38 protein-coding genes are annotated in these 41,440 nt (G+C 65.5%); 16 read left to right on the top strand and 22 right to left on the bottom strand.

Annotation, left to right across the window (positions count from 1 at the left end; all coding sequences use genetic code 11):
• Positions 1 to 65 precede the first annotated feature (65 nt).
• Both FS507_RS15270 and FS507_RS15265 read right to left on the bottom strand, forming a co-directional pair.
• Entirely contained in the window at positions 66 to 458 is a 393-nt protein-coding gene (locus FS507_RS15270; protein ID WP_145943633.1) for a DUF3040 domain-containing protein, read from the bottom strand.
• A gap of 131 nt (positions 459 to 589) precedes the next feature.
• The gene (locus FS507_RS15265; protein ID WP_145943632.1) at positions 590 to 1,027 is read right to left on the bottom strand and encodes an SAV_6107 family HEPN domain-containing protein; all 438 of its coding nucleotides are present in this window, start codon (positions 1,025 to 1,027) and stop codon (positions 590 to 592) included.
• A gap of 163 nt (positions 1,028 to 1,190) precedes the next feature.
• On the opposite strand from FS507_RS15265, the gene FS507_RS15260 reads away from it, so the two are divergent.
• Positions 1,191 to 1,790: a GNAT family N-acetyltransferase gene (locus FS507_RS15260; RefSeq protein WP_260853553.1), complete on the top strand. Its 600-nt coding sequence runs from the start codon at positions 1,191 to 1,193 to the stop codon at positions 1,788 to 1,790.
• A 9-nt stretch (positions 1,791 to 1,799) separates the two neighbouring features.
• Here the strand turns inward: FS507_RS15260 and FS507_RS15255 are convergent, their stop codons facing one another.
• Positions 1,800 to 2,789 (bottom strand): methylenetetrahydrofolate reductase, encoded by a 990-nt coding sequence (locus FS507_RS15255; RefSeq protein WP_145943631.1) that lies wholly within the window; start codon positions 2,787 to 2,789, stop codon positions 1,800 to 1,802.
• 128 nt (positions 2,790 to 2,917) lie between these two features.
• On the opposite strand from FS507_RS15255, the gene FS507_RS15250 reads away from it, so the two are divergent.
• Together FS507_RS15250 and FS507_RS15245 are read left to right on the top strand one after the other, a co-directional pair.
• On the top strand, positions 2,918 to 4,042 hold the full coding sequence (locus tag FS507_RS15250; protein WP_145943630.1) for a polyprenyl synthetase family protein: 1,125 nt from the start codon (positions 2,918 to 2,920) through the stop codon (positions 4,040 to 4,042).
• Between the two features lie 3 nt (positions 4,043 to 4,045).
• On the top strand, positions 4,046 to 5,641 hold the full coding sequence (locus FS507_RS15245; RefSeq protein WP_260853552.1) for an alpha-(1->6)-mannopyranosyltransferase A: 1,596 nt from the start codon (positions 4,046 to 4,048) through the stop codon (positions 5,639 to 5,641).
• Here FS507_RS15245 and FS507_RS15240 read toward each other — a convergent pair.
• Complete coding sequence (locus FS507_RS15240; protein ID WP_145943639.1) at positions 5,555 to 5,905, bottom strand: Rv2175c family DNA-binding protein; 351 nt, start codon at positions 5,903 to 5,905, stop codon at positions 5,555 to 5,557. The genes FS507_RS15245 and FS507_RS15240 overlap by 87 nt on opposite strands.
• Before the next feature lie 187 nt (positions 5,906 to 6,092).
• Between FS507_RS15240 and pknB the strand changes: the two genes are divergently transcribed.
• Positions 6,093 to 8,303: a Stk1 family PASTA domain-containing Ser/Thr kinase gene (gene pknB, locus FS507_RS15235; RefSeq protein ID WP_145943629.1), complete on the top strand. Its 2,211-nt coding sequence runs from the start codon at positions 6,093 to 6,095 to the stop codon at positions 8,301 to 8,303.
• Between the two features lie 25 nt (positions 8,304 to 8,328).
• On the opposite strand, the gene FS507_RS15230 is transcribed toward pknB, so the two are convergent.
• The 3 genes from FS507_RS15230 to FS507_RS15220 are packed head-to-tail and all read right to left on the bottom strand — an operon-like array spanning position 8,329 to position 11,436.
• Complete coding sequence (locus FS507_RS15230) at positions 8,329 to 9,717, bottom strand: class II 3-deoxy-7-phosphoheptulonate synthase (protein ID WP_145943628.1); 1,389 nt, start codon at positions 9,715 to 9,717, stop codon at positions 8,329 to 8,331.
• A gap of 43 nt (positions 9,718 to 9,760) precedes the next feature.
• Positions 9,761 to 10,258 carry a polyadenylate-specific 3'-exoribonuclease AS gene (locus tag FS507_RS15225; RefSeq protein ID WP_145943627.1) on the bottom strand — a complete coding sequence of 166 codons (498 nt, stop codon included), beginning with the start codon at positions 10,256 to 10,258 and terminating at the stop codon, positions 9,761 to 9,763.
• Between the two features lie 11 nt (positions 10,259 to 10,269).
• Positions 10,270 to 11,436, bottom strand: coding sequence for an acyltransferase family protein (locus FS507_RS15220; RefSeq protein WP_145943626.1), 1,167 nt, complete (start codon positions 11,434 to 11,436; stop codon positions 10,270 to 10,272).
• A gap of 68 nt (positions 11,437 to 11,504) precedes the next feature.
• Here FS507_RS15220 and FS507_RS15215 point away from each other — a divergent pair, with 68 nt between their 5' ends.
• On the top strand, positions 11,505 to 12,857 hold the full coding sequence (locus FS507_RS15215) for a glycosyltransferase 87 family protein (protein ID WP_145943625.1): 1,353 nt from the start codon (positions 11,505 to 11,507) through the stop codon (positions 12,855 to 12,857).
• Here FS507_RS15215 and FS507_RS15210 read toward each other — a convergent pair.
• From FS507_RS15210 to FS507_RS15190, 5 genes are all read right to left on the bottom strand, one after another.
• Positions 12,760 to 13,542, bottom strand: a complete 783-nt coding sequence (locus tag FS507_RS15210) for a lysophospholipid acyltransferase family protein (RefSeq protein WP_145943624.1) — start codon at positions 13,540 to 13,542, stop codon at positions 12,760 to 12,762. The two genes, FS507_RS15215 and FS507_RS15210, sit on opposite strands and share 98 nt — an antisense overlap.
• Positions 13,543 to 13,555: 13 nt before the next feature.
• The gene (locus FS507_RS15205) at positions 13,556 to 14,527 is read right to left on the bottom strand and encodes an ROK family protein (RefSeq protein WP_260853551.1); all 972 of its coding nucleotides are present in this window, start codon (positions 14,525 to 14,527) and stop codon (positions 13,556 to 13,558) included.
• Between the two features lie 56 nt (positions 14,528 to 14,583).
• Complete coding sequence (locus FS507_RS15200; protein ID WP_145943622.1) at positions 14,584 to 15,768, bottom strand: glycosyltransferase family 4 protein; 1,185 nt, start codon at positions 15,766 to 15,768, stop codon at positions 14,584 to 14,586.
• Positions 15,769 to 15,790: 22 nt separating this feature from the next.
• Positions 15,791 to 16,915, bottom strand: a complete 1,125-nt coding sequence (locus tag FS507_RS15195; protein ID WP_145943637.1) for an NlpC/P60 family protein — start codon at positions 16,913 to 16,915, stop codon at positions 15,791 to 15,793.
• Between the two features lie 159 nt (positions 16,916 to 17,074).
• Positions 17,075 to 17,683, bottom strand: a complete 609-nt coding sequence (locus tag FS507_RS15190) for an NlpC/P60 family protein (protein WP_145943621.1) — start codon at positions 17,681 to 17,683, stop codon at positions 17,075 to 17,077.
• 421 nt (positions 17,684 to 18,104) lie between these two features.
• On the opposite strand from FS507_RS15190, the gene FS507_RS15185 reads away from it, so the two are divergent.
• A complete protein-coding gene (locus tag FS507_RS15185; RefSeq protein WP_260853549.1) occupies positions 18,105 to 18,659 on the top strand; it encodes a 3'-5' exonuclease in 555 nt (184 codons plus the stop codon).
• A 147-nt stretch (positions 18,660 to 18,806) separates the two neighbouring features.
• Here the strand turns inward: FS507_RS15185 and qcrB are convergent, their stop codons facing one another.
• From qcrB to ctaE, 4 genes are all read right to left on the bottom strand, one after another.
• On the bottom strand, positions 18,807 to 20,453 hold the full coding sequence (gene qcrB / locus FS507_RS15180; protein WP_145943620.1) for a cytochrome bc1 complex cytochrome b subunit: 1,647 nt from the start codon (positions 20,451 to 20,453) through the stop codon (positions 18,807 to 18,809).
• Positions 20,450 to 21,655 (bottom strand): cytochrome bc1 complex Rieske iron-sulfur subunit, encoded by a 1,206-nt coding sequence (qcrA, locus tag FS507_RS15175; RefSeq protein WP_145943619.1) that lies wholly within the window; start codon positions 21,653 to 21,655, stop codon positions 20,450 to 20,452. The genes qcrB and qcrA overlap by 4 nt, the downstream gene beginning before the upstream one ends.
• A complete protein-coding gene (qcrC, locus tag FS507_RS15170) occupies positions 21,652 to 22,560 on the bottom strand; it encodes a cytochrome bc1 complex diheme cytochrome c subunit (RefSeq protein ID WP_145943618.1) in 909 nt (302 codons plus the stop codon). The genes qcrA and qcrC overlap by 4 nt, the downstream gene beginning before the upstream one ends.
• 72 nt (positions 22,561 to 22,632) lie before the next feature.
• Positions 22,633 to 23,244, bottom strand: coding sequence for an aa3-type cytochrome oxidase subunit III (gene ctaE / locus FS507_RS15165; protein WP_145943617.1), 612 nt, complete (start codon positions 23,242 to 23,244; stop codon positions 22,633 to 22,635).
• A gap of 468 nt (positions 23,245 to 23,712) precedes the next feature.
• On the opposite strand from ctaE, the gene trpD reads away from it, so the two are divergent.
• On the top strand, positions 23,713 to 24,804 hold the full coding sequence (trpD, locus tag FS507_RS15160) for an anthranilate phosphoribosyltransferase (protein ID WP_145943635.1): 1,092 nt from the start codon (positions 23,713 to 23,715) through the stop codon (positions 24,802 to 24,804).
• A gap of 108 nt (positions 24,805 to 24,912) precedes the next feature.
• On the opposite strand, the gene ctaF is transcribed toward trpD, so the two are convergent.
• Together ctaF and ctaC are read right to left on the bottom strand one after the other, a co-directional pair.
• Positions 24,913 to 25,344: an aa3-type cytochrome oxidase subunit IV gene (gene ctaF / locus FS507_RS15155; RefSeq protein ID WP_145943616.1), complete on the bottom strand. Its 432-nt coding sequence runs from the start codon at positions 25,342 to 25,344 to the stop codon at positions 24,913 to 24,915.
• Positions 25,345 to 25,372: 28 nt separating this feature from the next.
• Positions 25,373 to 26,485, bottom strand: coding sequence for an aa3-type cytochrome oxidase subunit II (gene ctaC, locus FS507_RS15150; RefSeq protein WP_145943615.1), 1,113 nt, complete (start codon positions 26,483 to 26,485; stop codon positions 25,373 to 25,375).
• 353 nt (positions 26,486 to 26,838) lie between these two features.
• Between ctaC and asnB the strand changes: the two genes are divergently transcribed.
• Entirely contained in the window at positions 26,839 to 28,776 is a 1,938-nt protein-coding gene (gene asnB / locus FS507_RS15145) for an asparagine synthase (glutamine-hydrolyzing) (protein WP_145943634.1), read from the top strand.
• A gap of 105 nt (positions 28,777 to 28,881) precedes the next feature.
• Here asnB and FS507_RS15140 read toward each other — a convergent pair whose 3' ends face one another.
• Complete coding sequence (locus FS507_RS15140) at positions 28,882 to 29,238, bottom strand: HesB/IscA family protein (RefSeq protein WP_145943614.1); 357 nt, start codon at positions 29,236 to 29,238, stop codon at positions 28,882 to 28,884.
• Positions 29,239 to 29,364: 126 nt separating this feature from the next.
• On the opposite strand from FS507_RS15140, the gene FS507_RS15135 reads away from it, so the two are divergent.
• Together FS507_RS15135 and FS507_RS15130 are read left to right on the top strand one after the other, a co-directional pair.
• Positions 29,365 to 30,069, top strand: coding sequence for a DUF3043 domain-containing protein (locus tag FS507_RS15135; protein ID WP_145943613.1), 705 nt, complete (start codon positions 29,365 to 29,367; stop codon positions 30,067 to 30,069).
• On the top strand, positions 30,069 to 30,968 hold the full coding sequence (locus tag FS507_RS15130) for a nicotinate-nucleotide--dimethylbenzimidazole phosphoribosyltransferase (RefSeq protein WP_145943612.1): 900 nt from the start codon (positions 30,069 to 30,071) through the stop codon (positions 30,966 to 30,968). Before FS507_RS15135 ends, FS507_RS15130 begins: the two co-directional genes overlap by 1 nt.
• Positions 30,969 to 30,975: 7 nt before the next feature.
• Here the strand turns inward: FS507_RS15130 and FS507_RS15125 are convergent, their stop codons facing one another.
• A complete protein-coding gene (locus FS507_RS15125; RefSeq protein WP_145943611.1) occupies positions 30,976 to 32,112 on the bottom strand; it encodes a branched-chain amino acid aminotransferase in 1,137 nt (378 codons plus the stop codon).
• An 89-nt stretch (positions 32,113 to 32,201) separates the two neighbouring features.
• Here FS507_RS15125 and FS507_RS15120 point away from each other — a divergent pair, with 89 nt between their 5' ends.
• The gene (locus tag FS507_RS15120) at positions 32,202 to 33,818 is read left to right on the top strand and encodes a leucyl aminopeptidase (protein ID WP_145943610.1); all 1,617 of its coding nucleotides are present in this window, start codon (positions 32,202 to 32,204) and stop codon (positions 33,816 to 33,818) included.
• A gap of 9 nt (positions 33,819 to 33,827) precedes the next feature.
• Here FS507_RS15120 and FS507_RS15115 read toward each other — a convergent pair whose 3' ends face one another.
• Complete coding sequence (locus tag FS507_RS15115) at positions 33,828 to 34,226, bottom strand: oxidoreductase (protein ID WP_145943609.1); 399 nt, start codon at positions 34,224 to 34,226, stop codon at positions 33,828 to 33,830.
• 227 nt (positions 34,227 to 34,453) lie between these two features.
• Between FS507_RS15115 and sucB the strand changes: the two genes are divergently transcribed.
• The 4 genes from sucB (at position 34,454) to FS507_RS15095 (ending at position 38,933) form a co-directional block, all read left to right on the top strand.
• Positions 34,454 to 36,163 (top strand): 2-oxoglutarate dehydrogenase, E2 component, dihydrolipoamide succinyltransferase, encoded by a 1,710-nt coding sequence (gene sucB, locus FS507_RS15110; RefSeq protein ID WP_145943608.1) that lies wholly within the window; start codon positions 34,454 to 34,456, stop codon positions 36,161 to 36,163.
• Between the two features lie 69 nt (positions 36,164 to 36,232).
• A complete protein-coding gene (lipB, locus tag FS507_RS15105) occupies positions 36,233 to 36,970 on the top strand; it encodes a lipoyl(octanoyl) transferase LipB (RefSeq protein WP_145943607.1) in 738 nt (245 codons plus the stop codon).
• A gap of 74 nt (positions 36,971 to 37,044) precedes the next feature.
• The gene (lipA, locus tag FS507_RS15100; RefSeq protein ID WP_145943606.1) at positions 37,045 to 38,091 is read left to right on the top strand and encodes a lipoyl synthase; all 1,047 of its coding nucleotides are present in this window, start codon (positions 37,045 to 37,047) and stop codon (positions 38,089 to 38,091) included.
• 65 nt (positions 38,092 to 38,156) lie between these two features.
• Positions 38,157 to 38,933 carry a DUF4191 domain-containing protein gene (locus FS507_RS15095; RefSeq protein WP_145943605.1) on the top strand — a complete coding sequence of 259 codons (777 nt, stop codon included), beginning with the start codon at positions 38,157 to 38,159 and terminating at the stop codon, positions 38,931 to 38,933.
• A 166-nt stretch (positions 38,934 to 39,099) separates the two neighbouring features.
• Here FS507_RS15095 and FS507_RS15090 read toward each other — a convergent pair whose 3' ends face one another.
• A complete protein-coding gene (locus tag FS507_RS15090; protein WP_145943604.1) occupies positions 39,100 to 39,657 on the bottom strand; it encodes an RDD family protein in 558 nt (185 codons plus the stop codon).
• Between the two features lie 287 nt (positions 39,658 to 39,944).
• Between FS507_RS15090 and glnA the strand changes: the two genes are divergently transcribed.
• Complete coding sequence (glnA, locus tag FS507_RS15085) at positions 39,945 to 41,381, top strand: type I glutamate--ammonia ligase (protein ID WP_145943603.1); 1,437 nt, start codon at positions 39,945 to 39,947, stop codon at positions 41,379 to 41,381.
• The last annotated feature ends 59 nt before the right edge of the window (positions 41,382 to 41,440 follow it).

The raw sequence follows: 41,440 nt of genomic DNA, 5'->3' as shown, positions 1-41,440 counted from the left end.
AGGTCTTCCTTATGCGTCATCCCCCGACGGAGTGTTCACAACCTCCCCGGGAAGTACAACTAGAACTATTCGAACCGCTTCCGGAAGCTGTCCTCCATACGGTCAGCGACACCACCGCTCTTCGCCCCGGAGCCTGACTTTCCGGACGGAGGCCCGGACTTCCCGGCACGGGAACCCGACGCCCCGCCCCCACGGAAAGCCAGCAGCCCCCCACCGAACATCACGAGGAACCCGACGACGCCGAGCGCCACAAACCATAGGCTGTTCTGGGACAACGCGATCCCGGCGATGAGGAGACACACGCCGAGGAGGAAGACCGCTACCGAGCGGATTCCAATGCTGAAGCCACCGCTGACCGGACCGTCTCCGGAGGCCTGCCTGGCAAGGTTAGGGTCGTCGGCAATCAGCGCCTGCTCGATCTCCTGCAGCATGCGCCGTTCCTGTTCTGAAAGGGCCACGATCGTCCTCCCCTGAGGTGTCGGGTGTCGATATTTACCGGAAGTTCTTTCTCTACCGTCTCAACGCACGATGGGCGGAAAAAGTTCCGTACTGATGTCTCTCAGCCTACCCCAGGACCGCCCTCCGACCGTCACGCAACCTCAGGCAGGTAGCCGACACGACCCCGGACAACATCAAGGAAGTCGCAGGCATCCTGGTACACCTCTGTCACCTGCGCTTCCGACAGGCCGGGAACCAGTCCCATCTCCACCTGCGCCACCAGCCGGGCATGCGGGGCGAAACGTCGGCACCAGGTCTCCATCTCCTCATCCCCGGCGAGTGCCCGCACCTTTTCCCATGCACTTCCCGGTGGCAGTCTCCGCCGCTTCTTCCTGGCGAACTGGATGACCGCACCTGCAGCACGCAGCGCGGCACGGTACGCCCATGTCAAGCGCTCCTCACGGACCAGGTCCGTACGACTGAGCTCAAGCAGTCGCTCCGCCTCGATCACAAATGTGTCGGGCGGAACGGCCCCACCCTTGTGCGACCTGTTCATCCTGGCGACATTGCCGGTAGCTCCCTGTGCCATGACCGCCTCCTTCCCGAACCGTCCCGTCCGTTTTCCGGTACTGATGTCCCTCACGGTACGAAGGCACCCGGACATGGAGAGCGGAATGCGGCTCGACTTAGAACGTATGTTCGACTTTACCCGTTCGGGCGAGCCCTCCCACTCCGTTTGCCACAATGGAGACGTGACCGATGACCACCAGATCAGCGTATGCACCCTCCCGGTGCAGGATTATGTCCGCCGCATCGACCAGCTTGTCGACATCCACCTGAGGGCGATGTCGTACCCGCCGGAGACCTTCCACCAGCGTCGGCAACTCTGGTTGGCCAACGCCCGGAAACCGGGGTTCAGCTGTGCGGTCGCACTGTCCCACCCGTCCCGCTCCATACCGGACACCGGAAGGTCAGCACACCGTGCCGTCGGGGTGGCCTACGGTTTTCCGGGTGACTGCTCCAGTTGGTGGTACAGGGAAGTCCACCGAGGACTGGTCTCCGCCGGTCACACGTCCGAGGACGCCGACGCACTGCTCGCAGACTACGACGAGATCTCCGAAGTCCATGTGCACCCCGACTACCAGGGACGAGGGATCGGCAGGAGACTGCTCACCACGCTTCTTCCCCATCTCCACCGACCGGTCTCACTGCTCTCCACCCCGGAAGTCGCCGACGAAGCCAATGCCGCATGGTCCCTCTACCGCGCCACCGGCTTCCGGGACGTCCTGCGGGGATTCCGGTTCGGCTCCGACCCCCGGCCGTTCGGCGTCCTCGCCCTCACCCGCACCTGACGGGGCGCGTCACCGTACCATGTCCTGACCCAGTTCAGGACCCCACGCCGGGGCCATCCCCAGGTTATGGAGCACCTCCTGGGTCGCACGGACGTTGTTCATCGTCATGAAGTGCAGGTCGGGTGCACCCTCGGCGATGAGTCGCTCAGCCATCCTCGACGTGACCTCGATACCTGCCTCACGGATCCCCGCGGCATTCTTCACCTCATCACCGGCAGCGGCACGGGTCAGCAGATCATCGAGCTCCTTCGGCAACGAGGCACCGGACAGCTCCAACTGCCGACGTACCGACTTCAACGAGGTGATCGGCATCAGACCGGGAATGATCGGTTTCGCACCGTGCACCGGGTCAGCAGCCGCCAGCCGATCCCTCAACCGGAGGTAGTGGTCGACGTCGAAGAACATCTGGGTGATGGAGTAACTGGCGCCTGCGCGTAGTTTCTGCAGCGTATAACGGGTGTCGTCCTCCAGGCTCCCGGCACGGTAGTGCCCTTCGGGGAAGGACGCGATACCGATGTCGAAGTCGGCGCACTCGGGCATGGATCGCACAAGCTCGATCAACTCATGGGCGAAATTGAGCCCCCCGTCGACCGGCGTCCAGTCCCCCATCGGGTCTCCCGGAGGATCCCCCCGTAAGGCCAGGAGGTTCGTCAGTCCCAGTGAGGCGAACTCGCGCAGAATGTCGCGGAGCTCCTCTTCCCGGTGGTCGACCAGGGTGAGGTGGAGCAACGTCGTCAACGGTTTGACCGCCAGGCGCGACGCCACCCGCTCCGTGCGCTCCCTGCTCGACCCCCCAGCACCGTAGGTCACCGACACGAAACTGGCACCGAGGTCGTGAAACGCCTCCGCGGCGGACCAGAGACGCTGTTCTGCAGCATCATTGCGCGGGGGCATGAACTCCACCGAAAAGGGGACGCGTCCAGGCGTACCCCACTTGAGGGTGTCTGCGACGGCGACCTGCAGGCTCGCCGGGGCGGGGCGGTGAGTTTCATTGACCATAGGGCCCCATCCTAGAAGACCCTCCCCCGCCTCCGGCAGGTCGAGGTCTGCTTTCCTCACCCCGGTCCCTACTATTGGGTTGAACCGGACGCGAATGCGCTCCCCCACCTAGTTACGGAGGACCCACGATGGCCGACGCCGCCCCGACGAAGACCTGGTACGTCGACGCGCCGCTGACCGACGTCCCCCCTGTCGTCGACGACACCCTCGCGGAATTCCTGGCTGCCAGGCACGCGGAGTTCGACGGCATCGACCCCGTCATCGCACAGGGCATCAGCGAACTCGGCGGGTTCGTCGTCGGTGGCAAACGGCTCCGTCCTCTCTTCGCCTGGGCCGGTGTCCGCGCCGCACTGCAGGGCGGTGGAGGCCGGCTCGATCACGCGACCGACGCAGACAACCTGATCACCGCCGTCAGCTCCCTGGAGTTCATCCAGGCGTGTGCACTGATACACGACGACATCATCGACCACTCGGACACCCGCCGTGGACGACCCACCGTCCACCGCTCGTTCGAGTCGCGGCACCGCCACGACCAGTGGCACGGTGATGCCGGTGACTACGGGGTCAGTCAGGCCATCCTCGTCGGCGACCTCGCTTTCGCCTGGGCGGATGACATGCTCGCCGACTCCGGGATCTCCGCTGAATCCCTGCTGCGCGCCCGGACGCCATGGCGTGCGATGCGCACGGAGGTCATCGCCGGGCAGATGCTCGACATCTCCGTGGAAGCCAGCGGTTCCGAAGATCCTGAAGCGTCCGCGAAGGTCAACACCTACAAGACCGCCGCCTACACCGTGGAACGACCCCTGCACCTCGGTGCCGCCCTCGTGGACGCTCCCGAGCGGACGGTGCAGATGCTGCGCGCTGCGGGCCGTGACATCGGCATCGCCTTCCAGCTGGAGGACGACTATCTCGGGGTCTTCGGTGACCCGGTCGTCACCGGGAAGGCGTCCGGTGACGACCTCCGCTCCGGAAAACGGACGTATCTCGCCGCGACCGCCCTGCGCGCCGCTGACGCCACCGATCCGGCCGCCGCGGCCCGGCTGCGGGCGGGTATCGGCACAGTCACGTCTGAGTCGGAGGTCGACGACCTCCGGGCGATCATCGTGGACTCCGGGGCCGCCGCCGACACCACCGCACGTATCCGGTCGCTCACCGATCGCGCCATCGGCACCCTCCGCCGCGGCGGACTCGATGCCTCGGTGACGGAGGAACTCATCACCGTCGCCGAGCAGCTCACCGAGCGGAGGAGCTGAACCGTGCTGAGAACCATCGGAGCCCGGGTCCGAGACATGCCGCGTCGCCGCGCCGTCCTGCTCGGAGTGATCGGTTCGGTCCTGCTGGCGTTGTGTTCCCACTCCGTGGGCGCGACCCGCAACCGCGGCGGGGTCCTCCAGGAACTGGGGTGGTCGAACCTGGGTTTCGGGCACCTGTACGGGATCGTCGTCGTGTTCATGTGGGTGGCGATCCTGCTGATGCTCCTGTCCTGGATCGTGGTCGGCGGACGGATCGTCCGCCTGGGGGAAGCGCTGGGAACCCGTACGCTCATCGCCTGGGTCGCACCGTTGTTCTTCGCCGGGCCGCTGATGAGCCGTGACATCTACTCCTACCTGATGCAGGGCACCCTCGCCCGCGACGGGTTCAACGCCTACGACGTCGGCGCCTCCGCCAATCCCGGCCGCATGTTCTTCGAGGTGAGCGGGGACTGGAGAAACACGACGACCCCGTACGGCCCGCTCCACCTGTGGATCGGGGAAGGCATCACACGGATCACCGGGGACAACATCACCGCCGGGATCATCGTCTACAAGATCCTCTCGTTGGCCAGCTTCGCCGTCCTCGCCTGGGCGGTCGCCGGCCTGGCCCGGCAACTCGGGTCCTCGCCGCACCTCGCGGTATGGATCGGCGTGGCCAACCCGCTCGCTGTCATCCATTTCATCGGCGGCATGCACAACGAGGTCACCATGATGGCCCTCGTCTGCGCCGGTCTGCTCCTCGGCCTACGAGCCGCACCGGTGCGTGGTCTGGTCTACGGATCGGCCCTGATCGGAGCCGGTGTCGCACTGAAAGCGACCGCCCTGTTCGCGCTGCCGTTCCTGGTCTGGGTGTTCGTGGCACGGCGCGCCGGCACACTTCCCGGTGAGGATGCCCCCCGCCGTCGCTTCCGGGAGATTCTCCGGGATCTCCGTCAGTTCACCCCCGCCCGCCTGGTGACGATGCTGATCGGTGGGCTCGGTTCCGCCGCAGTGATGCTGGCCTCCGTCGTCGTGATCACCTGGGCGAGCGGCCAGACCTGGGGGTGGGTCGCCGAAATCAGCGGAAACACCAAGGTCATCAACCCCCTCTCCCTGGCGTCCCTGCTGGCCGGCTTCCTCGTGCGCCCGTTGAGCCTGGTCAACGAGGAGATCTACTTCAACGAGATCGTCGCGGTCCTGCGGCCGGTCACCATGGCACTGATGCTGCTGGGGCTCGTGGTCTGCTGGCTCATCTGGCGACGCGGACCGCGCGACGCCATGGTCGGCGCGACAGCCGCCTATGCGGTGACCTGCGTCCTCAATGCCGTCGTCCTGCCCTGGTACTACATGGCACCGCTGGCGCTCTTCGGGGTCTGGGTCCGTGACCGCCGGGCGGTGATCGTGGTGGCCTGGTTGTCGATGGTCATGTCCATGACCTTCGACGGAGGCGGCAACAACCGTCTCTACTCACTGTGGTGGCTCATCGTCGTCGGAGTGGTGATGTGGTGGGCCGCCACCACCTGCCTCAGGGACTCAGCCGATGGCCATCGCCTGGGCGCGACGCATGACCTCCCTGGCGAGGTGCCCGTGGAGCGCGTCGACAGGACGCCCCGGCAGTGACCCGTCCTCGGTGAACAGGAACTCCAGGATCTCCTCGTCCGAGTAACCCCCGTCCGCCAGCAGGGCGATGAGACCGGGCACGAACCGGTTGATGTCACCGGTGTCCGTGAAGAACCGCGCCGGGATCTGCCGGACACCGCCCACCTGCACCGCCACCAGGCGGTGACTGTTGAGGTCATCCATCACGCGGGTCACCAGGACGCCGAGCAGTTCTGCGGTTTCAGGGACGTTGAAGACCCGCTCGCCGGCCGGGAGCCCCGACACGGCGGCGGTGAGCTCGCGTCCCGCCACCGCCCCCTCGTCGGCACGGTCGGACCCGGAGGTGACGTCAGGATTGTCGCTGTTGTTGTTCGCACTCACAGCACCCACCCTATCCCGTCCTCCCGACTTTCCTGGACTGCCCCGTATACTTCCCCGGTAGCCGTAAATGAAAGGAGGCGGGTCGAACATCATGGAATCCCAGTTGCGACCGGGGGACCTGTTGGACAACCGGTACCGCATCGGCGAGACAATCGCCCGTGGAGGAATGTCGGTCGTCTACCACTGCGTCGACACCAGACTGGACCGCGACCTCGCCGCCAAGGTCCTCGACCCGGGGTTCGCCCGGGAGCCCGCGTTCCGTGCGCGGTTTGAACGCGAAGCGCGGGCCGTGGCGCGTTTGAACCACCCGTGTCTGGTCAACGTCTTCGACCAGGGGGTTGACCACCGCCCGGACGGGGACCATGTGTTCCTGGTCATGGAGCTGGTGCCTGGCGGTACGCTGCGCGAGCTCCTCCGCGAGCGCGGTCCCATGCCACCGCACGCGGCGCTCGCCGTGATGGGTCCCGTCCTCGAGGCACTCGCCCTGGCGCACGAAGAGGGGATGGTCCACCGGGACGTGAAACCGGACAACGTCCTCATCCGCGAGGACCACCAGGTCAAACTCGCCGACTTCGGTCTGGTCCGCGCCTCCCGTCGTGACGTCTCCTCCGGCGGCCCGGTGATCGGCACCGCCGCCTACCTCTCCCCCGAACAGGTCCGGGGCGGACATGTCGGCCCGGAGGGTGACGTCTACTCCGCCGGCATCCTGCTGTTCGAACTCCTCACCGGACGGACCCCGTTCCGGGGCTCCTCGCCCGAAGAGACAGCGTTGATGCGACTCGACAACGAGGTGCCCCCACCGTCGAGTCTCATCGCAGGCGTCCCGCCTGAACTCGATGACCTGGTACTCCAGGCCACACGCCGGAACCCCTCCGAACGTTTCGTCGACGGGGACACCTTCCTGGCCGCTGTCCGGGACACCCGCCGCGACCTCGGCCTCCCCGACTTCCAGGTCCCCGCACCCACGGTCAGCGCCGTCCACCGCGCACTGGAGGGGTCTGTCGTCTCGGACCGGTTGAGTTGGGACGACGACGCCATGGCCACCAGCATGTTCGCCGCCGGGGCCACCGAGACCCGCGATGACCTTCCGGCGGCGCACACCGCCGAAACCAACCTCGTTCCCCAGGTCTCCCCCACCCCTGACCCGGACTATCCCCCCGAACCTCAGCAAGCGCGCGATGACCAGTCCGCGGTTCAGGAGCACACGCCTCCCCGCTCCCGGCCGTTGACCAACCGCGGCGGCGCGGCGACGCTGATCTGGGGTGTCCTGCTCGTCATCCTCGTTATCGGGGTCGCCGTCGCGGGCTGGTGGGTGACGTCCGGCCGGTACGGTGAAATCCCCCAGGTCCTCGGCCAGGATGTCTCGGGCGCCCGTGCGGCGGTCGAGGCGGCCGGGTTCACCGCCACCGTCAGCGAAGTCTATTCCGATGATGAGCCGGAGGAGACCGTGACCGGGACGGACCCCGACGCCGGCGAACGGGCGTTGCGCGGAGATGACGTCGCCGTCCTCGTCTCCCAGGGCCGCCCCACCGTCCCCACCCCGGGGGCGACCGACAACCTCTCCGCCTACCAGGCTAAGTTGTCCGACAGAACCTTGACCTGGACCGTCGGGGAATCCGTGTACTCCGACGACGTCAGCTCGGGCATCGTCGCTGAAGTGACTCCCAGGGCAGGGCAGGCGGTGGACACCGGGACTGAGGTCACCGTCAAGGTCAGTAAAGGTGCGAAGCCGGTGAAGGTGCCGGACGTCTCCGGCATGTCCGAGCGTCAGGCACGTCGGGCGATCGAATCCGCCGGGCTGGAGGTCGGTGACGTTGAACGTCGGTTCGACGAGGACGTCGACGGCGGGGACGCCATCGGCACCGATGTCGACGCCGGAAGCGAAATCCCCGGTTCCTCCCCGGTCACCCTGATCCTCTCCAACGCGATCACCGTGCCGGACCTGGAGGGTATGAGTGCCGACGAGGCCGCCGCCGAACTGCGCGACCTCGGCCTGTCTCCCGGTACCGGCGACGGGGTGTCGGACACCTCCGTCTCCCGCGGCGACATCGCCGACCAGGAACCTTCGGCAGGTACCCGTGTCGACCCCTCGGAGTCGACGACGGTCACACTGCGGGAATCGACCATGGTCCGGGTGCCCTTCGTCATCGGACGGTCAGTGGACAGCGCGACAAAGGCCCTCGAAGACGAGGGCCTGAAGGTCACGGTCGACGGGCGGCAGGACGGTCGCGTGATCACCCAGTCTCCGGGACCGACGTCACGCGCCGCTGTCGGCGACACGGTCACGGTCCGGACCCTGTAGACTGCCGTCGGCCCCGGCGGGGAGGTTACTTACGCAGCATCTCCGCCACGAGGAAGGACAGCTCGAGTGCCTGCTGGGTGTTCAGGCGGGGATCCACCACAGTCGCGTACCGTGACGGGAGGTCCAGGTCGGTGATGTCCTGCGCTCCACCGACGACCTCGGTGACGTCCTCACCGGTGAATTCGATGTGTACTCCACCGGGATGGGAACCGGCGGCGCGGTGCACCTCGAAGAACCCCTGGACTTCATCGATGATGCGGTCGAAGTCACGGGTCTTGTAACCGTTGGACGAGGTGTAGGTGTTGCCGTGCATCGGATCGCACTGCCAGATGACCTTGTGTCCGGTCGCTTCAACAGCCTCGACGATCGGAGGCAGCACGTCCCGGATCTTATCGTAGCCCATGCGCGTGATCAGTGTCAACGTGCCAGGCTCATTCCGGGGATCGAGCTTCTGGACGTAGGCGACCGCCTCCTCCGGAGTGGTCGTCGGTCCGATCTTCACTCCGACCGGGTTGCCGACCATCGCGGCGAAGGCGATGTGGAAGTCGTCGAGACCGCGTGTGCGCTCACCGATCCAGATCTGGTGGGCGGAGAGGTTGTACAGCACGTCCTCGCCCTCCTCCCCGTGGGCCAGACGGAGCATCGCACGCTCGTAGTCACGCACCAGCGCCTCGTGTGAGCAGTAGATGTCGGCCGTCTGCAGCGTGGAGTCGGACACCCCGCAGGCACTCATGAACTCCAGGCCGCGCTCGATCTCCCCCGCCAGTGCCTCATAGCGGGCACCGGCACGGGAGTTGGCGACGAATTCACGGTTCCACTCGTGCAGTTTGGCCAGGTCGGCGGTGCCCGAGCTGGTCAGTGCCCGCACGAGGTTCATCGCGGCACCCGAGTTGGCGTAGGCACGCACCATGCGGGACGGATCGTGGCGCCGTTCCTCTTCGGTGGCACCGATGCCGTTGACGAGGTCACCACGGTAGTTCAGCAGTCCGTTGGAGTCGCGGTCCGCGGAACGCGGCTTCGAGTACTGACCGGCGATACGCGCCATCTTCACCACCGGGGTGGAGGCACCGTAGGTCAGCACCACGGCCATCTGCAGCAGGGTCTTGACGTTGCCGCGGATGTGCGGCTCGGTGTTGGACTCGAAAGTCTCCGCACAGTCCCCTCCCTGCAGCAGGAACGCCTTGCCGCGCGCAACCTCGGCGAGCTGCGTCTTCAGGCGCCGGATCTCCGGTGCCACGACGATCGGAGGCACGGACTCCAGGATCTTGCGCACGCGGTCGGCATGGCCCTGATCCCACGACGGCTGCTGTTTCGCGTCGCGTGCGATGGTGTCCTGAAAGACCCGTTCGAGGTCGCCGGGCAGCGGCGGCAGATCAGGAAGCTCTTCGAGAGGTGCGTCAATTGTCCAACCCATGCGCGTCATCTTACGAGACGCCGTGCCCGAATGGTGAACTGCCCTATCTTGACAGGCGGAACTTCACCAGATTGGCACGCGCGTCCTCGAGAGCATCATGTGCCCGGGCCGGTGGATCCGGCAGTTCGGGCCGCCCCGCCGACTCCCAGAGCTGCTTGAGCTCGCGGGTGAAACGGGGAAGTTCCTGGGGAAGCTGCGTCATGTCACCCCACAACTGTGCGAGCGCCACGTGGTCGTACGCACCGACCCAGGCCCAGAGCTCCGGACGCCGGGATGCGGGCAACCAGTCGCCCTGACGGTGGCCGGGCACCAGGAAAGCGAACAACCGGGAACGGATCTCCGCCCTGGACATCCACGCCGGGTCGGTACGTGGAGGCAGCAACGGCAGGACGTTGCGGCGCACCCAGTCACCGGCCTTGCGCTCCTTGAACTCGGTCGAGACGGCGTAGAACTCCCGGCCGTCCTCGGCCACCACACCGATCGACACCAGGTCGATGGTGGTGCCGTCCTCGATGAACTCGGTGTCGTAGAAGTATCGCACGGCACGTAAGTCTAGACCCGGACCCTCACCCGGTTGTCTTCACGGTCCCCCGTCTTAGCACGGCGCGGCAGTGCCGGCGGGTGCAGAACCCACTTGAGCACCGGCGTCCTTCCCACGAGGTAGAAGACGAAACCGGTCACCACGCAGGTCAACAGACCGGTGATGATCATCGCGTTCGTTCCTCCCAGGAAGCCCCAGACCACCGGATCAGAGTCGATCAGGGCAGGGACGACACGGTTGGTGACGACATGCAGGGCCGCATGGTGGGATACGTAGATCGGCAGCGTATTGCGTCCGATCGCCGCAATCACGGTGGACAACCCGGGCGTCCGGGAGATCCACGTCGCCACGAGGATACCCATCGGCACCGCGGTGACGATGCGGACCAGGGCCAGCAGACTCATGACCGACGCCTCGCCGGTGGACCAGCCGTCCGGACGCACGTAGTCGGCAGCCAGGGAGTAGACCCACTCCCAACCGGCGAAGACGAGGACGGAGGTGGCGACCACCGCCAGATTCCCCGCGTAGGCGGCGATCCTGAAGAAGAGGTGCCGGAAGTGCAGACCCAGGAAGAATGCCGGAGCGTACTGGATGATGTGTGTGATCTCCGGATAGGACGTCCACCCCACGGCCGCGACCACCAGTGCCGGGAGGAACGACACGGCGACAGCCCCGACCGGTGGTACACGCCGTAGCACGCAGGCGAGGATGTTGAAGATCATCAGGACGTAGAGGAACCAGATCCCCGGGTCCCCCAGCAGGATGGCCCGTGCGAGACTGGCCCAGCTCAGGTCATCGGCCATGTTGAGCCGGATCGCCGCCTGTACCGGGGTGAAGACCAGGTACGGAACCAGCAGGAACCAGAGCCTGCGGTACCACAGGTCGCCCAGCGTCCTCTCGATCACACGGTGGGCGAACAGGCCCGAGATCACGAAGAACAGCGGCATCCGGATCGGGTCCATGAATTCGTTGAACCAGTTCCACGCGGTCGATGTCCCGCCCGGGACCCCGGTGACCACATGCATGTAACAGACACCGATGATCGACAACCCCTTGGCACAGTCCGCCCACAGGAGTCGGTTCGCCCCACCGCTCGCTGAGCTGCCCGCGGCACGAGGCGAAACGGGGTCGCGGGTGTCGCGGGTGTCGACGGCCGGGGTTCTGGAAGTGTCTGACACGGAACTCCAGGGTGCCCGATCAGGACGGAAGAATCAATTGAGTGTGCCCTGATATAGAGTCAACCACTGTGGAAAAACGCAGCACTCCGTCACGACGCCGAGGTACCGCCACCCGCTGGTACGTCGGCGTCGTCCTCACGGTGACCGTCATCGGTATTCTCCGGTTCGTCCTCAGCGACAACACCTTCACCTACCACTTCGACTACGACATCTACCGCGGAGGAGGCCGCGCCGCCCTCGACGGGGCCTCCCTGTACAACCAGAGTTTCCAGGCACAGGGCATCACCCTGCCTTTCACCTACCCCCCGTTGTCCGCCCTCGTCTTCGCTCCCCTGGCACTGGTACCGGGGACACCGGGTTATCTCGCGTTCACCGTCCTGAGCATCGTCGGACTGGCCATGACCGTGATGATCGTCGTCGGGTCGCTCGCCACGGAGCAGGTGGGCCGCACACGGCCGACCCCCACCGGGCGTCAACTCGTCCTCACCGCCCTCGCGGCGCTACCCGTCGCCGTATGGCTCTGGCCCGTCACCCACACCCTGGAATTCGGCCAGATCAACATCCTGCTGATGCTCATGGTCGCCGCAGACCTGCTTCTCCCCCGAACCCCCTGGCCGCGGGGCATGCTCATCGGATTCGCGGCGGCACTCAAACTCACCCCCGCCGTGTTCGGCCTGTACTTCCTGCTGCGCCGGCAGTGGGGACCCGCGGTCACCAGCGTGGTCTCCGGCATCGCGGTCACCGCGGTCGCCTGGCTGATCCTGCCGACCGACTCCCGGCAGTACTGGACGGAGACCATCAGCGACCCCTCCCGCATCGGCGGGCTCGCCTACTCCGCCAATCAGTCACTGCGCGGATTCCTGGCCCGTTTCACCGGCGACCCACTCCAGACGACTCTGTGGTACATCCTCGCCGCAGTGACCGTCATCATCGTGGCCCTGGTCATGCTGCGACTCATTGCCGTCGGGGCGATGACCGCCGCCGTGTGCACCAACGCACTGCTGGCGCTGCTGGTATCCCCCGTCTCCTGGGCACACCACTGGGTGTGGGTCATGCCGATGCTGCTGGTCGTCGGTACGTCACTCTGGACTCGCCGGCGCACCCGCACAGCCGCCGTCCCCCTCACGGTCCTTGCGCTTCTTCTGGCACTGAGCGCCACGGCATTCCCGGTGCACGTGTACCTTCCGTCCGCGCACGATGCCGAGCTCGACTGGGCATGGTGGATGAAGGTACTCGGGTCCGAGTACGTCCTGGTCGCCGCCGTGTGGCTCGGTGTCGCCGGTGTCCGTCCACAGGCACTGCGCCCGGGCGGAGACCGCGGTGTCAGAGACGGTGGTGAAGGAAACGGGGACGAGGCTTCGTCCCCAGCACCCGGCCCGTCCCCGGTTCAGTCCCCTCCGGGTACCCCTTCCCAGCGGTGAGCGACTCCTTGACGTCAGCAGCGTAGACACTGTCCACATACTCCTGCCCCGACAGTTCCGCGAGCCTCTCCATCGTGTAGTCGGTCAACGCCCGTGCACGGGCGTAGTCGTCGTCCCCCTGGTCAGCGAAGTCCGCGGGGTCGATGGGGTCACCGACGACGACACCGACCCGGTGGGGCCGCAACATCCAGGAGCCTGCGACATTCGCCTTCTCGGAGTCGATCATCGCCACCGGGTACACCGTCGCGCCGGAGGCGAGGGCGATCCTGGCCATCCCGGTCTTCCCGCGGTACAGGCGGCCGTCCGGCGAGCGGGTGCCTTCGGGGTACATTCCCAGCGGGTCGCCCTTCTCCAGCACGCGCAGTGCCGTCTCCAGGGCCGCGTCCTGGGAGTCCTTGTCCTTCCGGTCGATGGGGACCTGACCCACCGAGGAGAAGAACCACTTCTGTATACCGCCGGCGAACCCCGGGGTGGTGAAGTACTCCTTCTTCGCCAGGAACGTCAACTGACGTTTCGAGAGCAACGGAAAGTACAGCGAGTCCATCACCGCCAGGTGATTCGAAGCCAGGATCACCGGCCCCTCGGAGGGGATCCTGTCCAGGCCACGGGCGAACGGCCGGTTGTAGAGCCACAGCCACGGTCCGATGACCACATTCTTCAACCACCAGTAGGTGCGGTTCTGCACTGATCTATCCCTTTCACAAGCCGGTCGAGGACGGACTCAACTGAGTCTGCCCGGCAAGAAGCGCCACGCCGATCATACCTGCCTCGGACCCCAGGGACGCTGCTTCGACGCGGGCGAGCGGACGGAAGCCGGCACCGACCACCGACGCCTCCATCTCGGCCCTGGCCCCGGGCAGGTACAGGTCCGCGTCAGCGGAGACGCCGCCGCCCAGGACGATCAGTTCGGGATCCAGGATCTCCTGCACGGCCGAGAGGCCGCGGCCGAGCCACAGGGCGAAGTCGTCGATGACCTCCTTCGCCAGGGGATCGCCGTCCCTGGCGAGCCGGACGACGCTGCGTCCGGTGATCTCCTCCGGCCGGGAGTGGAAAATACCGGCGAGCATACTGTCCGGGTGACGCCCGGTGGCGATGTACTCCAGCGCGGTGGTCTCCAGTGCACTGCCGGAGCAGTAGCGTTCCAGACACCCCCGCTTTCCGCACGGGCACGCACGTCCTCCTGGAACGACGGTCAGATGCCCGAACTCGGGTGCGGTTCCGTAGGCCCCACGGTAGAGGGCACCCTCATGGACCAGCGCGCCACCGATACCTGTCCCGACGGCGAAGAGCACCCAGGTCGCAGCATCCCGTCCCGGGCCCAGGATCTGCTCCCCCCAGGCCGCCGCATTGGCGTCGTGTTCCAGGATGACGGGCAGACCGAGCCGCCGGGACAGTCGATCGCGCACGTCCCGGTCACGCCACGGCAGGTGCGGGGCGAAACGGACCCGCTCCTGGTCGGCGGTGATGAATCCGGCCACGGCGAGCCCGACGGCACCGACGGCGTGACGCCGGCGGAGGGTCCCGACCGCGTGCGCTATCGCGGTCTCGAGGGAGTCGACCGTGGACGGGGTGGGTAGCTGCTCGATGTCGAGCACCTGCCCAGCCGGGTCGACCACCGCGGCACGGAGATTCGTCCCCCCGATATCGATGCCGATGGTCAGTTGCGTCACTTGTCCTCCTGTACGTCGCGCACCGGCGTCCCGGCACAACCTGTCCAGGCTATCGGTCACACCCGCCAGTTCCAACTGTGGCGGCCCGGACGGCGTGCGTCGCCGTCGAGCACCGAGACGAGCTGCGCGCCAAGGACGTCCCAGTTCCATGCGTTCCGGACGTACGCCTGACCGGCCACGGCATACCGGCGGGCACGCTCAGCGTCGGTGAGCAACGCCGACACAGACTCCGCGACCGCCCCGACGTCACCGCCGTCCACGACATCGCCGGTGGTCCCGTCCTGCACCGTCTCCGGGGCACCACCACCGGACCCTGCGATGGTCGGGACGCCGCATGCCTGGGACTCCAGGAACACGATTCCCAGCCCCTCCACGCTGAACCCGCCACCCTGTGTACGGACGGGCATGGCGAAGACGTCCCCCGCACAGTAGTGGGCGACGAGTTCCCCGTAGTCGACGGGGCCCGTCACGGTGACACGGTCGGACAGGCCGAGGCCCGCGGCGCGGGAAGCCAGCTTCCCGGCGTAGTCGCCGGGACCGACGATCAGCAGGTGGGCGTCAGGCACCCGGGACAGGACGTCCGGCATCGCCTCGACCAGAGTGTCCTGGCCCTTCCTCGGCACGACACGCGACACGCAGACGACCACACGACGATCGTCGATCCCCAGGCGACGGCGGACCCGTCCACGCCCTTCGGGGTCGGGGCGGAACACCGAGGTGTCCACACCGCCGGGCATCGGTTCCCACGCCACACCGGGCCCGAACGCGGAGGCGAACCTGTCGCGTGCGTAGCGGGACACGTAGGTCAGGCAGTCGGTCCTGCGACCGATCATCCGGAGGACGGTGCGCCCCCCGGGGACCATCGACCACCCCACTTCATGGCCGTGGGTGGACGCGACGACCCGACGGGCCCCGGCCCGCCGTGCAGATCCGCCCATCAGCGCCAGCGGGGTCGACGATCCGAACCACACTGTGTCGATCCCCCGCTCCCCGATCACACCGGCCATGCGGCGCGCCGTCGCCGGCGTCGGCAGCATCACCGAGCGTGGCCACCGCACGACGTCGAACGGCAGCTGTGCGTCGTAGGAGGCCGCTGCCGACGCGTCCTGGGTGGAAGCGAAGACCGTCAACCGACCGGGTTGCCGCCGTTCCAGCTCTGCGCAATAGTCACGCAGGTAACTCTGGATCCCGCCGACCGTCGGAGGGAAGTCATTGGTGACGAGGAGAACGCGGGAGTCCACGACGGAAGCGTCCGACGACCGGTCAGTAGCGGGCGGCGCCGGCGAAGGGCATACTGTCGACGCTCACGACCTGGACCGGGATGCCGTAGTCGGAGGCGTGGACGATCTTGCCGTCACCGATGTACATGCCTACGTGGGTGACGCCCGGGTAGAACCCGACGATGTCCCCCGGCTGAAGCTCGCCGCGGGAGACGGAGGTGCCGCCGGCCACCTGCGCCGAGGAGGTGCGCGGAACCGACTTTCCGATCTGCTGGTAGGCCCAGAACATCAGGCCGGAGCAGTCGAAGGAATCGGGGCCCGTGGCGCCCCAGGAGTAGGGTGAACCCAGTTTGCTCATCGCGGCGCCCACGGCACCTCCTGCGTCGCTGACCGCATCCCCGGCTGCGCCTGCGACCTTGCCCAGGAACTCCTCGACATCGACGTCGATGGGCCCGTTGCGGTCCACCCAGCGCTGCTTCTGGTCTGGGCTGAGACCGTCCACCGCGGTGGAGATGTCCTTCTTCAGCCCGTCGAGGTCACGGGTCCGCTCATCGAGCTGCCCCTGGCGGATCTCGAGCTGGTTGAGCTGGAAGTCCGCGGAGGCCTTGGAGCGGTTCGCCTTGGATTCGAGGTCAGCGGCCTCCTTCAGCCCGTCCTGGAAGGTGGAGAGGGTGTTGGTGCGGTCGGCGTTCAAGGCGCTCGCGAAGGCACGCCGGTCAATCGCGTCCTGCGGGTTGGCCGAGCCTGCCATCGCCGAGACCGGGTCGATGACGGCACCACGGTAGAGAGACTGCGAGAGCTCCGTGACGGGCCCGCGATTCGCTTCGACATCGGCCCTGGCTCGCTGGGCTTCCGCCGAGTAATGCGCTGCCGCGCGGTTCGCGCGGTCGAGCTGAGCGCGGGTGTCGTCGAGCGCACGGGAGTTCTCCTGCACCTCGTCGCTGACCTCCTGCGCCTGACGCGAGACCTCGGCGAGACGCTCGAGAAGCCCGTCCGCGTCATCCGGGAGGGGTGAGGTGTCAACGGCGTCTGCAGGGGCCGGCGCGGCGGGATCCGCCGCGACAACGGAGGTCGATGCCACAGTGAGCGCGACTGCCGTGCCGATGCCTACGACGAGGCGGGTCGATGTGCCGCGTGTGGAACTACGGTGCCCGGACGGGCGGATCATGCTCACTGTCTCTGAAACCTCTTCGCTTGTCTCTCTATACAACGTCGATATACTGCCACAACTGTGCCCGGGAGCCGTACTCAGACACACGACGCGCCCCGAGAGGGGGTACCACTGCGGGTACCACCTCACCGGGGCGACAAGACACGGTCTGACGTCCTAGAACCGGACCGCGTTGTTGACGGGCATGTAGTTGAGGTCGTTGACCTGAACCGGGGAGCCCTCGTTGAGTGCCTGGACGACCTTACCGTCGCCGATGTAGATCGCCACGTGGGATGCGCCCGAGTAGTAGGAGACGACGTCGCCGGGCTGGAGAGCGTCGATCGAGACCGGGGTACCCGATGCCGCCTGCTCACCGGAGGTACGCGGGATCGACTTTCCGACCTGCTGGTGTGCCCAGCTGGTCAGGCCGGAGCAGTCGAAGGCGTTCGGGCCGGCAGCGCCCCAGGAGTAGGGAGCGCCCTGCTTGGACAGTGCGGCGTCGGCGATCTTCTGGCCGACGCTGCTCGGAGCCGAGACGGCGTCGCTTCCGCCCGAGATGGGTGCGGAGACCTGGTCGGCCGCCGCGAGGAAGGGGTCCACGTCCACGTGCTGCTTGGCGAAGTCCACGGCCTCGTTCGGGACATCGACGCTGATGTCGGTGTTCGGAACCTCGACGGTGACTGCCTGAGCGGTGGCGGGCAGGGCGATGACGGCGCCCATACCCACTGCAGCAACGGCGACTGCGTTGCGGCGGGAGTGGTCCTTCTTCATACGGTGCTTGCCCATGAGGGATGTTGCCTTTCCTGATTGCTGTCGGGGAGCCGGGAACGTCACGTCGCTCCCCTTAAGGTCACGAGAAGATTACGAAACGTGGCAGACCTTGTCCAACCATCGGACCGTGACCACACTGTGAGCGCTTCGTTATTTAACCGTTATCGAATCGCGACCAAAGCTTGACTCAATGTTCCCGACATCGCCTCCAAGCCCCGGACAGTCCGCTCACCTGCAGGAACACGCCCGGAGACACGGTCGGCCGCGCGCTCCCCACGGAACACGGACCGTCCCCAAAAACCATACTGTGATCCTCGTCACATTCTGAACCGTGTCGCGCTTCGACACCTCACCAACCACATGCGCCACACCGTCTGCCGCCCTGATCGTCCGGTTGTAGGGTCCGTGTCCGGGCCTCCCCGTAGACTGCGTAACTGTGACAAGTACTCTCCGTCGTAGCCTCGATGCCGCATTGGCCGACTGCATCATCATCGACTGCGAAACCACAGGCCTCGATCCTGCGGACGCGAGAATCATCGAGATCGCCACGCTGCACCTCCGTAACGGCAGCCCCGCCGAGGAGTTCCACACCCTTGTCGACCCCGGACAGCCGCTGCCCGACGAGATCTCCCGGCTGACCGGAATCACTGGGCGGGACCTGGTGGGCAAGCCGGGGTTCGGCGACGTCCTCGACACCGTCGCCTCGATCACGGACGGCAGGACGGTTGTCGGCCACAATGTCGCCTTCGACATCGCCTTTGTGTCCGCCGAGTACCGGCGGCACGGCGCGACAAGCCCCGTAGAGTCGGCTGACACGATCTGCACGGCACGCACGGCACGGTCACTGATCCCACGCGAACAGGTCGGGCGCTACAGACTCTCGACACTCGCCGACGCTCTCAGTCTCCACCACAGGCCGTCACACCGCGCCGTGGACGACGTACTCGCCACCGCGGACCTGCTGACGTACCTGCACCGGATCTCCCGTTGACCGGTCGCCGTCCACTCTCGATCAGAGGCCCGTGACAGGACTACGGGGCCCGACGGAGATCCAGAGGGGCCACCGAGAAAACACCCCGCCCTGCCGCCGCATCAGATGCGGGGCGGGACGGGGTGCCAACGTCGTTCCGGGGGACGGTCAGGGATTCTCGTGCCCCTCGTCGCCGAGCTTACGACGGTTCTCCTCCTGGAGACGCAACAGCATCTCCTTGTGCTCGTGCTCGTTGGCTTCCTCGATCTTCTCGACCTGGGACACAATGTCCTCGGGGTCCGGGGAGAACAACGAGCCACGACCGGGTTGTCCGGCGAAGCCGAGCTGGTTGAGCCTCCTGGGAACCTGCGCACCCGCGTAGTCGAGCGGGATCGGGTGCCCGTGCTCGTCGACCGGGCCGAGAGGCTGGTGCACCTCGATGAACCCACCGGACGGGAGCTGCTTGATCGTGCCGGTCTCGATACCGTGTTCCAGCACCTCACGGTCCGACCGCTGGAGACCCAGACAGATCCGGTAGGTGACGAAGTAGGCGACCGGAGGCAGCATGATGAAGCCGATGCGGCCGATCCACGTCATGGCGTTCAGCGAGATGTGGAAGAACACCGCCACGTGGTCGTTACCACCTGAAATCGTCAGGATCGCGTAGGCGACCAGGGCCATGACACCCAGCGAGGTACGGACCGGGACGTCGCGCGGACGCTGCAGCAGGTTGTGGTGCGCCGTGTCCTTCGTGAACCGCTGTTCGATCCAGGGGTAGGCGAAGAGCAGCATCACCAGGATGCCCAGCAGGACCGCGACCCACACCACTGCGGGAATGGTGTAACTGCCGAGGTACAGCTCCCATGCGGGCATGATTCGGGCTGCACCGTCAGTCCACAGCATGTAGATGTCGGGCTGCGAGCCGGCAGACACCTGCGAGGGGTTGTACGGGCCGAGGTTCCAGATGGCGTTGATCTGGAACACGCCGGCCAGCAGTGCGACGAAACCGAAGGTGATCAGGCCGAACGCCACGGAGTGCACGGCGAAGACCGGGATCACGCGGGCACCGACGACGTTGCGTTCGGTACGGCCGGGTCCGGGGAACTGCGTGTGCTTCTGGTACCACACCAGCGCCAGGTGTGCCGCGATGAGCGCGAGCAGGATCGCGGGGATCAGCAGGACGTGGGCGATGTACAGACGCGGGATGATGATGTCACCCGGGAAGTCGCCGGCGAACATGATCCAGTGGAGCCAGGTGCCGATGATAGGCAGACCGATGATGATGGCCGACATGATGCGGAGGCCGACACCCGAGAGCAGGTCGTCGGGCAGGGAGTAGCCCATGAAGCCCTCAGCGATGGACAACAGCAGCAGGACGCAGCCGATGATCCAGTTCGCCTCACGGGGCTTACGGAAGGCACCCGTGAAGAAGATGCGCATCATGTGGACCATGATCGACACGGCGAACAGCAGTGCCGCCCAGTGGTGCACCTGACGGATGAAGAGTCCGCCGCGGACCTCGAAGGAGATGTTCAGGGCGGTCTCGTAGGCCCGGGACATCTCGACGCCGTTGAGGGGCGCGTACGCACCCTCGTAAACGACCTTCGACAGGGAGGGGTCGAAGAACAGTGTCAGGTAGACACCTGACAGCAGCAGGATGATGAACGAGTAGAGGGCGATCTCACCGAGCATGAACGACCAGTGGCTCGGGAAGACCTTGTTCATCTGCTTCCGGAGGCCACCTGCTGCGGTGTAACGCTCATCGAAGTTATTGGCCGCCTGGGCCAGGTGGGAAGGCTTTGTGGGTGTGCTCATGACTGACGCTCCCAGAAGGCAGGGCCGACGGGCTCGACGAAGTTCTTGTCCGCGTACAGGAACCCGTCTTCATCGACGTTGATGGACAGCTCGGGCAGGGCGCGTGCGGCCGGACCGAACACCGGCTTACCCCAGTGCAGCGCATCGAACTGCGACTGGTGGCACGGGCAGAGAATGCGGTTGGTCTGCTGCTCGTAGAGCGAGGTCGGGCAACCGATGTGGGTACAGATCTTCGAGTACGCGTAGTAGTCGCCGTAGTGGAAGTCCTCCTGACCCTCACGCTGGACGGCCTTGACGGCGTCAGAGTGACGGAGACGAATCAACATGACCGCGTTGCGGGAACCGTGGATCGAGTGCATCTGCTCCTCGTACACGTCACGCTCAGGGTTGAAGTCGTCATGGTCGTTGACCATGTCCTGGGTCATGGGGAACACCGTCTCCATGGCACCGGCGTCGAGATCCTCCGGGCGCACGCGGATCAGACGGTTCACGCCCTGCGTGCTCCAGTGTCCGTCGTGCTCCTCGGCGATGGCACCCGTGTCCCTACCGAGGTACACTTTCTCGCCGTCATTGACGAGCGTCCAGCCCGTGGTCCACAGTGTTCCGTCGCCGTCGATACCCATCGCACGGGGCTTCCACGGGTTCTTGACGATACCGCCCAAAGGCAGAGCGATCGCCACGCCGGCCAGCGCGACACCGGCGCCGCCGAGACCCATCAGGACCTTCCGACGGCCCAGGGTCGACGTCTTCCAGGCGTCGTTGAGCAGCGCGGTCATTGTACGGCGGTCGACCTCGTCGGACGGACCGTCGTGACGCTTCTGGACCGCGATCTCCTCGGGGACGAACTTCTTGGAGAACTGGACCGCACCGATGCCGAGGGTGATGATCGACAGACCGGACGTCACACCGAGAAGCGGGGTGTAGAGCGAGTAGACCCAGAGACCGTCCTCAGCGAGATGCTTGTACTCCCAGGGCCAGAACAGGTAGACGGCGACGAACGCGAGCCCGAAGATCACGGACAGGGCCCACCAGAAACCGACGCCACGTGCGGCACGCTTCTCAGCGGGATCGCCCTCGACCGGGAAACGCTCCTTACGGTAGGCGACGGTGACGTCGTCCATCTCGGTGCCGAGGCGGGCGAGCTCCTCGTCGCTCATGCCCTTGATCTCTTCTTCAGAGTAGCTGCTCTTGATCTCACTCATGACCGGGTTCCAATCCACATGGCCGCGCCGATGAGCACGACGATCCCGACGATCCACATCAACATACCCTCAGTGACCGGGCCGATCCCGCCGAGTCCGAGTCCACCGGGGTTCGGGGTCTCCTTGGACGACTTGATGAAGGCGATGATGTCCTTCTTCTCGTCCGCGGTGAGCTGACGGTCCGAGAACTTCGGCATGTTCTGGGGGCCGGTGAGCATTGCCTGGTAGATCTCCTGCTCATTGGCCGAGTCCAGATCCGGGGCGTACTTACCCCCGGACAGGGCTCCACCACGACCTGTGAAGTTGTGGCAGGAGGCACAGTTCAGACGGAAGAGGTCGGAACCGCGGGAGACGTCCGACGGATCGATCTCGCCGTCGTTGTTGTGGGAGCCACGCAGGGAATCCATGGCGATGGTCCCGTCCTCGTCCTTGACGATCCCGGGGCCGCCGCCGTTGGCGTTGACGTATGCAGCGAGTGCGAGGGTCTGAGCTTCATTGAAGCGGGCGTCCTTGCGGTCAGCCTGCGCCTCGTTACGCTTCATCGGCATACGACCGGAGTGGACCTGGAAGTACACGGCACCCTCACCGACGCCGACCAGGGAGGGACCGCGGTCCTCGACACCCTGGAGGTTGGCACCGTGGCAGGTGATGCAGGCGACCTCGTAGATCTCCTGACCCTGCGTGATCATGGACTGCGCATCCTGTTGCGCGGTCGCTGACTGCGGGTCCGGGGTAAATGCCTGGGCGACCAGGCCGGCGCCGGTCAGGCCGAGCACGAGCGCGAGCGCTCCGGCCATCGTCCGGCGCAGTTTACGTCGGGTACGACGCTTCTTGCCTGTTGTGGATGCCGGGGTGGGGTCCACCACCGGGTTCTCCCCCTCGGGAGTTGGATTGTTCGTATCCATCTTGTTCCCTTAACTCGTCATTTGGAAGGCGATGGGCTTAACGGCCGAGCGTCACACATCGGCCCGTCCGGCCTACTGGATGAAGTAAATGGTGATCCACAGTCCGATCCACACGACATCGACGAAGTGCCAGTAGTAGGACACGACGACGGCGGCGGTGGCCTGGGCCGGGGTGAACTTCGACTTCATCGTGCGAAGAATCACCACGACGAAAGCAAGCACGCCGGCGATGACGTGTGCGCCGTGGAAGCCGGTGGTGATGAAGAACACCGACCCGTAGACGCTGCTCGAGATCGTCGTCCCCTCCTGCACGAGGGCAACGTACTCATACCCCTGCCCGATGACGAAGATCGTCCCGAGCACGATAGTGAGTGCGTACCACTTACGGAGGCCGAACACGTCGCCACGCTCCGCGGCGAACACCCCCCACTGGGCGGTGAACGACGACGACACCAGAATGACGGTGATCGCCAGAGCAAAGGGGACGTTGAGATGGGTCGGCTCGGAGGGCCAGTTACCGTTCGAGTTCGCCTTCGAGACGAAGTACATCGCGAACAGGCCCGCGAAGAACATCAATTCCTGGGACAGGAACACAATCGTGCCGACGCTGACCATATTGGGTCGGTTCAGCGTCACGGCACGCTGTGGTGCTGCCATGCTTTGGTTTCCAACTGCGCTCGTCACGCGTACAAGTATGACCGACCCTGGCCCCCTAGTCGATTCGCGCCCCCGGCGAGTTTCGACCTTTCTGTAAAACCCCTGGTAGTCGCTTCACGTTTCCTGGCAACTCACCACAAACGGGGTTAGCCGGGAACTCTTCGCCCTGAATTACGACGGCACTGTATCTCCGCAGGTTGACCTCCCGCAGCGAGAACCCGCCCTCTCCCCCGGTCGGGTCCCCACCCCGCCGAACCACCCCCGTTTCAGGGGAGGTGAGGCGCCGCCCGGGAACCGGTCCCGGCAATTACGTCAACGGCCTCCCAGTAGCTTACCCGGAACGGCCCCACGCAACGAATCTCCGCACCTCGCGACCCCCTCCGGCGCCCCGAGCGCCGTCACGCGTAATAGGATGGATCCGTCCGCAGCCGCTCACCGATGAGCGGACGGACACAGACATCCAACTTCGAGAGGACGACACTGATGCCCGACGATCTGAGTCTGACCACCCCGGACCACATCACGCCGCTGGGCTCCGACCGCCTACCGGAAAGCTACTTCACGTGGCCAGGGGTACTTGACCGTATCGGGCGGCACGAGGAACTCAGTGAATCCCAGATCACCTGGGCAGTCAGCCGCATCATGGAGGGCGGCGCGACTGACGCACAGCTCGCCGCCTTCGCGTTCGGACTCCGCGTCAAGGGGATCACGGCTGCCGAACTCTCCGCCGCTGCGTCGGCGATGCGGGCGTACGCCACTCCCGTGGACTTCAGCGACATCCCGGATGCCGTCGACATCGTCGGTACGGGCGGCGACGGCCACCACACCGTGAACATCTCCACCATGGCCTCCTTCGTGGTGGCGGCCACCGGAGTGCCGGTCGTGAAGCACGGCAACCGTGCAGCGTCCTCCAGATGTGGCGGTGCTGACGTCCTGGAGGTGCTCGGGCTCGACATCGACCGCTCCCCAGAGACGATCCATGAGGACGCCCTGAAGACCGGCTTCGCCTTCATGTTCGCCAAGACGTACCACCCCGCGATGCGTTTCGCTGGGCCGGTGCGCTCCGAGCTGGCTGTCCCCACCCTCTTCAATCTGCTCGGGCCGATGACGAACCCCGCAGGACCGAAGTTCGGCCTCATCGGCTGCGCCTTCCGCGACATGATGCCCATCATGGGCGGGGCATTCGCCCATCAGGGCGTGCGGGCGCTGATCGTACGGGGGCTCGACGGCATGGACGAGATCAGCGTCTGTGCCCCCACAGAGGTCGTCACCGTTGATGAAGCGGGACGAACCGGTGAGTTCACCATCAATCCGCGCACCTACGGTCTCGACGTCTACGACGATGACGCGCTCAGAGGCGGCGACCCCCAGTACAACGCGGACATCGCCAGACGTCTCATGGCCGGTGAGATCACCGGAGCTATCAAGGACGCCGTCTTGATCAACGCAGCCGCGGCCCTGACGGCGGTACACGGTTGGGAGGGCGACGACCTGAAGTTAGCGCTCAGCACCCAACTCGCCGTGGCACGCGACGCACTCGAATCCGGGGCTGCCCAGCAGAAGATGAACGACATCATCAGCCTGTGACACGCGGTGCCGGCCGCTCGTCTCCGGGCAGCCGGCACACGCAGAAGGAGCACCCGCGAGGAAGATGCGGGTGCTCCTTGTTCTCGTGTCTGCGCTACGGCTGGACGACTACTCCTTCTCGGGCGGAAGTCCGTACTGCAGGTTGAGCATCGTTGTGGCCCAGATGAGCATCGCGGCGCCCAACAGGATCACCCAGATCAGGAAGAAAGCGATGCCGTAGCCCATGACCACGATGGCCATCGCCATGATGAACGGCCACCCGGAGTGAGGCGAGAAGAAGCCGAGCACTCCCGCACCGTCCTCGATCTCTGCCTCCTCCCAGTCCTTCGGCTCGATGTCTGCCTTGGAGTTGGTGAGGTGGAAGTACACGCCGAGGAAGAGGGTCAGCAGTGTCGCCAGGACAAGTCCCGTGCCACCTGCCCACTCAATACCCTGCTGGTTCGCATCGTCATTGAGCTGCGACGTCGCGTAGAAGTACACGACCGTCATCACTGTGAGGAACAGTGCGAGTCCGTACATCAACTTGGCTGTCTGCCGCATTGTTGTCTCCTAGTGTCTCTTCGCCGACTTAGGCGGAACGGTCGATGTAGTTGTCACCCTCGACTCCCCGCGTGGAATCACGTCCGGGAAGGAAAGGCTGAGTCGAGGTGGCGTAGGGGTCCTCGCCGATCTCCGCCAACGCGTCAGCATTGGTGGCCTCCGGGTTGGCCTCACGGTAGGCGATGTAGGCCGCGAAGTTCTCCGGGCTCACGGCACGGACCTCGAAGTTCATCATCGCGTGGTAGGTACCGCACATCTCGGCACACCGTCCGACGAAGGCGCCTTCACTCTCAATGCCTTCGATCTGGAACCGCCGCTCAGACTGGTTCGCTTCGGGGTGCGGGAACACGTCGCGCTTGAAGAGGAACTCGGGGACCCAGAACGAGTGGATCACGTCCGAGGAAGCCAGGTTGAACTCGATCGGGGTGTTCGTCGGCAGGACGAGCACCGGAACCTCCTCGGACGTACCGAGAGTCTCGATCTGGTCGTAGTTCAGGTAGGTGAAGTCCTCCGAGGACTTACCGTGGATCGGGCCGACGGACTTACCGTGCTCGTCGCGGTCATCCTGCGGCACGGCGGCGTTGGCCTCTGCAGCCTCGGCACGCTCCTCGTCCTCGCCGACGTATTCCTGACCGTCCTGGGTGAGATCACCACTGACATTGCCGTAACCGAACTTCCAGTTCCACTGGTAGGCGGTGACGTCGACGCTGACCTGCGGATCCTTGTCGAGTGCGGTGACCTTGTCCTGGGTCTGCACCGTGAAGAAGAACAGACCCATGACGATCAGCACGGGGATGACGGTCAAGGTCAACTCGAGCGGGACGTTGTATGCCGTCTGCCGGGGAAACTCCGGCTTGCCCTTCTTGGCGGCCCGCTTGTCACTGTCGCGGAAGATCACCACGAACATGAGGGCCCACATGATGATGCCGATGATCCACGCGACCACCCAGGTCCACACCCAGAAGTTGCCCATGGACTGGGACTCCGGGGTGATTCCGTCGGGCCAGCCCATGCGCAGGGCATGGAAGAATCCGTTGTCGGGGGGTGCGACATCGCAGCCGACCAGGGCAAGGGAGCCAAGTCCCAGCACTCCGGCGAGGCCGAGCTTACGACCTCTTCCGTGAACTTTTCGCTGTTCCACGCGAGTATGCCTTCCTCAATCACACGTCGTGTTCATCGGGGCCATCGTGTCCGTCGCCTGCAGAGGACGGACACCGGCCCCGTGTCATCTTCCGACAATAGTGCATGGAGGGGGATGCCCCTGCATCATGCACACCATTGTGATTCTCTGTCGGCCCTATTCGGGGTTGCTGGACGCGAGCTGGGTGGCCACACCTGTGCCCGGCATGTCTCGTCTGGGTCAGCGCGACCTCGACGAGTAGTCTTGTGTGCTTACGCACGCGCACGCGGCCGGTATCTCACCGTCCTGCCCCGCTACCCGGGCACCGGACACGCCGGCTCCCGACGACACTTACGGAGATGACCCCAGAGCACATGTGTGGACTTCTTGGAATTCTGACGGCACACGGTGACGCCCCCCGTTTCGTGGACACGACCGCCCGGGCACTCCCCTGCATGCGGCACCGCGGCCCGGACGAAGACGGCACCTGGAACGACGACGACGTGGTCTTCGGCTTCAACCGCCTGTCGATCATCGACCTCGAGCACTCGCACCAGCCTCTCCAGTGGGGCCCGGCCGATCAGCCGGACCGATACTCGATGACGTTCAACGGCGAGATCTACAACTACGTCGAACTCCGGGAGGAGCTCCAGGCAGAAGGTTACGAGTTCGCCACGTCCGGTGACTCCGAGACCATTGTGGTCGGTTTCCACCACTGGGGCACGGACGTCGTCAACCACCTGCGTGGAATGTTCGCTTTCTCGGTGTGGGACTCAGCGGACCGGACGATGTTCCTCGCCCGCGACCCCTTCGGCATCAAGCCACTGTTCTATGCGACGACGGACGCCGGCACCGTCTTCAGCAGCGAGAAGAAGTCCGTCCTGGCGATGGCCGAGGACATCGGTCTCGACCTGAGCCTTGACGACCGGGCAATAGTCCACTACACGGACCTGCAGTACGTCCCGGAACCGGAGACTCTGCACAGCGGTGTCCGGCGGCTCGAATCGGGGTGCCACGCCACCGTCCGCCCCGGAGAGGCTGTCACAGCTGTACGGTACTTCGAGCCGACGTTCCCGGTCTCTCCTGTACCGGCAGGACAGGAACACGCCCTTTTCACCCGTATCGCCGACGCCCTGCAGGATTCAGTCGCCAAGCATATGCGGGCCGACGTCACCGTCGGCTCCTTCCTCTCCGGAGGGATCGACTCCACCGCGATCGCGTCACTGGCCAAGCAGCACAATCCGGACCTCATCACGTTCACCACCGGTTTCGAACGGGAGGGCTACTCGGAGGTCGACGTCGCGGCGGAATCCGCGGAGGCGATCGGCGTGGAGCACGTGGTCAAGGTCGTCTCCCCCGAAGAGTTCGCTGCCGCCGTCCCGAAGATCATCTGGTACCTCGACGACCCGGTCGCGGATCCGGCACTGGTTCCCCTGTACTTCGTCGCCGCCGAGGCCCGCAAACACGTCAAGGTCGTCCTGTCCGGTGAGGGCGCGGATGAGCTGTTCGGCGGGTACACGATCTACAAGGAACCCCTGTCCCTCGCGCCGTTCGACAAGGTCCCTTCCCCCGTCAAACGGGTCCTCCGTACAGTCGGCGACGCCCTGCCCGACGGTATGCGTGGCAAGTCACTCCTCCAGCGTGGAACGACACCGATCGAGGAGCGCTACTACGGCAACGCCCGGTCGTTCAACTATGAACAGCTCGAACGCGTGCTGCGTATTGCCCGGCCCGAGTGGGACCACCGCGAGGTGACCGCACCGATCTACGCGAAATCCGTGCACATGGATCCGGTGGCGCGGATGCAGCACCTCGACATGTTCACGTGGTTGCGCGGGGACATCCTGGTCAAGGCGGACAAGATCACCATGGCCAACTCGCTGGAGTTGCGTGTGCCGTTCCTCGACCGGGTCGTCTTCGACGTCGCGCGTACCATTCCCCACGAGCTCAAGGTCGGCAACGGGACCACGAAGTACGCTCTGCGACGCGCTCTGGAGCTCATCGTCCCCGAACATGTCATCAACCGGAAGAAGCTGGGGTTCCCTGTCCCCCTCCGCCACTGGCTCGCCGGTGATGAACTCTACGACTGGGCGAAGAAGAACATCGAGGATTCCGCCACCGACCACATCTTCGACAAGTCCCAGGTGCTGGCGATGTTGGACGAACACCGGGTGTCGATGAACACCGGTTCCGGCCCGGACCACTCACGACGGCTGTGGACGGTCATCGCCTTCATGATCTGGCACGGCATCTTCGTCGAACAGCGCATCCACCCGGACATCGACGAACAGGACTACCCGGTCCACCTCTGATCTCTCTTCCGGCGCGACACGCACCGTGCCGAAAACGGAGGAACTCCCCGCCTTCTGCACGAAGGCGGGGAGTTCCTCTGGGATCCTCTGTACAGGGCAGGTCCGTCAGCTGAAGGAGTCGCCGCAGGCGCAGGAGCCACCTGCATTCGGGTTGTCGATGGTGAAGCCCTGGGATTCGATCGTGTCAGAGAAGTCGATCTTCGCTCCCGTCAGGTACGGGGCGGACATCTTGTCCACGACAAGACGGACGCCCTCGACGTCGTCGACAAGGTCGCCGTCCAGGGTGCGGTCATCGAAAAAGAGCTGGTAGCGCAGGCCTGCACAACCACCCGGCTGAACGGCGATACGCAGGGACAGGTCGTCCCGACCCTCCTGTGCGAGCAGACCGGCGGCCTTACCTGCGGCAGCGCTGGTCAGTTCGACACCGGTGGACTTCTCGGCGGTCTTTTCGGGAGCAGTCATCATTTCCTCCTCAGTAATGCGGATATGCCCAAACTACTCGTCCACAACCATGAAATCCAGTGATCTATTCCCGACAGCCTCACCCGCGTTGGTACCGCCGTCCGCTCGTGCTCTAGCCTGTGAGGTGTGAAACTCCCGTGGAAGAAAGATGATGACAGTGATGTCGCCGACGGCGACGTCACCTCGGCAGGCGGCTCCCTCACCGACGAGGACGCCGCCACGACACCGAAGGGCTACACGCCCAAGAAGGGCCGTCCGACGCCGAAGCGCAACGAGGTCGAACGTTCCACCGGCGTCCGGCGGGTCCATTTCGACGCTCCGATGACTCCGAAGGAAGCTCGTCAGCGCAAGAAGGACTACAAGAACTCCATGTCGAAGGAGGAGTTCAAGGAGGCCAAGCGTAAGCAGCGCGAGGAGGCGGCGGAGTCGCGTCGCAAGGCCAACGAGCGGATGATGGCCGGCGACCCTGACTACCTTCTCGCCAGGGACCAGGGCAAGGAGAAACTCTTCGTCCGGAACTACGTGGACTCCCACCGTTACCTGATGAACTACTTCCTGCCTATCGCACTGGTCGTCGTTGTCGTCATGATCCTCGGCACCCGAATGCCGCTGATCGCCAACTACATCAGTCTGTTCATGCTGGTGGTGATCCTGATCCTGGTGGTCGAGGGGCTCTTCCTCGGTCGCAAGGTCAACAGGCTGGTGCGCGAGCGGTTCCCGGACACGACCTTCGGGAAGTGGACCATCGGTTTCTACGCTTTCACCCGGGCCACCATGGTCCGCAAGATGCGGACGCCCGCACCCCAGGTGAATATCGGCGACGCGGTCTGATGTCAGAGCGACCGGTCCTCCAGCAGCTCGGCGCCTGGGCCGTCCGCACCGGGTACACCGGCACAAGGTCTGGCGACGAGGCCTCCGGACCGCGCCCGGAGCTCCTGCTGGCAACCGGGGATCACGCCGTCGCCGCACCGTCCTCCGGCGTGGACAGCCCGGTTTCCGCGCTGCCCTGGGGACACGCGCACGCGGAGACCGACCGGATCAACGCCGGGGTGTCCCCGCTCTGCACGCTGGCAGCGCGACAGGGCGTCGACATCTCCGTCACCGGTTTCCCCGACTCTTCCGGGGGCTCACCGTCTCAGTGGCTGGATGCGGGACGGGAGGCTGCCGACGCCCGCGCGGACGCCGCAGTTCCACTGCTTCTCACCGGAACCGTCGGGACGGGAGCGACGACGACGGCCGCAGCACTCGTCGGGGTCCTGTGCAATGTCGAACCGGTGAAGGTCGTGGGCCGTGGCGGGGGCCCTGCACCGGTCAGTGACGAGAAGTGGAAGCACAAGACGGTCGCCATCCGCGACCGGATGTTCCAGGCACGGGCCCACCGGAGGCGCCCGGTCGATGCTTCCGCGGTACTCGACATCCTCGACATTCTCGGTACCCCGGACACGGCCTTCACGGCGGGGCTGCTGGCTCAGTCCGCGACGCGCCGGACGCCCGTGATTCTGGACGGTGTCAGCGGACTCGCCGCGGGACTACTCGCAGACGCCCTCGTCCCGGGGGCTGCCCACTGGTTGCTGTTACCCGAGATCTCGTCGGAACCCGCAGCGACTGTCGCCGCACGCCGCCTGGCACTCACCCCGGTCGTCGACCGTCCCCTGGGCGCACCCGCCGCCGCCGCAGGGCTCGTGGTCCTCCCCCTCCTGGACGCGGCGGTGTCTCTGCGCCAGGAATAGTGCCCCGTTACGCCTGGACCAGCGTGTGGTTCCAGGAGTGGGAGTCCTCTCCGGTACCACGCTGGATACCGGTGAGACGCTCGCGCAGGCGCATTGTGATCTCTCCGGGGTTTCCACCGTTGATCTGGAACTCGCCCGTACGGTCCTTCACCGTACCCACCGGAGTGATCACCGCGGCGGTCCCACAGGCGAACGCCTCCGCCATCTCACCGGAGGCCGCCGTCGCCCGCCATTCATCGACAGTGAACCGGCGTTCCGTGACCTTCAGCCCTTCGTCAGCGGCGAGCTGCAGCAGCGAATCACGGGTGACGCCGGGCAGCAGCGAGCCGGAGAGCTCCGGGGTCACCAGTTCCGCCGGCTTCCCGTCCTGTCCCCCGAGGATGAAGGCGAGGTTCATCCCGCCCATCTCCTCAATGTTGGTGTGGTTCGTCGCGTCCAGCCACACAACCTGATCGCAACCCTGCTTCTCAGCGTAGGACTGCGCCGCGAGAGACGACGCGTAGTTTCCGGCGAACTTCGCCGCGCCGGTACCCCCGGGGGCCGCACGGACGTACTCGGTGGACAGCCACACGCTGACGGGGGTGACCCCGCCCTTGAAGTACGCGCCCGCCGGAGACGCGATCACGTAGTAGCTGTAGCTCACGGACGGGTGCACACCCAGCCCGACTTCGGTGGAGATGATGAACGGACGCAGGTAGAGCGCTTCCTCACCACCGGAGGCGGGGACCCACTCCCTGTCCACGTCGACGAGCTCACTCAACGAGGCGAGGAAGAGGTCCTCCGGGATCTCCGGCATGGCGATACGGCGTGCGGAGGAACGGATTCGCTCGGCGTTCTTGTCCGGGCGGAAGGTGGCGACCGACCCGTCCGGCTGGCGGTACGCCTTGAGTCCCTCGAAGATGGCCTGACCGTAGTGGAGGACCGACGTCGCCGGGTCCATGGCGATCGGTGCGTAGGGAACGAGCCGTGCATCATGCCATCCGGCGTCCTCGGTCCAGTCGATGACCACCATGTGGTCGGTGAAGTACCGGCCGAAACCGGGGTTCGCGAGTACTTCGGCGATCCTCTCCGGCGGGGTGGGGTTCTCCGTCAGCGTGCGGGAGAAGGTGGTGGACGTGGAGTTGGCGGGCGCGGAATCAGACATGGCCTGTATCTTAGACCCGTCGGTGCCGGTCCGGAACACATGCCCGGCAGGACGCCTGACGACGACTCCTATCAAGCTTGAGGTGAGCGATGACATCCACTGGACTGCCCCGGGGCACCATGCCTCCGTTGGAACTTCTCACGGATGCTTCGGCGGTCGCCGACGCCGACGTGGACATCCTGGTCATCCCCTCCTTCTCCGGGGACAACGGAATCGAGCTGTCCCTGGGTTCGGCCCCCGGGTCCCCCTCCGGCACCTCCTCCCCCTTCGACAGGGAGACGCAGGTGGCCATCTGGAAGTCGCTGGTCGACATCGGTGCACGCGGGCGGGCAGGGGAAACGCACCTGCTTCCCGCCGTCCCCGGCATCGCGGCGACCCGTCTGTTCGCGGTCGGTCTCGGTGACGCGGACACGCTGACGGACGAAGGGCTGCGTACCGCTGCGGGCACCGCCTCGCGGGCCCTCGACCACCTGCCCGCGTCCGTGGGCGACGGCGACCTCACGGCACTGAGCCTCCTGGGGACCCTGGGGATCGGCCCTGCGACCGAAGGACACGGTCTGGGCGGCTACACCTACACCGGAGCGAAGCCCGGAGACGCTCAGGCAGGCCGCCTCAGGCGTCTGGTCATCGCACCCCCGACCGCTCCGAGCGCCGCCGGGTCCGCCGCCACGGACTTCTCCCGGGCATGTGTCGTCATCGAGGCCGTGACCTGTGCCCGCGACCTGGTGAACGCTCCGGCGAACCTTCTCTATCCGGACAGTTACGCCCGCATCATCTCCGACCTCGGTTCGCAGGCCGGACTCACGGTGGAGGTCCTGGATGAGCGTCAGCTCGCCGAGCAGGGGTTCGGGGCTCTCGTGGGCGTGGGCCAGGGGTCACCCCGTCCTCCCCGCCTGGTCCGTGTGTCCTACCGACCTGACCTCCCTGAGGCAGCGGACACGGAAGCACCGCCACACGTCGCCCTCGTCGGAAAAGGTGTGACCTTCGATACCGGCGGCATCTCGTTGAAGCCCTCCCCCAACATGGGGAACATGATCTCGGACATGGGGGGCTCCGCTGCCGTCGTCGCTGCGGTGATCGCGGCGTCCGAACTCGATCTGGCGGTCTCCGTGACGGCCACCGTGCCGCTGGCGGAGAATATGCCGGACGGTACCGCCGTACGCCCCGGGGATGTTCTGCGCCACTACGGCGGGCTGACCACCGAAGTCCTCAACACCGACGCCGAAGGCAGGTTGATTCTCGGGGACGCCATCGCCCGGGCGTGCGAAGACGACCCCGACTACCTCGTGGAGACAGCCACGTTGACGGGCGCCCAGGTTCGGTCCCTCGGAGACCGGACACCTGCCGTGATGGGAACCCCCGGTCTCCGCGACCGGGTATCCGCGCTGTCCCGCGACGCGGGTGAGGGAGCCTGGTCCATGCCTCTACCGGCGGAAATCGCCCACGACATCCGGTCCGACGTCGCCGACCTGCGTAACATCCCCAGCAAGAGCTGGGGAGGTATGGCCGCCGCCGGCCACTATCTCGCCGCGTTCGTCCCGGAAGGGCTGCCCTGGGTCCACCTGGACGTCGCCGGCCCCGCGTACAACACCGCCGCACCGCACGGCTACACCCCACGACGGGCGACGGGAGTACCCGTCCGGACGATCATCGCGGTCCTGGAGGACATCGCCGGCGACACCGACGTCGCAGGAACGACGGGGTGACCCGGTCGGTCAGTCCCCTTCCCCTTCTGCGCGACGCTCCTCGAAGCGCGCCCGTCGTTCCTGCTGTTCGAGACGTTTGCGGATAATCCGGTCACGCTCGATACGGTCCCTCATCCGCTGGGGGTAACCGCTCTTCTCCGCGTCGTAGAGCCGGACACCGGTCGCCGAGATCACGTCGTCGATACCGCGGGGCCCGCCGATGCGCCGACGGGTCCAGTCGCCGGTGGCGTCCACGAGAACCACGGACATCTCGTTGACCAGGGTCTCGGGTTCGACGAAGCCTTCCACACCTTCGCGCTGCGCCGCCCAGTGGCTCAGGTAATCAAGGTCGGCGGGACGCGTACGCCCACCCGGTGCCCGAGGAGGTCGGGGACCGGAGCGACGAGATCGACCGAATAAATTGAACACACCACAGATTCTAAGGGATTCCGTGAGGACGCTGCGACCAGTCTCCTCTGCCGGCGACAGGCCCTGTACGGGGCGGCATGGGCCGACCCCCTCCGGCAGGACGACGTTCACAGCGCTACCATATATAGTATTCGGTCAGAGACCACTTCTCTGCTTTCTCTGCGTACTGCGGACCGATCCACGTACTCCACATCTGTACCCCGTCGTTAAATAGGAGCTTCAACACCATGGCGCACTCCGTCGAAATGCCCGAGCTGGGCGAATCCGTCACAGAAGGCACTGTTACCCAGTGGCTGAAGAAGGTCGGCGACACCGTGGAGGTCGACGAACCCTTGCTCGAGGTCTCCACGGACAAGGTCGACACGGAGATCCCTTCCCCCGTCGCCGGCGTACTGCTGAAGATCATCGCCGACGAAGATGACACCGTCGACGTCGGTGCCGTCATCGCGGAGATCGGTGATGAAGGTGAGGAAAGCGAGGCGAGCGGGGATTCCGCCTCCTCCGACGAGGCCTCCGCAGAACAGCCCGCCGAGGACGAGGACACGACAGACGACTCGTCCGACTCGTCCGACGATCAGGAGGAATCCGCTCCGGCACCGGCCTCCAACGGCGGCGGAGCGGGGACCGAGGTGACGATGCCTGAGCTCGGCGAGTCAGTCACCGAGGGCACCATCACCCAGTGGCTGAAGAAGGTAGGCGACGAGGTGGAGGTCGACGAACCCCTGCTCGAGGTCTCCACGGACAAGGTCGACACCGAGGTTCCTTCGCCGGTCGCCGGCACTCTGCTGGAGATTCTCGCCGAGGAGGACGACACCATCGACGTCGGTGGCGTGATCGCCCGCGTGGGTGACGGAAGCGCCGCCGACGAGGCACCCGCCAAGGAGGAGAAGGAGCCGAAGCAAGAGGAGCCGAAGGAGGAGCCCAAGCCGGAGAAGAAGGAGGAGCCCAAGGCAGATCCTCAGCCGGAGAAGGAGTCTTCGGAGCAGGAGGCGTCCTCCACGTCAGATGCCGGCGAGCCGTCCGACGGTAACCTCCCCTACGTCACTCCGCTGGTGCGCAAGCTGGCAGAGAAGCACGGCGTGGATCTTTCGACCGTCGAGGGCACCGGGGTCGGTGGACGTATCCGCAAGCAGGACGTCATCGCTGCCGCCGAGGGCGGCACGGCGAAGGAGTCCGCACCGGCGCCGGCCAAGGGCGTCGATCCGGAGAAGGCCTCGCTGCGGGGCACCACCCAGAAGGTCAACCGGATCCGCGCGATCACCGCCAAGACCACGCTGGAGTCCCTGCACGGAGCGGCGCAGCTCACGCAGGTCCACGAAGTCGACATGACCCACATCGCCGAGCTCCGCAAGGCGTCGAAGGCAGCCTTCCAGGACAAGCATGGCCAGAACCTCACGTTCCTGCCGTTCTTCGCGAAGGCCATCGTCGAAGCCCTTGTCGCGCACCCGAACGTCAACGCCTCCTACGACGCCGACACCCAGGAGATGACCTACCACGGCCAGGTCAACCTCGGTATCGCCGTCGACACCAAGGACGGCCTGCTGTCCCCGGTGATCCACGACGCCCAGGACATGTCACTGCCTGAGCTGGCCGCGGCGATCGCCGACATCGCCGACCGTGCCCGGAACAAGAAGCTCAAGCCGAACGACGTCAGTGGCGGCACCTTCACCATCACCAACATCGGCTCCGAGGGCGCACTCACCGATACCCCGATCCTGGTGCCGCCGCAGGCCGCGATGATCGGCACGGGTGCCATCCGCAAGCGTCCGGTCGTGATCACCGAAGACGGTTCCGACAGCATCGCGATCCGCAGCATGGTCTACCTGCCCATGACCTACGACCACCAGATCGTGGACGGCGCTGACGCAGGCCGGTTCCTGACCACCATCAAGGACCGGCTGGAGAACAGCGACTTCACCTCCGACCTGGAGATCTGAGTCCACTGACCCCTCCCGTCCTCTACCCCGCCACCGCGTTATCGCGGTGGCGGGGTAGAGTCGTTAGGCATGGGATATCAACGCGGATCCATCCGGATGTCGGACACCCCTGTCGTCGTCGACAGCCTCGGGACGGTGGACTACCTGTCAACCTGGGACAAACAGGCCGCCCTGGCGCGTCAGCGTGCCGACGGACAGATCGAGGACACCGTCCTGCTGTTGGAGCACCCGCCGACGTACACCGCGGGTAAACGCACACAGCCGGAGGATCTGCCCACCAACGGCCTCCCCGTCGTCGATGTCGACCGGGGCGGGCGGATCACCTGGCACGGACCGGGACAACTCGTCGCCTACCCGATCATCAAACTGGACGATCCGATCGACGTCGTCGACTACGTCCGGCGTATCGAGGAGGCCGTCCTGGCGACCTGCCGTGACGTCGGTCTCGACAACGTGGGACGAGTCCCGGGGCGGTCCGGCGTGTGGCTTCCCGCAGGTCTCCGACATGGAGAACTCGTCCCCGCCCGCAAGGTGGCGGCGGTGGGGATCCGTGTGACCCGTGGAGTCACGATGCACGGTGTCGCCTTGAACTGTGACAACACCCTGGACTACTACGACCACATCGTGCCGTGCGGACTGGCGGACACCGGAGTGACGACACTGTCCGAGGAACTGGGCCGGGAGGTCCGCGTCGCGGATGTGACCGACATCTTCACCGGCCACCTGCTCGCGGCACTGGACGGGTCGCTTGAAATGTCCGACCACGACGTGCCCGAGGAACTGGCACATGGCGTACTGACGTCCTGAACAGGCATTTTAGGATGACTTCCAGCGCTGGAGTCAGTTAGCGTCACTGAACGATGCAGCGTAGGGTGGGGGCCGTGACTGTTACATCAGACGGACGACGACTTCTCCGCATCGAGGCGAAGAACTCCCAGACCCCCATCGAACAGAAGCCACGGTGGATCCGTACCCAGGCCAAGATGGGACCGGAATACCGTGACATGAAGAACCGTGTCTCCGGTGCCGGTCTGCACACGGTCTGCCAGGAGGCCGGGTGCCCCAACATCCACGAATGCTGGGAGGAACGCGAGGCCTCCTTCCTCATCGGTGGCGACACCTGCTCCCGTCGGTGTGACTTCTGCCAGATCAAGTCGGGCAAGCCCAGTCCGTTGGACCGCGACGAGCCCCGCCGTGTCGCCGAGAACATCCGCGAGATGGACCTGCGTTACGCCACGATCACCGGCGTCACCCGTGACGACCTCGATGACGAGGGAGCCTGGCTGTACGCCGAGATCGTGCGCAAGGTGCACGAACTCAACCCGAACACCGGCGTCGAGAACCTCACACCTGACTTCTCCGCCAAGCCCGACCTGCTGGCCGAGGTCTTCGAGGCGCGTCCGGAGGTCTTCGCCCACAACCTCGAGACCGTGCCCCGGATCTTCAAGCGGATCCGTCCGGCATTCCGCTACGACCGGTCGCTGGAGGTCATCCGCGCGGCCCGTGATTTCGGACTGGTGACCAAATCAAACCTCATCCTCGGCATGGGCGAGACCGCCGAGGAAGTGCAGTCGTCACTGACGGACCTGAAGGACGCCGGGTGCGACATCATCACGATCACCCAGTACCTGCGTCCGACCTCCATGCACCACCCGATCGAGCGGTGGGTGAAGCCGGAGGAGTTCATGGAGCACTCCGAGTTCGGCAAGGAGCTGGGATTCGGTGCCGTGATGTCCGGTCCGTTGGTCCGGTCGTCCTACCGGTCTGGTCGGCTCTACGCCGAGGCCAAGGCCGCACGCGGCGAGGCGCTCCCCGAGAACCTGACCCACCTGGGTGACACCCTGGGCTCCACCACCAGTCAGGAAGCCGGCACTCTGCTGGAGAAGTACGGACCGTCCAAGGAGACCCCTGTCTCCTCCGCACGCTAGTTGTCCCCACGCCCCGGTGGACGTCGTTGACGGTCCCGGGGCGCCGATGTTCTAAGGTAGGCGGTATGGCGAAGGATCCCCGGGAGAAGGAAAACAAGCGGCTCGAGAAGGCCGCCAAGAAGTCACGGCGCAAGCAGACACGAGGCCAGATGTGGCAGGCCTTCCAGATGCAGCGCAAGAAGGACAAGAAGCTCATCCCCTACATGCTGCTGGGCCTGCTCGGCCCGGTGGTGGTCATGTTGGCGCTGAGCCTGGTGTTCGGCTGGTGGTGGCTGAACCTCATCGTCGGTATCGCCATCGGCGTGATGGTCGCCTTCTGGATCTTCTCCCGCCGTCTGCAGTCCGGTGTCTACGACCAGATCGAGGGGGAAGCCGGTGCCGCAGGATGGGCGCTGCAGAACCTTCGCGACGGCGTCGGGGTCAAGTGGATCACCGAGACTGCGGTGGCCTCGAACACACACATGGACGCCGTCCACCGGGTTGTCGGTGTTCCCGGCGTGATCCTCGTCGGGGAAGGCAGCCGTCACCGTCTCAAGCCGATGATGGCGCAGGAGCGGAAGAGACTCGCCCGCATCCTCGGTAACACGCCCATCTACGACGTGTACATCGGCGAGGGCGAGGACGAGGTACAGATCCGCAAGCTGCAGAACCACCTGGTCCGCCTGCCCCGCAACATCAAGAAGAACCAGGTCGACGCGCTCAACAGCAAGGTCGAGTCGATCGCCCGTCTTCACTCCAGGGAATCGATGCTCCCGAAGGGGCCGATGCCCCGCAACGCCGCGAACCCGGCCGGCGTCAACCGCCGTGCCCGCCGCGCCGCACAACGCAACAAGAAGGGTTGAGGCTGAGACTCCCCGGCCCCGGGGCCCTGATCGATCGAATCAGGACCCCGGGGTCTTTTCGTGCCCTCCCTTACCCCGTCCCTGACACACCAGGGTTGTGTCGGTCCGCGGGGTGTCACGCCGACACCGCCATGGTGTCCGGCATGACGACCGACCGCTCCCCTGCCTACCTGGTCCGGATCACCGCGGTCCCGGTAGCGCGGTCGTGCATGCCCCTGCTGTCGGTGTCCTGGATCAACGGGGGGAAGAGGAACACAGTGAGCACCGTCCGCACCACTGACCGGATGAGGCCGACACGCTGATCCGGGTCGTCCACGCGGGCGACACCGATCCCCATCACGGCGTGGCCGGGTGACTGCCCGAACAGCCACACGGTGACGATCCGCCAGACCACCCACACCATCAACACCACTGTCGAGGTTCCACCGAGCGCACCCGTCATCTGTGTGATGAAGAAGGCGATGCCGTAGCAGATCAACCAGTCGACCAGCAGCGCAAGCACACGGGGAAAGATCGAGGCAATCGACCCGGGCCCCGAGGCCGGCAGTCCCAGCAGTTTGCCGGGATACGAACTCAGGTCGCGGGGGTCCTCGAACTGTCCCGGAACCTGGGGGCCTTCCAGCCAGCTCGGCTGTCTGGCGCGCTCCTCGCGGAGCCCCTTCCGTCGTTGACGGCGGTCGTCCCCGGTGCCACTGCTGCCACTGTTCTTCTGCCGTTTCGCCATGATTCTCAAGCGTACCGGCCCTGTCACCGACCCCCAATTTCATGGCGGACCACCCCGACTGTGCACACCCGGGGACCACTGCCCGTATCCTAGAGGTCAAGCCCCGACCGGGGACTACCGGAATCGACCGTGGCACCGGCGGACCAGTTACACGCCGGTAACATTGGATTGACACTAGGGCAACAACCCCAGAATATGGTTGTTCACGACGCACCCGGAAGGGTGAATCCCCTCGTGAGACAACGAAACAACGAGTTGGGTCGAACATGACTGCAAGGAGTCCAGAAGTGGCATTTAAGACGGCCGAAGAGGTCACCAAGTACATCGCGGACAACGACATTGAGTTCGTCGATGTCCGATTCACGGACGTGCCTGGTGTGGAACAGCACTTCACCATTCCCGCCTCCACCTTCGACGAGGATGCCATCGAAACCGGCCTGGCGTTCGACGGATCGTCGGTGCGTGGCTTCACCACCATCGACGAGTCGGACATGAACCTGCTGCCCGACCTCGCGACCGCCAAGGTCGACCCCTTCCGTAAGACCAAGACCCTGAACGTGAAGTTCTTCGTCCACGACCCGTTCACCCGTGAGCCTTTCTCCCGCGATCCCCGCAACGTCGCGCGCAAGGCCGAAGAGTACCTCGCGTCCACCGGCATCGCCGACACGTGCAACTTCGGGCTTGAGGCCGAGTTCTACCTCTTCGACAAGGTCCGTTACTCCGCCGAGCAGAACTCCGCATTCTACGAGGTCGACTCCAATGAGGGCTGGTGGAACCGCGGTAAGGAGACCAACACCGACGGGACGCCCAACACCGCCTACAAGACCCGCGTCAAGGGCGGTTACTTCCCGGTCCCACCGTACGACCAGACCGTGGACGTCCGCGACGAGATGGTGAAGAACCTCGCCGCCTCCGGTTATGATCTCGAGCGCTTCCACCACGAGGTCGGTACCGGTGGTCAGCAGGAGATCAACTACAAGTTCAACACGCTGCTGCATGCTGCCGACGACCTGCAGTCGTTCAAGTACATCATCAAGAACACCGCTGCCGCCCACGGCAAGTCCGCCACGTTCATGCCGAAACCGCTGGCCGGTGACAACGGCTCGGGCATGCACGCCCACCAGTCCCTGTGGAAGGACGGCAAGCCCCTCTTCCACGACGAGGCCGGCTACGCCGGCCTGTCTGACCTGGCCCGCTACTACATCGGCGGCATCCTGCACCACGCGGGCGCTGTCCTGGCGTTCACCAACCCGACGCTGAACTCCTACCACCGTCTGGTCCCGGGCTTCGAGGCACCGATCAACCTGGTCTACTCGCAACGCAACCGCTCTGCTGCCGTCCGCATCCCGATCACCGGATCGAACCCGAAGGCCAAGCGTCTCGAGTTCCGCGCACCGGACCCCTCGGGCAACCCCTACTTCGGCATGGCAGCGATGATGCTCGCCGGTCTCGACGGCATCAAGAACCGCATCGAGCCGCACGCCCCCGTCGACAAGGACCTCTACGAGCTGCCCCCGGAGGAGGCCGCCAGCATTCCGACCGCACCGACCTCCCTGGAGGCCGCGCTGCACGCACTCGAGGAGGACAACGACTTCCTCACCGAAGGCGGCGTGTTCACCGACGACCTGCTGGAGACCTACATCGCCTACAAGTACGACAACGAGATCTCCCCGTCCCGTCTGCGCCCGACCCCCCACGAGTTCGAGCTCTACTACGACTGCTAGTTGTACTTCCCGGGGAGGTTGTGAACACTCCGTCGGGGGATGACGCATAAGGAAGACCT

It is taken from the genome of Corynebacterium glyciniphilum AJ 3170, from assembly GCF_007673095.1.
Lineage (GTDB): Bacteria > Actinomycetota > Actinomycetes > Mycobacteriales > Mycobacteriaceae > Corynebacterium.
Note: the sequence above shows the minus strand (reverse complement) of the source record. Positions and strands in the feature narration are given on the sequence as shown.

Excerpts from the sequence above, each read along its gene's own strand:
- FS507_RS15265 (WP_145943632.1), bottom strand. The coding sequence starts at position 1,027 with ATGGCACAGGGAGCTACCGGCAATGTCGCCAGGATGAACAGGTCGCAC.
- FS507_RS15255 (WP_145943631.1), bottom strand. The coding sequence starts at position 2,789 with ATGGTCAATGAAACTCACCGCCCCGCCCCGGCGAGCCTGCAGGTCGCC.
- FS507_RS15250 (WP_145943630.1), top strand. The coding sequence starts at position 2,918 with ATGGCCGACGCCGCCCCGACGAAGACCTGGTACGTCGACGCGCCGCTG.
- pknB (WP_145943629.1), top strand. The coding sequence starts at position 6,093 with ATGGAATCCCAGTTGCGACCGGGGGACCTGTTGGACAACCGGTACCGC.
- FS507_RS15230 (WP_145943628.1), bottom strand. The coding sequence starts at position 9,717 with ATGGGTTGGACAATTGACGCACCTCTCGAAGAGCTTCCTGATCTGCCG.
- FS507_RS15195 (WP_145943637.1), bottom strand. The coding sequence starts at position 16,915 with ATGATCCGCCCGTCCGGGCACCGTAGTTCCACACGCGGCACATCGACC.
- FS507_RS15190 (WP_145943621.1), bottom strand. The coding sequence starts at position 17,683 with ATGGGCAAGCACCGTATGAAGAAGGACCACTCCCGCCGCAACGCAGTC.
- qcrB (WP_145943620.1), bottom strand. The coding sequence starts at position 20,453 with ATGAGCACACCCACAAAGCCTTCCCACCTGGCCCAGGCGGCCAATAAC.
- qcrA (WP_145943619.1), bottom strand. The coding sequence starts at position 21,655 with ATGAGTGAGATCAAGAGCAGCTACTCTGAAGAAGAGATCAAGGGCATG.
- qcrC (WP_145943618.1), bottom strand. The coding sequence starts at position 22,560 with ATGGATACGAACAATCCAACTCCCGAGGGGGAGAACCCGGTGGTGGAC.
- ctaF (WP_145943616.1), bottom strand. The coding sequence starts at position 25,344 with ATGCGGCAGACAGCCAAGTTGATGTACGGACTCGCACTGTTCCTCACA.
- asnB (WP_145943634.1), top strand. The coding sequence starts at position 26,839 with ATGTGTGGACTTCTTGGAATTCTGACGGCACACGGTGACGCCCCCCGT.
- FS507_RS15140 (WP_145943614.1), bottom strand. The coding sequence starts at position 29,238 with ATGACTGCTCCCGAAAAGACCGCCGAGAAGTCCACCGGTGTCGAACTG.
- FS507_RS15130 (WP_145943612.1), top strand. The coding sequence starts at position 30,069 with ATGTCAGAGCGACCGGTCCTCCAGCAGCTCGGCGCCTGGGCCGTCCGC.
- FS507_RS15125 (WP_145943611.1), bottom strand. The coding sequence starts at position 32,112 with ATGTCTGATTCCGCGCCCGCCAACTCCACGTCCACCACCTTCTCCCGC.
- FS507_RS15120 (WP_145943610.1), top strand. The coding sequence starts at position 32,202 with ATGACATCCACTGGACTGCCCCGGGGCACCATGCCTCCGTTGGAACTT.
- sucB (WP_145943608.1), top strand. The coding sequence starts at position 34,454 with ATGGCGCACTCCGTCGAAATGCCCGAGCTGGGCGAATCCGTCACAGAA.
- lipB (WP_145943607.1), top strand. The coding sequence starts at position 36,233 with ATGGGATATCAACGCGGATCCATCCGGATGTCGGACACCCCTGTCGTC.
- FS507_RS15095 (WP_145943605.1), top strand. The coding sequence starts at position 38,157 with ATGGCGAAGGATCCCCGGGAGAAGGAAAACAAGCGGCTCGAGAAGGCC.
- FS507_RS15090 (WP_145943604.1), bottom strand. The coding sequence starts at position 39,657 with ATGGCGAAACGGCAGAAGAACAGTGGCAGCAGTGGCACCGGGGACGAC.